At 70.0% G+C, this 55,595-nt stretch carries 60 protein-coding genes (2 of these 60 running past the window's edge); 29 read left to right on the top strand and 31 right to left on the bottom strand.

What is annotated here, in order from left to right:
- The 22 genes from fliG to ACIA6A_RS10775 form a co-directional block, all read left to right on the top strand.
- Positions 1 to 568: the 3' portion of a flagellar motor switch protein FliG gene (gene fliG, locus ACIA6A_RS10880; protein WP_396097306.1), read on the top strand. 458 nt of this gene lie to the left of the window's left edge; only the last 568 of its 1,026 coding nucleotides appear in the window; its start codon lies off the left edge, out of view; the stop codon is at positions 566 to 568.
- Positions 561 to 1,229 carry a FliH/SctL family protein gene (locus tag ACIA6A_RS10875; protein WP_396097305.1) on the top strand — a complete coding sequence of 223 codons (669 nt, stop codon included), beginning with the start codon at positions 561 to 563 and terminating at the stop codon, positions 1,227 to 1,229. Before fliG ends, ACIA6A_RS10875 begins: the two co-directional genes overlap by 8 nt.
- Entirely contained in the window at positions 1,226 to 2,533 is a 1,308-nt protein-coding gene (locus ACIA6A_RS10870) for a FliI/YscN family ATPase (protein ID WP_396097304.1), read from the top strand. Before ACIA6A_RS10875 ends, ACIA6A_RS10870 begins: the two co-directional genes overlap by 4 nt.
- 94 nt (positions 2,534 to 2,627) lie before the next feature.
- Complete coding sequence (locus tag ACIA6A_RS10865) at positions 2,628 to 3,341, top strand: flagellar export protein FliJ (RefSeq protein ID WP_396097303.1); 714 nt, start codon at positions 2,628 to 2,630, stop codon at positions 3,339 to 3,341.
- A gap of 17 nt (positions 3,342 to 3,358) precedes the next feature.
- Entirely contained in the window at positions 3,359 to 4,372 is a 1,014-nt protein-coding gene (locus tag ACIA6A_RS10860; protein ID WP_396097302.1) for a transglycosylase SLT domain-containing protein, read from the top strand.
- A 27-nt stretch (positions 4,373 to 4,399) separates the two neighbouring features.
- Entirely contained in the window at positions 4,400 to 6,853 is a 2,454-nt protein-coding gene (locus ACIA6A_RS10855) for a flagellar hook-length control protein FliK (RefSeq protein ID WP_396097301.1), read from the top strand.
- An 85-nt stretch (positions 6,854 to 6,938) separates the two neighbouring features.
- Positions 6,939 to 7,529, top strand: a complete 591-nt coding sequence (locus tag ACIA6A_RS10850; protein ID WP_396097300.1) for a flagellar hook assembly protein FlgD — start codon at positions 6,939 to 6,941, stop codon at positions 7,527 to 7,529.
- Between the two features lie 3 nt (positions 7,530 to 7,532).
- The gene (locus tag ACIA6A_RS10845) at positions 7,533 to 8,744 is read left to right on the top strand and encodes a flagellar hook protein FlgE (protein WP_396097299.1); all 1,212 of its coding nucleotides are present in this window, start codon (positions 7,533 to 7,535) and stop codon (positions 8,742 to 8,744) included.
- Positions 8,745 to 8,757: 13 nt separating this feature from the next.
- Positions 8,758 to 9,210, top strand: coding sequence for a flagellar FlbD family protein (locus ACIA6A_RS10840; protein WP_396097298.1), 453 nt, complete (start codon positions 8,758 to 8,760; stop codon positions 9,208 to 9,210).
- 1 nt (position 9,211) lies between these two features.
- On the top strand, positions 9,212 to 10,000 hold the full coding sequence (locus ACIA6A_RS10835) for a flagellar motor protein (protein WP_396097297.1): 789 nt from the start codon (positions 9,212 to 9,214) through the stop codon (positions 9,998 to 10,000).
- A gap of 4 nt (positions 10,001 to 10,004) precedes the next feature.
- Complete coding sequence (locus ACIA6A_RS10830) at positions 10,005 to 11,039, top strand: flagellar motor protein MotB (protein WP_396097296.1); 1,035 nt, start codon at positions 10,005 to 10,007, stop codon at positions 11,037 to 11,039.
- A 21-nt stretch (positions 11,040 to 11,060) separates the two neighbouring features.
- A complete protein-coding gene (locus ACIA6A_RS10825; protein ID WP_396097295.1) occupies positions 11,061 to 11,528 on the top strand; it encodes a flagellar basal body-associated FliL family protein in 468 nt (155 codons plus the stop codon).
- A 115-nt stretch (positions 11,529 to 11,643) separates the two neighbouring features.
- The gene (locus tag ACIA6A_RS10820) at positions 11,644 to 12,576 is read left to right on the top strand and encodes a flagellar motor switch protein FliM (RefSeq protein ID WP_396097294.1); all 933 of its coding nucleotides are present in this window, start codon (positions 11,644 to 11,646) and stop codon (positions 12,574 to 12,576) included.
- Positions 12,573 to 13,325, top strand: coding sequence for a flagellar motor switch protein FliN (gene fliN, locus ACIA6A_RS10815; protein ID WP_396097293.1), 753 nt, complete (start codon positions 12,573 to 12,575; stop codon positions 13,323 to 13,325). The genes ACIA6A_RS10820 and fliN overlap by 4 nt, the downstream gene beginning before the upstream one ends.
- A gap of 3 nt (positions 13,326 to 13,328) precedes the next feature.
- Positions 13,329 to 13,784 carry a flagellar biosynthetic protein FliO gene (fliO, locus tag ACIA6A_RS10810; protein ID WP_396097292.1) on the top strand — a complete coding sequence of 152 codons (456 nt, stop codon included), beginning with the start codon at positions 13,329 to 13,331 and terminating at the stop codon, positions 13,782 to 13,784.
- Positions 13,762 to 14,640, top strand: a complete 879-nt coding sequence (fliP, locus tag ACIA6A_RS10805; RefSeq protein WP_396097291.1) for a flagellar type III secretion system pore protein FliP — start codon at positions 13,762 to 13,764, stop codon at positions 14,638 to 14,640. Before fliO ends, fliP begins: the two co-directional genes overlap by 23 nt.
- Positions 14,637 to 15,404 (top strand): flagellar biosynthetic protein FliR, encoded by a 768-nt coding sequence (gene fliR, locus ACIA6A_RS10800; protein ID WP_396097290.1) that lies wholly within the window; start codon positions 14,637 to 14,639, stop codon positions 15,402 to 15,404. The genes fliP and fliR overlap by 4 nt, the downstream gene beginning before the upstream one ends.
- Positions 15,405 to 15,407: 3 nt before the next feature.
- Positions 15,408 to 16,499 carry a flagellar biosynthesis protein FlhB gene (locus ACIA6A_RS10795; RefSeq protein WP_396097289.1) on the top strand — a complete coding sequence of 364 codons (1,092 nt, stop codon included), beginning with the start codon at positions 15,408 to 15,410 and terminating at the stop codon, positions 16,497 to 16,499.
- 69 nt (positions 16,500 to 16,568) lie between these two features.
- Positions 16,569 to 18,611: a flagellar biosynthesis protein FlhA gene (flhA, locus tag ACIA6A_RS10790; RefSeq protein ID WP_396097288.1), complete on the top strand. Its 2,043-nt coding sequence runs from the start codon at positions 16,569 to 16,571 to the stop codon at positions 18,609 to 18,611.
- A complete protein-coding gene (locus tag ACIA6A_RS10785; RefSeq protein WP_396097287.1) occupies positions 18,601 to 20,247 on the top strand; it encodes a hypothetical protein in 1,647 nt (548 codons plus the stop codon). Before flhA ends, ACIA6A_RS10785 begins: the two co-directional genes overlap by 11 nt.
- Positions 20,248 to 20,250: 3 nt before the next feature.
- A complete protein-coding gene (locus tag ACIA6A_RS10780) occupies positions 20,251 to 20,487 on the top strand; it encodes a hypothetical protein (protein WP_396097286.1) in 237 nt (78 codons plus the stop codon).
- Positions 20,488 to 20,530: 43 nt separating this feature from the next.
- The gene (locus tag ACIA6A_RS10775; RefSeq protein WP_396097285.1) at positions 20,531 to 21,583 is read left to right on the top strand and encodes a sulfotransferase family protein; all 1,053 of its coding nucleotides are present in this window, start codon (positions 20,531 to 20,533) and stop codon (positions 21,581 to 21,583) included.
- Positions 21,584 to 21,597: 14 nt separating this feature from the next.
- Here ACIA6A_RS10775 and ACIA6A_RS10770 read toward each other — a convergent pair whose 3' ends face one another.
- From ACIA6A_RS10770 to ACIA6A_RS10720, 11 genes are all read right to left on the bottom strand, one after another.
- Positions 21,598 to 23,208: an integrase gene (locus tag ACIA6A_RS10770; RefSeq protein ID WP_396097284.1), complete on the bottom strand. Its 1,611-nt coding sequence runs from the start codon at positions 23,206 to 23,208 to the stop codon at positions 21,598 to 21,600.
- Between the two features lie 233 nt (positions 23,209 to 23,441).
- On the bottom strand, positions 23,442 to 23,927 hold the full coding sequence (locus ACIA6A_RS10765) for a hypothetical protein (protein ID WP_396097283.1): 486 nt from the start codon (positions 23,925 to 23,927) through the stop codon (positions 23,442 to 23,444).
- 7 nt (positions 23,928 to 23,934) lie between these two features.
- A complete protein-coding gene (locus tag ACIA6A_RS10760; protein WP_396097282.1) occupies positions 23,935 to 24,297 on the bottom strand; it encodes a response regulator in 363 nt (120 codons plus the stop codon).
- On the bottom strand, positions 24,294 to 24,773 hold the full coding sequence (locus tag ACIA6A_RS10755) for a chemotaxis protein CheX (RefSeq protein ID WP_396097281.1): 480 nt from the start codon (positions 24,771 to 24,773) through the stop codon (positions 24,294 to 24,296). Before ACIA6A_RS10755 ends, ACIA6A_RS10760 begins: the two co-directional genes overlap by 4 nt.
- Positions 24,770 to 25,147, bottom strand: coding sequence for a response regulator (locus ACIA6A_RS10750; RefSeq protein ID WP_396097280.1), 378 nt, complete (start codon positions 25,145 to 25,147; stop codon positions 24,770 to 24,772). The genes ACIA6A_RS10755 and ACIA6A_RS10750 overlap by 4 nt, the downstream gene beginning before the upstream one ends.
- A 15-nt stretch (positions 25,148 to 25,162) precedes the next feature.
- On the bottom strand, positions 25,163 to 26,008 hold the full coding sequence (locus ACIA6A_RS10745) for a CheR family methyltransferase (protein ID WP_396097279.1): 846 nt from the start codon (positions 26,006 to 26,008) through the stop codon (positions 25,163 to 25,165).
- Positions 26,005 to 27,186, bottom strand: coding sequence for a chemotaxis response regulator protein-glutamate methylesterase (locus ACIA6A_RS10740; protein ID WP_396097278.1), 1,182 nt, complete (start codon positions 27,184 to 27,186; stop codon positions 26,005 to 26,007). The genes ACIA6A_RS10745 and ACIA6A_RS10740 overlap by 4 nt, the downstream gene beginning before the upstream one ends.
- A gap of 16 nt (positions 27,187 to 27,202) precedes the next feature.
- A complete protein-coding gene (locus ACIA6A_RS10735; RefSeq protein ID WP_396097277.1) occupies positions 27,203 to 28,075 on the bottom strand; it encodes a hypothetical protein in 873 nt (290 codons plus the stop codon).
- Positions 28,075 to 28,512, bottom strand: a complete 438-nt coding sequence (locus ACIA6A_RS10730) for a chemotaxis protein CheW (protein WP_396097276.1) — start codon at positions 28,510 to 28,512, stop codon at positions 28,075 to 28,077. Before ACIA6A_RS10730 ends, ACIA6A_RS10735 begins: the two co-directional genes overlap by 1 nt.
- Before the next feature lies 1 nt (position 28,513).
- The gene (locus ACIA6A_RS10725; RefSeq protein WP_396097275.1) at positions 28,514 to 30,895 is read right to left on the bottom strand and encodes a chemotaxis protein CheW; all 2,382 of its coding nucleotides are present in this window, start codon (positions 30,893 to 30,895) and stop codon (positions 28,514 to 28,516) included.
- 86 nt (positions 30,896 to 30,981) lie between these two features.
- Positions 30,982 to 31,680, bottom strand: coding sequence for a response regulator transcription factor (locus ACIA6A_RS10720; protein WP_396097274.1), 699 nt, complete (start codon positions 31,678 to 31,680; stop codon positions 30,982 to 30,984).
- A 162-nt stretch (positions 31,681 to 31,842) separates the two neighbouring features.
- On the opposite strand from ACIA6A_RS10720, the gene ACIA6A_RS10715 reads away from it, so the two are divergent.
- Together ACIA6A_RS10715 and ACIA6A_RS10710 are read left to right on the top strand one after the other, a co-directional pair.
- Positions 31,843 to 32,535 (top strand): sensor histidine kinase, encoded by a 693-nt coding sequence (locus ACIA6A_RS10715; protein WP_396097273.1) that lies wholly within the window; start codon positions 31,843 to 31,845, stop codon positions 32,533 to 32,535.
- A gap of 99 nt (positions 32,536 to 32,634) precedes the next feature.
- Entirely contained in the window at positions 32,635 to 33,156 is a 522-nt protein-coding gene (locus tag ACIA6A_RS10710; protein WP_396097272.1) for a CAP domain-containing protein, read from the top strand.
- Here ACIA6A_RS10710 and ACIA6A_RS10705 read toward each other — a convergent pair whose 3' ends face one another.
- On the bottom strand, positions 33,157 to 34,245 hold the full coding sequence (locus ACIA6A_RS10705; RefSeq protein ID WP_396097271.1) for a UDP-N-acetylmuramate dehydrogenase: 1,089 nt from the start codon (positions 34,243 to 34,245) through the stop codon (positions 33,157 to 33,159). It lies immediately after the preceding gene.
- Between the two features lie 68 nt (positions 34,246 to 34,313).
- Here ACIA6A_RS10705 and ACIA6A_RS10700 point away from each other — a divergent pair, with 68 nt between their 5' ends.
- The 3 genes from ACIA6A_RS10700 to ACIA6A_RS10690 all read left to right on the top strand — a co-directional run bounded on the left by ACIA6A_RS10700 (position 34,314) and on the right by ACIA6A_RS10690 (position 37,680).
- Positions 34,314 to 35,072, top strand: coding sequence for a maleylpyruvate isomerase family mycothiol-dependent enzyme (locus ACIA6A_RS10700; RefSeq protein ID WP_396097270.1), 759 nt, complete (start codon positions 34,314 to 34,316; stop codon positions 35,070 to 35,072).
- A 180-nt stretch (positions 35,073 to 35,252) separates the two neighbouring features.
- Entirely contained in the window at positions 35,253 to 36,659 is a 1,407-nt protein-coding gene (locus ACIA6A_RS10695) for a GH1 family beta-glucosidase (RefSeq protein ID WP_396097269.1), read from the top strand.
- Between the two features lie 4 nt (positions 36,660 to 36,663).
- The gene (locus ACIA6A_RS10690) at positions 36,664 to 37,680 is read left to right on the top strand and encodes a LacI family DNA-binding transcriptional regulator (RefSeq protein WP_396097268.1); all 1,017 of its coding nucleotides are present in this window, start codon (positions 36,664 to 36,666) and stop codon (positions 37,678 to 37,680) included.
- A gap of 56 nt (positions 37,681 to 37,736) precedes the next feature.
- Here ACIA6A_RS10690 and ACIA6A_RS10685 read toward each other — a convergent pair whose 3' ends face one another.
- The 12 genes from ACIA6A_RS10685 to mtfM all read right to left on the bottom strand — a co-directional run bounded on the left by ACIA6A_RS10685 (position 37,737) and on the right by mtfM (position 46,155).
- Positions 37,737 to 38,552, bottom strand: a complete 816-nt coding sequence (locus tag ACIA6A_RS10685) for an EI24 domain-containing protein (protein ID WP_396097267.1) — start codon at positions 38,550 to 38,552, stop codon at positions 37,737 to 37,739.
- A gap of 11 nt (positions 38,553 to 38,563) precedes the next feature.
- Positions 38,564 to 39,031: a hypothetical protein gene (locus ACIA6A_RS10680; protein ID WP_396097266.1), complete on the bottom strand. Its 468-nt coding sequence runs from the start codon at positions 39,029 to 39,031 to the stop codon at positions 38,564 to 38,566.
- A 30-nt stretch (positions 39,032 to 39,061) separates the two neighbouring features.
- A complete protein-coding gene (locus tag ACIA6A_RS10675) occupies positions 39,062 to 39,949 on the bottom strand; it encodes an alpha/beta fold hydrolase (RefSeq protein WP_396097265.1) in 888 nt (295 codons plus the stop codon).
- 55 nt (positions 39,950 to 40,004) lie between these two features.
- Positions 40,005 to 40,316, bottom strand: a complete 312-nt coding sequence (locus tag ACIA6A_RS10670) for a DUF2516 family protein (RefSeq protein WP_396097264.1) — start codon at positions 40,314 to 40,316, stop codon at positions 40,005 to 40,007.
- Between the two features lie 234 nt (positions 40,317 to 40,550).
- Positions 40,551 to 41,003 carry a hypothetical protein gene (locus tag ACIA6A_RS10665; protein ID WP_396097263.1) on the bottom strand — a complete coding sequence of 151 codons (453 nt, stop codon included), beginning with the start codon at positions 41,001 to 41,003 and terminating at the stop codon, positions 40,551 to 40,553.
- 49 nt (positions 41,004 to 41,052) lie between these two features.
- A complete protein-coding gene (locus ACIA6A_RS10660) occupies positions 41,053 to 41,727 on the bottom strand; it encodes a helix-turn-helix domain-containing protein (RefSeq protein WP_396097262.1) in 675 nt (224 codons plus the stop codon).
- A gap of 69 nt (positions 41,728 to 41,796) precedes the next feature.
- Positions 41,797 to 42,732 (bottom strand): asparaginase, encoded by a 936-nt coding sequence (locus ACIA6A_RS10655; protein WP_396097261.1) that lies wholly within the window; start codon positions 42,730 to 42,732, stop codon positions 41,797 to 41,799.
- Positions 42,729 to 43,562, bottom strand: coding sequence for a 3-keto-5-aminohexanoate cleavage protein (locus ACIA6A_RS10650; protein WP_396097260.1), 834 nt, complete (start codon positions 43,560 to 43,562; stop codon positions 42,729 to 42,731). Before ACIA6A_RS10650 ends, ACIA6A_RS10655 begins: the two co-directional genes overlap by 4 nt.
- Positions 43,563 to 43,756: 194 nt before the next feature.
- Complete coding sequence (locus ACIA6A_RS10645; RefSeq protein ID WP_396097259.1) at positions 43,757 to 44,815, bottom strand: YgfZ/GcvT domain-containing protein; 1,059 nt, start codon at positions 44,813 to 44,815, stop codon at positions 43,757 to 43,759.
- Between the two features lie 3 nt (positions 44,816 to 44,818).
- Positions 44,819 to 45,211 carry a Fur family transcriptional regulator gene (locus ACIA6A_RS10640; RefSeq protein ID WP_396097635.1) on the bottom strand — a complete coding sequence of 131 codons (393 nt, stop codon included), beginning with the start codon at positions 45,209 to 45,211 and terminating at the stop codon, positions 44,819 to 44,821.
- A gap of 240 nt (positions 45,212 to 45,451) precedes the next feature.
- A complete protein-coding gene (locus tag ACIA6A_RS10635; RefSeq protein ID WP_396097258.1) occupies positions 45,452 to 46,054 on the bottom strand; it encodes an FABP family protein in 603 nt (200 codons plus the stop codon).
- Positions 46,051 to 46,155, bottom strand: coding sequence for a small membrane protein MtfM (gene mtfM / locus ACIA6A_RS10630; protein ID WP_304413000.1), 105 nt, complete (start codon positions 46,153 to 46,155; stop codon positions 46,051 to 46,053). The genes ACIA6A_RS10635 and mtfM overlap by 4 nt, the downstream gene beginning before the upstream one ends.
- Before the next feature lie 14 nt (positions 46,156 to 46,169).
- Here mtfM and ACIA6A_RS10625 point away from each other — a divergent pair, with 14 nt between their 5' ends.
- On the top strand, positions 46,170 to 46,544 hold the full coding sequence (locus ACIA6A_RS10625; RefSeq protein ID WP_396097257.1) for a DsrE family protein: 375 nt from the start codon (positions 46,170 to 46,172) through the stop codon (positions 46,542 to 46,544).
- Here the strand turns inward: ACIA6A_RS10625 and ACIA6A_RS10620 are convergent.
- The 7 genes from ACIA6A_RS10620 to ACIA6A_RS10590 all read right to left on the bottom strand — a co-directional run bounded on the left by ACIA6A_RS10620 (position 46,541) and on the right by ACIA6A_RS10590 (position 54,920).
- Positions 46,541 to 49,399, bottom strand: a complete 2,859-nt coding sequence (locus ACIA6A_RS10620; protein ID WP_396097256.1) for an RICIN domain-containing protein — start codon at positions 49,397 to 49,399, stop codon at positions 46,541 to 46,543. The two genes, ACIA6A_RS10625 and ACIA6A_RS10620, sit on opposite strands and share 4 nt — an antisense overlap.
- A 115-nt stretch (positions 49,400 to 49,514) precedes the next feature.
- The gene (locus tag ACIA6A_RS10615; RefSeq protein WP_396097255.1) at positions 49,515 to 50,429 is read right to left on the bottom strand and encodes a hypothetical protein; all 915 of its coding nucleotides are present in this window, start codon (positions 50,427 to 50,429) and stop codon (positions 49,515 to 49,517) included.
- A 1,163-nt stretch (positions 50,430 to 51,592) separates the two neighbouring features.
- Positions 51,593 to 51,922 carry a DUF1416 domain-containing protein gene (locus tag ACIA6A_RS10610; protein ID WP_396097254.1) on the bottom strand — a complete coding sequence of 110 codons (330 nt, stop codon included), beginning with the start codon at positions 51,920 to 51,922 and terminating at the stop codon, positions 51,593 to 51,595.
- 4 nt (positions 51,923 to 51,926) lie between these two features.
- A complete protein-coding gene (locus ACIA6A_RS10605; protein WP_396097253.1) occupies positions 51,927 to 52,775 on the bottom strand; it encodes a sulfurtransferase in 849 nt (282 codons plus the stop codon).
- A gap of 145 nt (positions 52,776 to 52,920) precedes the next feature.
- Entirely contained in the window at positions 52,921 to 53,001 is an 81-nt protein-coding gene (locus ACIA6A_RS10600) for an Ms5788A family Cys-rich leader peptide (RefSeq protein WP_396097634.1), read from the bottom strand.
- A gap of 90 nt (positions 53,002 to 53,091) precedes the next feature.
- A complete protein-coding gene (locus ACIA6A_RS10595) occupies positions 53,092 to 53,895 on the bottom strand; it encodes a DUF2993 domain-containing protein (RefSeq protein WP_396097252.1) in 804 nt (267 codons plus the stop codon).
- Positions 53,896 to 53,930: 35 nt separating this feature from the next.
- On the bottom strand, positions 53,931 to 54,920 hold the full coding sequence (locus ACIA6A_RS10590) for a hypothetical protein (RefSeq protein WP_396097251.1): 990 nt from the start codon (positions 54,918 to 54,920) through the stop codon (positions 53,931 to 53,933).
- 340 nt (positions 54,921 to 55,260) lie between these two features.
- Here ACIA6A_RS10590 and ACIA6A_RS10585 point away from each other — a divergent pair, with 340 nt between their 5' ends.
- Positions 55,261 to 55,595 carry the beginning of a winged-helix domain-containing protein gene (locus ACIA6A_RS10585; protein WP_396097633.1) on the top strand. Its footprint extends 382 nt past the window's final position, so only the first 335 of its 717 coding nucleotides appear in the window; the start codon lies at positions 55,261 to 55,263; the stop codon falls past the right edge of the window.

The following is a 55,595-nucleotide window of genomic DNA, read 5'->3' as shown; positions in this document are numbered from 1 at the left end:
GCTCGCCCCGGAGGTGCAGTCGGACGTCGCGCACCGGATCGCCGTCATGGACCGCACCTCGCCGGACGTGATCCGCCAGGTGGAACTCGCCCTGCAGCGCAAGCTCTCCACCGTGCTGCAGCCCGACGAGCTGTCCACGGTCGGCGGCCTGGATCCGCTGGTGGACATCATCAACCGGGCGGACCGCACCACCGAGCGGCTCATCCTGGAGGCGCTCGAGGCGCGCAACCCGGAGATCGCCGAGGAGATCCGCCGGCGGATGTTCATGTTCGAGGACATCATCAGCCTGGACGACCGGTCGGTGCAGCTCGTGCTGCGCCAGGTCGAGCCGTCCGACCTCGCCCTCGCACTCAAGGGTGTCGGCGAGGACGTCCGCGACAAGGTCACCGGCAACCTGTCCGAACGCGGGCGGGAGAACCTGATCGAGGAGATGGACCTGATGGGCCCGGTCAAGGTCAAGATGGTCGAGGAGGCGCAGCAGAAGATCGTCTCCGTGATCCGCTCGCTGGAGGACTCCGGCCAGATCGAGATCCAGCGCGGCGGCGAGGCGGAGGAACTCATTGGCTGACGAGAAACCGCCGGTGCTGCGGGGCTCGGTCGCCGAGTCCGCCACCGCCGCCACTTTCGGCGTGGACCTGCGCCGCGGCGTACCGATGGATTCCGAACCGGTGGAGCGGGCCAAGCAGCAGGCCCGCACCGCCGGGTACGCCGAGGGCTGGGCCCAGGGGCAGCGGGCCGCCGCGCTCGAGGCCGGGGTGGCCGCGGAACGGGCGCGGGCGGTCGAGCGTGAGCACGACCAGCGCCGGGCCGCCGCACTCAACCAGGCCGTCAACGCGCTGGGCCGGGCGGTCACCAACCTGGAGACCCAGCTGATGCCGACCCTGCACGAGCTGCAGGAGGCGGTGCTGGCCCACGCTTTCGAGCTGGCCGAGGCGATCGTCGGCCGGGCCATGGACGACACCGAGGGCCGGGCCGCCGCGGCGCTGCGCCGGGCCATGAACGCCGCCCCCGACCAGGGCGACATCGTGGTCAGCCTGCACCCCGACGATTTCCGTGGTCTGGTCGGCACGGCAACCGACGCGGACTACAACTACGAGGGACGGCCGGTGCACCTGCGGCCCGAGCCCGGACTGCGCCCCGGCGACGCTGTCGCCGAGACCGGCACGACGACGGTGGACGCCTCCATCGCGGCCGCCGTGGCGAGAGCGAGAGAAGCCCTCCGACTGTGACCGACGTCTTCCGGAACCGCATCAACGCCGCGCTCACCGCGGCCCAGCCGCTCAGCCGGGGCAAGGTGACCGGCGCGGTGGGCCTGCGGGTGACGGTCAGCGGGCTGGAGGCGCGGGTCGGTGACCTGCTGCGGATCAACGACGGCGACGACGCGGTGCTGGCCGAGGTCGCGGCGCTGGACGGCGACCGGCTGTCCTGCCTGCCGCTCGGCCCGATCGCCGGCCTCGGCACCGGCAGCCCGGTGGTCTCGACCGGCGGGCCGTTGCGCGTGGCGGTCGGCCCGGACCTGCGCGGGCGCATCCTGGACGGCCTGGGCCGGCCGATGGACGGCGGCCCGCCGCTGCACGGCGAGATGGTCGGCATCGAGGGCATGCCGCCGTCGGCGATGGAACGCCAGCTGGTCGACGCCCCGATGCCGCTGGGCGTACGGGTCCTGGACACGCTGGTGCCGTGCGGCCGGGGCCAGCGGATCGGCATCTTCGCCGGTTCCGGCGTCGGCAAGTCGACGCTCATGTCCATGATCACCCGGGGGACGACCGCCCAGCTCAACGTGGTGGCGCTGGTCGGTGAGCGGGGCCGGGAGGTCCGCGAGTTCATCGAGCACGACCTCGGCCCCGAGGGCCTGGCCCGCTCGGTGGTGGTGATCGCGACGTCGGACACCCCGCCGCTGGTCCGGCTGCGCGCCCCGCTCGTCGCGACCCGGATCGCCGAGTACTTCCGCGACGAGGGCCAGGACGTCCTCATGCTGATGGACAGCGTCACCCGCGCCGCGATGGCCCAGCGCGAGGTCGGCCTCTCGGTCGGCGAACCGCCGGCCACCCGCGGGTATCCACCGTCCGTCTTCGCCATGCTCGCGTCCCTGCTGGAACGCGCCGGCCCCGGCGCCCGCGGCAGCATCACCGGGCTGTACACGGTGCTGGTGGAGGGTGACGACCACAACGAGCCGATCGCCGACGCGGCCCGCTCGATCCTGGACGGCCACATCGTGCTGGACCGCAAGCTCGCCACCGCCGGCCACTTCCCCAGCATCCAGGCACTCGACTCGATCTCCCGGGTGGCCAACAAGATCACCACCGCGGAGCAGAAATCCGACGCGGCCGAGCTGCGGCGGATGATGGCCGCCCACCGCGACGTGCGCGAACTCGTCGAGATCGGCGCCTACGTCCCCGGGACCAACCCGGACGCCGACCGCGCGACCGCCATCTGGCCGCAGATCACCGCATTCCTGCGGCAGGGCCTGGACGAGAAGGTCTCCGCCGACCAGGCCTGGATGCAGCTGCGCCAGGTGATCGCCGCTTCCTGATCCATCCGGTACGGGTGCAGCTCGGGTGCAGGGGCTCAGCCGCCCGCCGGGCCCGCCGACCGGGTCTGTGTACGGCGCTTCTTGGGAGGTCTTCGTGAACCGCTTCTTCCGGCTCGGTCCCGTGCTGCGGGCGCGCAAGGCCCAGGAGGACGCCGCCCGGGGCGCGGTGATCCAGTCCCGGCAGGAGATCCGGGAGGCGCAGGCGCTGGTCAAGCGGCGTCAGCTGGACCTTGCCGGAGCGGACGCGCCGACCGAGGGCACCGCCCGGGCCATGGTCGCCTCGATGGTCGCCCGGCAGTCGCTGGCCGCCACGCTGTCCGGCGCCCACCAGATGGTCACCGACGCCGAGGAACGGACCCGGGAGAAGGTCGCCGAACTCGCCGACGCCGCCAAGCGCCGCCGCGCGGTGGAGATGATGGCCGAGCGGCACGCCGAGACGGTCCGCCACCACGACCTGACCACGGAACAGAACAACATCGACGAGATCGCGGTGACCTCGAAGGCCCGCAACGCCGCCCGCGGCGTCGACGCGACCAGCGAGGAACGCGCCAGCACGCTGCGGCACGGCGCCGGGTCGGTCGCCGACCGCCGCTCGCTGATCGAGCTCTCCGCAGCCGGGGTCGCGGCCGCCGAGCGCGAGGACATCGCCCGGGAGACCGCGAACGGCGTCGCCGCCCAGCGCGGCATGATCGACCTCGCCGACGCCCGGGAGGCGATCGACGCCGCCCGCGAGCGGTTGTCCCTTGTCGCTAAGCGCCCGGCCGATCCCGCCGAAGTCGATGACGAGGGCAACTCCGACCAGGACTGAGCCGACGGGAGCCGCGCATGATTGGTGTCCAGGGTGTCATGTCCCGCATCTCCGAGCTGAAGACCCAGCTCGGGATCGCGCCGGCCACCACGGCCCCCACCACCACCGACACCACGACGAGCACCGGTAGGACCACGGCGACCTCCGGCACGGCGTTCGCGAAGGCGCTCGCCGGGGCCACCAGGACCACCACGGGCACCACCGGCACCGGGGTCACCGGCAAGTCCGTCGTCGACGCCGCGAAAAAATACCTCGGGACGCCGTACGTCTTCGGCAGCACCGACCCGGACAAGGGGCTGGACTGCTCGGCGCTGGTGCAACGGGCGTACAAGGACCTCGGTGTGGATCTGCCGCGCAACTCGCGTGAGCAGGCCCGGGTCGGCACGAAGGTGGACGGCCTGGCCGACGCCAAGCCCGGTGACATCCTGGCGTTCGACAAACCGGTCGACCACGTCGCGATCTACCTCGGCGACAACAAGATGATCGCGGCGCCCAAACCCGGCGACCACGTCAAGATCCAATCGGTGTACGAAACCCCGACGCACATCCGTCGCGTGGTCGGCACCGCATCCGCCACCCCCGCCACGGTCGCCGCAGCCGGGGTCGGTGCCGTCCGCCCGGCCAGCCTGCAGAGCTCCAGCTCGCTCGCCGGCGTCCCGTACGCGGACATGTTCACCAAGGCCGGCGCGAAGTACGGCGTCTCCCCGAAACTCCTCGCCGCGGTCGCCAAGGTCGAATCGGGCTACAACCCCAAGGCGGTCAGCCCGGCCGGTGCCCAGGGCCTCATGCAGCTCATGCCGGCCACCGCCCGCGGGCTCGGGGTGGACAACTCGTTCGACCCGCAACAGGCCATCAACGGCGCCGCGAAGCTGCTGTCCAGCCACTTGAAAGAGTTCAAGTCGCTGCCCCTCGCGCTCGCGGCCTACAACGCGGGCGGCGGCAACGTCCACAAGTACGGCGGCATCCCGCCGTTCGCCGAGACCCAGGCGTACGTGCCCAAGGTCCAGAAGGCGCTCGCCGCTCTCGGCTGAGCAACATTTGAAAGGGGAACGCGCCCCATGACGAGCTCCGTCTCCGGCCCCGACCGCAAACCCTCGACCGACACCCCACCCCGCCGGCCCACCCCGGCAACCGGCGGCGAGGCGTTCGGATCGGCACTGTCGGCCGAGCTGGACCGGAAGCCCGGCGCCGGTCCCCGCCCCGCAACCGACCCCCGCCCCCGGCCGCCGTCCGACCCTCGGCCATCGGCCGGACCCCGGCCGTCCGCTGATCCCCGCCTCGACGCGGGTCGCGCGGCCGATGTGCGCATCGCCGACGAGCGCCGGGCTCAGACCGACCGCATCCTGGAACGCGCGGCGAACGGCAACCGGGCGGAGGCCAGGACCACGCAGGAGCAGGCCGCTTCGGCCCGGTTGCAGCTCCGGGCCGCCCAGAACCGGGCGACGCAGAACCGGGCGACACAGAACCGGGCTCTCGAAAGGTCCGACCAGAACCGGGCCTCGGAACGCGCGGACCACAACCGGGCCACCGCCCGCCGCGCCGCCGCCGAGCGGCCCGACTTCCAGCGGCCCGATTTCCAGCGGCCCGGCAGCCGGCGCCCTGAGGTCCGGCGCCCTGCCGAGAAGGTCACCGAATCCACCGCCGCGTCCACGCCCGACGAGAAGGCCGATGCGACGGCCCCTCTCACTCCGGTGCCGCAGATCGCCATCGCCGCCACGACGACGCCCGAGAACATCGCCGCCAACGAGAAGGCTGCGCTGACGCCCACGATCGCGGTGGGGACGACCGACTCGGCGACCCCGCAGCCGACCACGCCGGGGGCCGCACAGGCGGCCGCCTGGACCCAGGCCGAGAGCCAGGCGGTGGATCAGGCCGCCGCCGCGCCCCCGATCACCATCTCGGTGGCCCCGAGCAGTGCCGCGCAGACCGCCGTCACCCAGGCCGACGCCGCAGCCCAGGCCGACGCGAACGGCTGGGCGGGGACCGACGGCGGCCTGCCCACCGGAACCGGAGCGACCGGCACCACCCAGTCCGGCACCACGCAGTCCGGCGCCACGCAAGGCGGCAACGGGCAGACCGGAAGCGGACAAAACGGCGTGGGACAAAACGGCGTGGGGCAGGCGGGCGTGGGGCAGGCCGGCGCAGTTCAGGCCGGGGCCGGGCCTAACGGCACCACGGCTGCTGGTGCCGCGCCGGCCGGTACCGGACAAAACGGCATCGGCGGGGCCGCGACCGGACCGGGTGCGGTCGGGCCGAACGGCATCGGGCGGGACGGGACCGGCCCAGCCGGCGCGGCGCAGGCCGGCAGCGGATCGAACGCGGCGGGCCAGGCCGGCACAGGTCAGGCCGGCGCAGGACAGAACGGGGCGGGCCAGGTCGGCGCGGGTCAGGCCAGCGCAGGGCCGGGCGGCGCAGGACAGAACGGGGCGGGCCAGGTCGGCGCAGGGCCGGGCGGCGCGGGGTCGGGCGGCACAGGACTGGCCGGCGCAGGACTGGCCGGCGCAGGACTGGCCGGCGCAGGACTGGCCGGGATCGGACCGAACGCGGCAGGGCCGGCCGGGACAGTGCAGGCCGGGACAGGGGCGGCCGGGACAGGGGCGGCCGGGAACGGACCGGACGGCGCCGGGGCAGTGCAGGGCGGCATCGGGCAGAGCGGGCCCGGTGCGGCGGCGGAGCGGGGTGCCCTCGACGGGCTGGGGGACGCTTCGGCTGCCGCGGGCGTACCCGTCGGGCCTTCCGGGGTGAGCGCGACCGCCTCCGCCGACCTCGCCGCCACCGCTGAGGCCGCGTTGAACGGTGATCCGGCAGTGGCCGACGCGGATCTCACCGCGGCCCCGCTGCGGGACACCGACGCCTCCGCGGCCCCCGGCGACCAGCCGCCCGCGTTGCCTGACCAGGCCGGCGGCGACGGCACCGCCTCGTCGGGCCAGGAGAGCGGCGGCCAAGCAAATTCCGGCGCTTTTGCTCCCCCGGCGAGCAAGAGCCAGGATCTGCCGGCAGGCCTCGCGGGCCTCACCGGCGTGGCCCCGGCCGGACCGGCGGCGCCCGCCGCGCCGGTGTCGAATGTCGCCCCGCCGCCCGCACCGCCGTTGCCCGGGCCGGTCGCGATGCAGCTGGCCACCCGGATCACGCCGCTGCGGCTCGACGCGGACGGCGTGCACCGGCTGACCGTCAACCTGCATCCTGTCGACCTCGGGCCGGTGCAGGTCGTCGCGGAGATCCGTAACGGGGAGGTCAGCGTGCAGCTGACCAGCTCGACCGACGCCGGGCACGAGTCGTTGCGCGACGCGATGGAGGAGCTGCGACGGGATCTGGAGCAGTCCGGGTTCACCAACACGTCGCTGGACCTGCGGCAGGGATCGGGGCAGGAGCAAGCCCGTCAGCAGTTTGCCTTCATGAACACCGGGGCGGGCAACGGGCGTACCGGAAATGTGCCGGACGCACCCGCCGAGAACGCCCCGCCGGTCCCGTCCCGTCCCACCGGAAACAGCCGACTGGATATCGAGGCCTGAGCCGAAAATAGCGGCTAAGCGATTCCGGCCCCCGGCCGAACCTGAAGTGCGAGGGACCAACGCGCTACGTCAGGAGGGCCGGTCGATGACCTCGCCGATCAACGGAATCGTCAGCAACACGTACGACGACAAGACCGCCAAGTCGACGTCGATGTACACGACCAAGACGACGACGGACGCCGGCGCCAGCAAATCGGTGGCCGACCAGGACACGTTCATGAAGCTGCTGGTCGCCCAGCTGAAGTATCAGGATCCCAGCAACCCGGCCGACTCGACCCAGTTCCTCGCGCAGACCGCGCAGTTCACCCAGGTCGAGAAGCTCGGCCAGATCGCCGACATGTTGCAGGCCCAGCAGTTGATCGGCGCGAGTGCGCTGGTCGGCCGGACGGTCACGTATCAGGACGGCGACGGCAACACCCATTCGGGCGTCGTCACGAAGACGAAGCTCAACGGAGACAGCGAACCGACGCTCGTGGTCGGGAACATGGATGTGCAGCTGTCCAAGGTCACGGAAGTCAACCAGTCGTCAGCCGCTCCGGCGGCAGTCACCCCGGCACCGGTCACCGCACCGGTCACGGCACCGGTCGTGCCGGCGCCCGCGGCGAAGGCTACTGAGGGACAGACCGCCCCTGCGAACACCGCCTCCGATGATTCCGCTACCACGAAGGAAAACTGACCTATGCTGCGTTCCCTTTTCTCCGGCATCAGTGGCCTCCGCGCGCATCAGCAGATGATGGACGTCACCGGTAACAACATCGCGAACGTGAACACCACCGGTTACAAGTCCAGCCAGACGGTCTTCCAGGACACGCTCTCGCAGATGGTCAACGCGGCCGGTGCCCCGCAGAACGGCGCCGGTGGCACCAACCCGGCGCAGGTCGGCCTCGGTGTGAAGACGGCGAGCATCAACGCGAACTTCAGCCAGGGCGCCGCGCAGACCACCGGCAAGTCCGGCGACATGATGATCCAGGGTGACGGCTTCTTCGTGGTGAAGAGCGGCGGGGAGTCGGTGTACACCCGGGCCGGCTCGTTCAACTTCGACGCCAACGGCTCGCTGACCACCCCGAACGGCCAGATCGTGCAGGGCTGGTCCGCCAACACCGACGGCGAGGTCAACGTCGCCGGCGCGCCCGGCAACATCAAGCTGCCGATCGGCATCAGCCTCAAGCCCGAGGAGACCACCAAGTTCACCCTGACCGGCAACCTGTCGTACGAAGCTCCGGTCGATCCCACGGGTGCCACCCTGGGCAGTTCCAAGGTGATCCCGATCCCGGTCGTCGACATCAACGGTGCCTCGAGCACGCTGAACGTGACGCTGACGAAGTCGGGCGCCAACGAATGGACCGCCAAGACCCCGAACGGCACCGCAGTGCCGATCCCGTTCGTGAACGGTAAACCGAACGACGGCACCAATCCGATCACCAGCATCAGCATCACCGAGGGCACCGAGACCTACACCGTAGACATCACCGACCTCACGCATTACAGCGGTAACACCGAGGCCCGGGTCAGCGACGCGGACGGTTCCGGGGCGGGCATCCTGAGCTCGTACACGGTGTCGAACACCGGTCAGATCGTCGGTGTGTTCTCCAACGGCCTCAAGCAGACGCTCGGCCAGCTCGCCCTGGCCAACTTCAACAACGTGAACGGCCTGGAGAAGATCGGTGACTCCATGTTCCGCAGCACGGTGAACTCGGGGCTCGCACAAGTGGGTGCGGCCGGCTCAGCGGGACTGGGCCTGATCACCAACGGCGCACTGGAGATGTCGAACGTCGACCTCGCCCAGGAGTTCACCAACCTCGTCATCGCTCAACGTGGTTTCCAGGCGAACAGCCGGATCATCACGACGTCCGACGAGATCCTGCAGGAACTCGTGAACCTCAAGCGCTGATAACGCAGATCCGGTGGAAGCCGGGACGGGCCACACGGCTCGCCCCGGCTTCTTCGTTTCCGGGGTTTTCAGCACCCGTAATGCGACCGGAACGCGCTCATCGGCAACCGAAGAATCGCCGAATGGTCATGTGAAGGGCCACGGACGGCCCACCAGCCAACAGACGCCAAGGACGGAAGTCGTGATCCTCGTAACCCGCCTTAACGGAGCCGTTTTCGCCCTGAACCCCGACCTGGTCGAGCGCGCGGACTGCACGCCCGACACGGTCATCACGCTGGTGGACGGCACCAAGTACGTCATCGCCGAGTCCGTGCCCGAGTTCATCGACTCGGTGCGCCATTACCGCAGCTCGCTTATCGCCCAAGCGAGTCGCATGGAGGCCGAGCCGGCCGCCACCGACATGTCCGACGACGAGCCGTCCCGCCCCGCCGCGAACGTGCTGCCGCTGCACCGGAAGGAGCGCTGATATGGATCTCGCCTCCATCATCGGTGTACTTGTTGCCGTAATCATCGTCTTCGTCGTGCAGGCGCTGGAGGGTGGCTCCGCCGCCTCCATCATCCTGCTGCCGTCGATGCTGCTGGTCTTCGGTGGCGCGTACTGCGCCGCCATGGCCGGCGGTGTGCTCAAGGACGCGCTCGGCGCCGGCAAGTCGCTCCAGAAGGTCTTCCTGGCCAAGGTCGCCCCGCCGAACCAGCTGGTCGACGAGATCGTCAAGCTGGCCGAGCGGGCCCGCCGCGAGGGCCTGCTGGCCCTCGAGGACGCGGTCAAGACCGTCGAGCACCCGTTCCTGAAGCGTGGCCTGCAGCTGGCCATCGACGGCACGGACCCGGAGGAACTGCACGACATCCTGCACGCCGAGGTCGCCGCGAAGAAGAAGGCCGACAAGGCCGGCAAGAAGATCTTCGAGAACATGGGCGGGTACGCACCGACGGTCGGCATCATCGGCACGGTCATGGGCCTCGTGCACGTGCTCGAGAACCTGGACAAGCCGGAGTCGCTCGGCCACTCCATCGCCGCGGCGTTCGTCGCCACCCTGTGGGGCGTGCTCTCGGCCAACCTGATCTTCCTGCCCGCCGCGGCCCGGCTCGACCGCCTGTCCGGCATCGAGTCCGACGAGATGGAACTGGTCATCGACGGTGTGCTCGCCATCCAGGCCGGCTCGAACCCGCGCCTGGTCGCCCAGAAGCTCCGCAGCCTGCTGCCCCCGGATGCCGTGAAGGCCGCCGAGGCCGCGACGACCAAGAAGGCGGCGTAACGACATGAGTTCAGGAGGCGGGGGCCGTCGGAAGAAGGGCGGTCACGAGGAGCACGAAGAGCACGTCAACCACGAGCGCTGGCTCGTGTCGTACGCCGACATGCTCACGCTTCTCTTCGTACTGTTCGTGGTGCTGTTCTCGATGAGCAGCGTCGACCAGAAGAAGTTCGCCGAGCTGGCGGCCGGCCTCTCCGAGGGGTTCGGCGCGTCGAGTGCGGCCTTCCAGGGCAACGTCTCCAACCTTGACGGCGCCGGCCAGGCCAGCACGGTCGTACCGATCGACCCGGGCGTCAACCCGGGGTCCGGCGGGGGCGGCACGGCCGGCATGACCAAGGAGCAGAAGGAAGCGGTGGCGCGGGCCGTGCAGGCGGCGGACCGGGCCGAGGCCTCGAAGGACGCCAAGGCGGCGACCAAGGAGGCCGAGGACCTCAAGAAGCTCGAGAACAAGCTCGCCGACGCGCTCGAGAAGAGCAAACTGCTCAACCAGGTCAAGTTCACGATCGACCGGCGGGGCCTGGTGGTCACCATCGTCACCAACGAGGTGGTCTTCGCCGGCAACCGTGCGGACCTGCAGGCGGGTGGCAGGAAGATCCTGGACGCGCTCGCCCCGACGCTGGCCAAGCTGCCGAACAACATCGAGGTCGACGGCAACACCAACCAGCTCAAGGCGACCACGACGTTCTACCCGAGCGGCTGGGAGCTGTCCGCGGCCCGGGCGTCGGTGACGGTGCGGTACCTGATCGACCACGGACTGGCCAAGAACCGGATGAGCGCGGTCGGCCTGTCCGACACCAAGCCGCTCATCGACCCGAGGGACCCCCGGGCGGTCACCATGAACCGCCGCGTCGACGTCGTGATCCTCACGACGCTGACGCCCGAGCAGGCGGCGCTGCTGCCGTCCGCGGCCGGCGACGACGCCAAGTTGCACACCGGTGAGACCTCGGCGAAAGCCAAGGCCGCCGCCGACGCAGCGGCTAAGGCCGAGGCCGGCACGACCGAACCAACCACTGAGTCCACGACCACCACCACCCACGACTGAGTAGTGACGAGAGGAGCTTCGATGGCTAAGGACGAGAAGGACGCAGCGGCGGAGGCAGCGCCGAAGAAGTCCAAGAAGATGCTGTTCATCATCATCGCGGCCGTCGTGCTGCTCGGCGGTGGCGGTGCGGGTGCCTACTTCATGTTCTTCAAGGGCGACGCGGCCGACGCGGCGGAGCCCGCCCCGGTCAAGGGTCTGGTCGTCGCGCTGGAGAACCCGCTGACGATCAACCTCGCCGATGGTCACTACCTCAAGCTCGGCTTCGCGATCCAGTTGACCGAGGAGGCCGGCGAGACCGCGATCGACACCGCCGAGGCGATCGACCTGGCGATCGATCAGTACACCGGCATGGAGATCGGCGAGCTGGAGACCGAGAAGGGCCGGACCAAGGTCAAGGAAGAGCTGCTCGAGAAGATCGAGAAGGCCTACAACGTCGACAAGAAACACCTGGTGATGGGGATCTACTTCACCGCCTTCGTCACCCAGTAACTCGAGCACCTCAGACGGGCGGATCCGCGACCGGCGGATCCGCCCGTTCGGCTTTGACCGGGACAAAGCACGCCGTACGGCTCAGCGGTTCCGGAAGGGAGCCGATGAGGACGACGTGACCACCTCTCCGACCCGATCCCCCGGGAAGATGTCGCGCCGTGGCAGCGGGCCCGCCGCGTACGACTTCCGCAAGCCGATCAAGCTGTCCCGTGATCACGTGCGGACCCTGCAGATCGCGTTCGAGACGTACGCCCGCAGCTGCGGCACCCTGTTCACCACCCGGCTGCGGGTGGTCAGCAGCGTCTCGCTGGTCTCGATCGAGCAGCTGAACTACGACGAGTACGTCGCCGCGCTGTCCAACCCGACCGTGCTCGCCGTGGTGTCCATCGACCCGCTGCCCGGCACGGTGCTGATGGAGATATCGTCCTCCGCCGTGATGACCGCTATTGATCACATGCTCGGCGGTCCCGGCGGGGCCCAGCCGGAGCGGCCGCTGACCGAGGTGGAGATGCCGCTGCTGCGCGGCCTGCTGGAGCGGATGCTCGGCGAGCTGCGCTACGGCTTCGAGGCGCTGGTGGACATCTCACCCAAGCTCAAAGAGATCGAGTACAACGCGCAGTTCCTGCGGGCGCACCAGCCCGGCGACGCCGTGGTGATCGCCTCGTTCGAGATGAAGATCGGCACCGAGGAGTGTGTGGCCAGCATCTGCCTGCCGTTCAACACCATCCTGCCGGTGCTGGAGAAGCAGGAGACGATCGAGCTCACGCCGGCCGAGCGCATGGTACGCGACACCTCGCTGCGCAACCTCACCGCCGGACTTTCCGCGGCGCCGATCGACGTAGCAGTCCGATTCCAGCCCATGCGGATGCGGACCGATGACATTGTGGATCTGCGCCCCGGCGACGTCGTACCGCTGGGGCACCCGACCAGCGTGCCGCTGGAGGTGACCGTCAACGAGACCGTTTTTGCTCATGCGGTTCCCGGCAATCAGGGTGCCCGGCTCGCCTGTCTCGTCGTGCCGTCGCCCAAGGAGGAAGAACGTAGATGACCGCGCCAACGATCACCGAGCCGCAGCTCGCGCTGGTCCGGGCCGCCGCCGAGGCGGCCCTGGCGGTGCTGCCCACCAGCCGGGAGCTGACCGTCGGTGCCCCCATGGCGGCGTCCCCCGACATGCTGACCACCGGGCAGGCGATCACCGCGAAGTTCAGCGGTGCGGCCACCGGTGAAGTCGTCGTCGTGGTCGGCCAGGACCTCGCGGACGCGCTCAAGGAGAGCCCGCTCGGCGAACTCGACCTGACGGCCGCCGTCCGACCCGCGCTCGAGGCCGCGTCCCGTACGTTCGGGCCCACCGTGCTCGATCCCGGTCAGCTCATGGAACCGGGGGTGGCGCTGAGCGCGATCTCGGCCAAGGACGGCTCGGTGGCCGTCCCGCTGCTCGACGGCGGGGAGATCCGGGCCGTGCTCGCGATGGCGCTGAGCCCCTGGCCCTCCGACACGGCCCCGGCCGGGGTCGCCACCCGGGGCGGCAGCGCGGCGGCACCGATGCGCGGTGGCCTGGACATGCTGCACGACGTCGAGATGGAGGTCTCGGCCGAGCTGGGCCGGACCCGGATGAGCGTGCGCGAGCTGCTCTCGCTGAGCCCGGGGGCCATCGTCGAACTCGACCGGGCCGCCGGCAGCCCCGCGGACCTGCTGGTCAACGGCCGGCTGATCGCCCGGGGCGAAGTGGTCGTGATCGACGAGAACTTCGGTATCCGGATCACGGAGATCGTCTCTCCCGGCACCGAACGGGAGTAACCGTTGTTCGAGCTGGCCCTGCGAATCGGCTTCTCCCTCCTGGTCGTCTTCGGCCTGATGTGGGGACTGGCGAGAGTTGTCCGGCGCGGAGGCGTCGGCAACGGGTCGGGCAACCTGCACGTGCTCAACCGGCAGACGCTGAGCCGGGGATCGTCGATCGCGGTGGTGCAGGTGGCCGACCGGGCGCTGATCCTCGGTGTCACCGACGCCCAGGTCAGCCTGCTGGGCGAGACCGAGCTGGCCGCGTTCGAGCACGAGTCGCACCTGCACCTGCCGCACCTGCCGCACTTCGGCCACAAGCGGCGCGAGCACACCGCGATGGAGCCCGACGAGGTGCTCGCCGCGGTCCAGCCGACGGTGCTACCGCATCACGGCGGCCGGCTGGAGGGATCGGTGCTGTCCCCGCGGGTGTGGACCTCGACGCTGAACTTCCTGCGTGACCGGACGACGAGGCGCTGAGATGTGGCGGCGTACGGTGATCATCCTGCTGCTCGGCCTGGCCGGGTTGCTGCTGCCCGCCACCGCGGCGCTGGCGACCCCGCAGCCGATCCCGGCCGCTGTGCCCGCTTACGTGCCTGTTCACGTGCCGCGGGCACCGGGTCCGACCGCGCCGACCGCGCCGACGGTCTCCCCCAGCGGGAGCGGCACCATCAACTTCAACATCAACGGTACGAACCCCGACGGCAGCAAACCGGCCACGTCCCTCGTGATCGTGCTGGGCCTGACGCTGCTCTCGGTCGCGCCCGCGGTGCTGCTGCTGTGCACCTGCTTCACCAAGGTGTTCATGGTCCTCGGGATCTGCCGCAACGCGCTCGGTCTCACCAGCATGCCGCCCAACCAGGTGCTGGCCGGACTGGCGCTGTTCATCAGCCTGTTCATCATGAGCCCGGTGCTGAGCCAGGTGAACGAGCAGGGCGTGCAGCCCTACCTGGCCGGGGAGAAGACCCAGTCGCAGGCGTTCGAGGCCGGCGTCCAGCCACTGCGGGAATTCATGCTCAAGACCACCCGCCGGGACGAGATCGCGCTGCTGATCAAGGTCTCCGGCCAGGAGCAGCCGGCCAACGCCGATGACGTCGAGCTCACCACGCTGATCCCGGCGTTCGTGCTCTCCGAGCTGCGGGCCGCGTTCATCATCGGGTTCGTCATCTTCATCCCGTTCCTCATCATCGACATGGTCGTCTCGGCGTCGCTGATGTCGCTCGGCATGATGATGCTGCCCCCGGTGACCGTCGCCATGCCGTTCAAGCTGCTGTTGTTCGTGCTGGTCAACGGTTGGGGGCTGATCATCACGGCGCTCGTGAGCTCCTACAAATGAACGCGGACATCCCGATCGGGCAGCTGATCGCGATCTTCCTCGGCTCGGCGCGCGCCGGGGCCTGGCTCATGTTCTGCCCACCGTTCAACTCACGGCTGATCCCGGGCCAGGTGAAGGTGCTGCTCTCGATCGGGATCGCGCTGCCGATGGCGCCGTACCTGCAATCGGCCGTGCCGGTCATCGAGACCTCGGCGATCATCGCGGCCACGGTGCTGCAGATCTTCGTCGGGGCGGCGCTCGGCTTCATCACGTACCTGCTGTTCGCCGCCGTGCAGGCGGCCGGCGACCTGATCGACGTGTTCGGCGGTTTCACGCTGGCGTCCGCCTACGACCCGCTGTCGCAGAACCAGAGCTCGATCTTCGGCCGCTTCTACAACCTCACCGCGGTGACCCTGCTGTTCGCCTCCGAGGGGCACCTGCTGATCCTGCGCGGGTTCATGGAGTCGTACAAGACGCTGCCGCTCGACGCGAACTTCTCCATGGCGACGTTCAACCGGCTGCTCATCGACGGTGTCGGCGAGATGTTCGTGTCCGCGCTGCAGATCGCCGGGCCGCTGATCGCCGTGCTGTTCCTCACCGACGTGGCGTTCGGCCTGCTCAACCGGGTGGCGCCCGCGCTCAACGCGTTCCAGCTGGGCTTCCCGGCCAAGATCTTCCTGGTGCTGACGCTGGCCGGCACCGCGATCGCGATCCTCCCCCGGGTCCTCGACGGCATCGTCGACCAGGCGGTCAACGCGGTGATCCACCTCAGCAGCGGGGGGTGATCCGTGTCCGGCGAGAAGACCGAACAGCCCACCGCGCAAAAACTGAAGAAGGCCAAGCAGGAGGGCCAGATCGGCCGCAGCCAGGACGTCGGCGCCTGGTTCGGGATGCTCGGCGCCAGCATCATGCTGCCGCGCACGCTGGAGGCGGCCATGGGCCACTCCCGCGAGATCATGACCAAGATCCCCGGGGTCATCGCGGACCCGGACCCGGCGGTCGCGCTCGACATCCTCAAGAACGGCCTGTGGAGCGCCGCCTGGGCGGTTCTCCCGCTGGCGATGACCATGATGGCGGTCGGCGTCGCGGCGGCCGGCGCCCAGGGCGGCATCCGGGTCGCCACGAAGCTGTTCATCCCGAAGTTCAGCAGGCTCAACCCGCTGCCCGGCATCAAGAAGATGCTCGGCCCGCAGGCGCTCTGGGAGGGCACGAAAGCGCTGATCAAGACCACCGTGCTGGGCGCCGTGCTCTGGTCGACCATGAAGGACATCGTGCCGGTGCTGATGACCGCCGGGCGGCTGCAGATCGGGTCGCTGCTCGGTGTGGTCACCGACTCCGCCATCTCGCTGATCCGGGCCGCCGCGGTGGCCGGCATCGTGATGGCCGCCGCCGACTACTTCGTGGTCCGCCGCCGCACCAACAAGCAGCTGCGGATGTCGAAGGAGGAGGTCAAACAGGAGAACAAGAACACCGAGGGCGATCCGCACCTCAAGGGCCACATCCGGGCCAAGCAGATGGCGATGGCCCGCAACCGCCAGATGGCCGACGTCCCGACCGCGGACGTGGTGCTGATCAACCCCACCCACGTCGCGGTGGCCCTGCGGTACGACCCGGAGCACGGCGCGCCCCAGGTGATCGCCAAGGGCCAGGGCGCCATCGCGCAGAAGATCCGCGAGGTCGCCTCGGAGAACCGCATCCCGATGATCCAGGACGTCGCCCTGGCCCGGGCGCTCGACAAGGGCGTCGAGGTGGGGCAGGAGATCCCCGCCGAGTTCTTCGGTGCGGTAGCGAAGGTCCTGGCATTCGTGATGAGCCTGAAGTCGCGCGGTGCGGCGGCGGGTGTACACCGCAACCCGAACCCGCACCCGGCGGCCGCATAGTACTTATCTGGGAGATTTACTCACAACACGGCCATTCCTGGGGGACCATCGGCAGGTGGAAGGGGGGCCGTGAAGAGTCGCAACCTAGGCAAGTTCGCCGTGCCCTTCGGGGTCATCGGCATCATCGTCATGATGGTCGTGCCGCTGCCGACCTTCCTGCTGGACCTGCTGATCGCCACCAACATCACCGGCGCCCTGCTGATCCTGCTGGTCGCGATGTTCGTTCAGCGGCCGCTGGACTTCTCGGTCTTCCCGGCACTGCTCCTGGTCATGACGCTCTTCCGGCTCGCGCTCAACATCAGCGCGACCCGGCTGGTGCTGCGCGACGGCGATGCCGGCAAGGTGATCCACGCGTTCGGCGACTTCGTCGTCGGCGGATCGCTGGTCATCGGCCTGGTCATCTTCATGATCCTGATCATCGTGCAGATGGTGGTGGTCACCAAGGGTGCCGAGCGGGTCGCCGAGGTCGGCGCCCGCTTCACCCTCGACGCCATGCCCGGCAAGCAGATGGCGATCGACGCCGACCTCAACGCCGGGCTCATCGACGACACCCAGGCCAAGATCCGGCGAGCCGACGTGGCGGCCGAGGCCGACTTCTACGGCGCCATGGACGGTGGGTCCAAATTCGTCAAGGGCGACGCCATCGCGGCCATCATCATCACCGTCATCAACCTGGTCGGCGGGTTCGCGGTCGGCATGCTCCAGCAGGGTATGTCCCCGTCGGACGCGATGAACCAGTACAGCCTGCTGACCGTCGGCGACGGCCTGGTGTCGCAGATCCCCGCGCTGCTGCTGTCGGTCGCCACCGGTCTGATCACCACCCGCTCGGCCACCTCCGGCGACATGGGCAGCAGCGTCACCGCCCAGCTCGGCCAGAACAAGCTCGCGCTGCGGATCGCCGGTGGCGCCGCGCTCGGCCTCTGCGTCATCCCGGGCCTGCCCAAGGTGCCGTTCCTCATCATCGGCGCGGTCGTGCTGTTCATCGCCCAGCGGATCAAGGACCCGGACCCGGAGGAGGCGGCCGCGGCCGTCCCCGCCCCGGAACGACCGTCGCCCGACTCCCCCGAGCAGCTGCTCGGCGAGATGCGCGTCGACCCGCTGGAACTCGCGCTCTCCCCCGACCTGGTGGACCTCGTCGACACCAACGGCGGCGACCTGCTCGACCGGGTCCGCGCCCTGCGCCGCAAGATGGCCCTCGAGCTGGGCATCGTCATGCCGCCCGTACGGACCCGTGACGATCTGGACCTGCCGCTCTCGTCGTACGCGATCCGCATCTCCGGGGTCGACGCCGGCAGCGGCCAGGCCCCGCCCGGCACGGTGCTCGCGATCGGCGACAGCCTGCAGGCACTGCCCGGCCGGGCCGGCGTCGAGCCCGTCTTCGGACTGGCCGGCAAATGGGTTCCCGCCGAGCTGCACTACCAGGCGGAACTCTCCGGCGCGACGGTCGTCGACCGGGCCTCGGTGATCATCACGCACCTGGCCGAGATCGTCCGGACCAACGCCAGCCGACTGCTCGGGCGCGAGGACGTGCGGTCGCTGACCGACATGGTCAAGCGCACCCACCCCGTCGTGGTCGAGGAACTGACGCCCACGCTGCTCAGCCTCGGCCAGATCCAGCGGGTGCTCCAGGCGCTGCTCGACGAGGGCGTACCGGTCCGCGACCTGGTCCGGATCTTCGAGGCGCTGTCGCTGCGCGCCAAGGTCTCCCAGGACCACGACGGCCTGGTCGAGGCGGCCCGCAGCGCGCTGGGCCCGGCCATCGCCGCCCAGTACGCGGCCGGCGGCCGGCTCACCGTCATCACGCTCGACCCGATGCTGGAGCAGAACCTGCTCGAGTCGCTGCGGCCCAGCGAGACCGGCGCCTTCATGGCGATCGACGGGCTGCGCGCCGAGGCGATCGTCAGCGAGGCCGGCCGGCTCGTGGAATCCGCCGAGCAGTCCGGGATCACCCCGGTGCTGGCCTGCTCCCCGCAGCTGCGGCTGCCACTCATGCGTCTCCTGCGCGCCGGCTCACGCCGCGTGCAGGTGCTGTCCTACTCAGAGATCTCTGGGTCCACCGCACAGATCGAAACCATGGGGGTGGTGAACGGTGCCTACGCGGGTGCTGCTTGAGGGTCCGGCCATCGAGCCGTTACTGGCGCAGGTGCGCGACGAGTACGGCTCCTCGGTACGGATCATCTCGGCGGACAAGGTCCGGTCCGGGGGCTTCGGCGGGTTCTTCGCCAAGCAACACTACGAACTGTCGGTCGAGGTCCCGGACGAGAGCGAGTCCGCCGCCCCACGCCGTCCGGCCCCGGCCGACGACGGGCCCCAGACGCTGGAACAGCTGCTGGCCCGCGCCGAGTCCCGGGACCAGATCGCCCCCGACGGACCCGCCGCGGGCGCACCGGCGCTCGGCGCGCGTGGCCTGGGCCGCAGCGACCGGGCGATGGGCCGGGGCGCGGGGATGGAGGACACCGCGGCCGCGGTGGGCGGACGGGACTTCGCCGGATCCGCGCTCGGGGGCAATCTCCCCGGGGCCGGTCTCGGCGGGAACCTCGCCGGGCCGGGAACGCCCACGTCGAACCGGGGGCTGTCCGACCCGCAGTCCGCGTTCGCCGAGCTCATGGCGAACCTGGACCGGGCCGAGGCCTACAACCGGCCGACCTCGCCCGCGGCCGCGCCCAGACCGCCCGCGGCGGAACCGGACCACAATGACGGGCCATCGGTACGACCGTTCCGTCCCGCCCAGGCCACCGGCTCCCCGGTCAACGGGGGCTCCGCGGGCAGTGTCCGGCCGCTGCCGCCCGTACCGTCGCTCGCTGAACTGATGGGTGGTTTCGGGGTGAACGACGGCCCGGCGGCACCGGCGAACGCCGCCGCGACCCGCGCCGCGCAGAACCCCGCGCCGCCGCGCTCACCCGCCGCCGCCTACGGCCTCGCGCCGACCTCGCCCGCACCGGCCAGCCTGGTCGAGACGCTCGGCGGGCTGGGCCTGGGCAGTCCCGGGGCGCCGGTCACGGTGACCCCGATGGCCGGCCCGGGGTACCCGCCCGGCATGGGTCAACCGCTGCACTACGACACCGTGCAGCAGAACCTGATCAAGGTCGGCATGCCCCCGGAGATGGCCGCGGAGATCGTCGGCGGCGACACGTACGCCGGGGTGCTCAGCGTGCTGGCCTCGCGTCCCATGGCGCCGGGCGTCCCGGACGCGCCGGGCGAGATCCTGGTCCTGGCCGGCGACTTCGACCACGCGGTGCCGATCGGCAAGAAGCTGTGCGAGCAGTCCGGCATCGACCCGGCGCACCTGCTGATGGGCGGGCCGACCGCGGCCGGCACCGGGATGCACTCGTCCCGGATCCTCGGCGACCCGGAGACCGCGAAGACCAAGGCGGAGAAGCTGCAGAGCGCCGACCACGCCTGGATCGTGGTGGTGGACGCGACGGTGGGCCGCACCGATCCGATCTGGGTCACCGACATGTGCGAGGCGATCGGGGCCACCGCGGTCTGGGCGGTCGTCGACGCCACCCGCAAGACCAAGGACACCGCCCGGCACCTGCGCGCGCTCGGCGACGTGGAGGCGCTGGTGGTGCACAGCGTGGAGATCACCTCGGATCCGGCGACCGTGCTCGGGCTGGAACTGCCGATCGTGTCGCTGGACGGCAAGCCGGCGACGCCGCACTCCTGGGCGGCGATGCTGTGTGCCCGGATCGCCGCGGACGTGGTGCCGATGGCCGCGCTGCCCCGCCGGCCGGCCCGCCGGGGCTGAGCGATGATCCGGCCCTCCGTGCTGCTGTTCGCGCTGCTGATCAGCGCGCCGGCGCTGTATCGCTATGTGCTCGACGAGGTGGACATCGGTGAGGTGCTGATCCGGTTCCTCATCGCCGTCCCGATCGCCGCGATACTCCTGGCCGGCCTGCGGTTCGTCACCGCGGGTTACGGCCGGGCGGGGGAGCCGGGCACCCGTGTGCAGCCCACCCCAGATCCCTCTATTTCTGACACGCCTTGACAAGTCGTTAATATTTGGCAATTCGGGCAATAGGGTACCCCGGGTGACCGACTGCCCTGCTGACCGCCCGATCATCGTCGTCGGCTGCCCCCGATCAGGCACCACGATGCTGCAGCTCATGCTGCACGCCCACCCCCGGATCGCGATCCCCCCGGAAACCCGGTTCGTGCTCGCCGCGTACCGGGAACGTCGCGACTTCGGCGACCTGCGGATCGCCGGCAACCGGCGCGCACTGGCCCGGCGCATCGTCGACCGCGAGGAAACCCGCTTCTGCGACCTCGGCCTCGACCCCGAGGAGACGGTCGAGGCGATCGCCGCAGCCGAAGGCACGCTCGGCTCCGTCCTGGGCACGGTCTTCCAGCGGTACGCGGCCCGCTTCGGCAAACCCCGCTGGGGCGACAAACGCCCCGCCTACCTGCACAACGTCGACCTGCTGCTCAGGCTCTTCCCGGACGCCCAGTTCATCAACATCGTCCGCGACGGCCGGGACTGCGTAGCGTCGCTGAAGGAGATGTCCTGGCACCGGAAGGACATCTACGCCACGGTCGCGGCCTGGGCCCGGGCAATCGACGACGGCCGCCGCGCCGCCCGCCGGCTGGGCACCGCACAGTGGTTCGAGCTGCGCTACGAAGACCTCGTCACGGACCCGCACGGCCGTCTCACCGAACTCTGCGAATACCTCGGCGAGACGTACGACCCGGCCATGGCGGAACCCTCGGCGGTCGCGGGCGTCGCGGTCCCGTCGTTCAAGACCTGGCACGCGCGTACGCACACCCCGGTCACCACCCAGCGCGTGAAAAGCTGGCAGACCCGGCTGACCACCGAGGAGATCGCCCTCTGCGAAGCCGCCCTGGGCAGCCGCCTCACCGCCAACGGTTACGAACTCTCGGGAGCGGTCCGCCCACCCGCGGCGGAACTGGTCCGCTACGGCCTGACCGCAGCCCCCCAGCGCCTCTTCCCGGCCCGCCGCAGCATCAGCAAGGCCGCAATCCGCCTGCGCCGCGACAACAACCTCGCCCACCTCCCGACCCAGCCCATCCCGGCCCGCTCCCCCCAGCCCGGCCCGGACCACCGCGTCGACGCCGGCCAGCAATGACCCGGGGCCACCGGTCAGTTGAGCAGCCGCGTCACCGCCGGCCCGAGTGGGTCACCCACCAGAGCCAGGGAATTCTCCGCCCGGGCAGCCAGATCCAACGGCTCGAGACCTGACCTCACCGAGGCGTGCACAAGGCGGTCCAGCCCCGCGCCGATCAACGGTGCCACCGTCCGGAGCGTCGCGTTCAGAGCCACAGCGGCCGTGGTGCCACCGTGCGCGACGATGTTGCGCTGCCGATAGAGCCTGCGCAGTGCCCCCGCGAGAACATCGTGGACGTCGCTGAGCTCCTTGAACGGACTCGCAAGAAGGTGCGACATGCGCTGGGCCGCCGCTACGTCGCTCAGCTCCGTCAGCTGCGCCATTCCGGTCGCCAGAGCCGACGCCATGACGTCACAGCGCTCGGTACTGGAACACGCCCGCTTCAACGCGGAACTCAGGTCATCAGGCTGCCGCGGCCGGTACTTGTAGGACAGAGCCGTGAGTTCGGCACGGGGCCACGAGCACGCCACCACCGCGGCCAGCCGGTCAGCCGACACCGCCCGGCCGGTGTCGGGATCAGCCTTGTCACCCGGGTGGTACATCAACGACTCGACGGCCGTCCACCCGCCGGAGACCGCCGGGGCCGGTGGCCTGCCGTTGATCGACGCCGCCAGTTCCAGAGCGTCGTCGAGCCGTTCAGAACCGGTCAATGAGTACAACGTCCGTTCGCGTTGGAGCGAAAGCACGTCCGCCCCGCGGGGCGCGGATTGCAGCGGCAGCGGCTCCGGATACCCGCCGACCCATACCCTTCCGACCGGTTGAAGCAGTCTCCCCCCGTTCCGAGCGAAGGAGCTACGCGCTTCGAGCCGGAGCACCAGGGCACCAGCCCTCCGCGCCGCCGCCACCGCGTCCTTGGCTCTGACGCGGTAGAGGAACGCCCCGTTGTGCCGCGGCCGTGGGGTGAATCCCTCGGCATGGAACCAGGCGGAGACCGCGGGAGCGGGCAGCCAGTCGGGCGAACGTTCGGCCGACTGCTTGTCCGGCACCATCAAGAGCGGCACCATGACCTCGAAGTCCCGGTCCTCGCTCTCCGCGAAGTGGACAGCTTGCTCAAGCAGGTCCCGCAGAGTGATGCCCGGCAGCCGCACCGCACCATGAACCCACCGGTGCAGCTTGCCCGAACTCCATCCACGATCCAGCAGGTGACTGGCGACCGCCCGGGCCAATCGCTCCGCGGACGGTGGGTTCCGGCCATCCACTGCTTTCGTCCACCGCGACAAGTAGCCGGCATTGGCCAGCGGAAGCACTTGCCGCAACCGTCGCCGCTGCTGACTGTCCGGCGCAAGACCGGAACGTAAGAGCTGTGTCAGTTCCTTGCGCATCTTGCCGTCCCCCAGACCCTGGTCAGGACCGAGCATCCGTTCCAAGGCGTGCAGGTACCACGAGACCGCGCCGGCGGAGAGGACGTTCTGCCGCTGCCAGTCCCCCGCCTCATACGCTTCGCTCAACGCCAGCAGGCTGCTGACGTCCCACAACCGGCGCGGCCAGGGCGTGGTGTCGGCGAAGAAGTCCAGCAACCGGGCCGCGACATGGGCGGGATACGGGTCGGTGAGCGGACCGTTCAGAGCTTTGGATGGGTCGGTCATGGAGTGCTACGCTTTTTCCAGAGCCAAGCGCTCGACGACTGAAGATGGGGAGCCGCCTCGCAGAGGCTGCGACCCATCTTTCTTTTTCTCTGACCATCGCCTCGACAGCGCTGCATGACATCTAGGCATGGAGCAAGTATGCCATGCCCGGTAGTCGATGGCCGAACGCCGACCGGGGCACACGAAAAGGCCGGCCCCGGCAACTGCCGGACCGGCCCTCGTAGCGTGGCCGCTCATGCGAGCGACAGTGAGAACTTTCCCTTGCCGTACCGGGCCACCTCGATGGTCAGGTCCAGGCGTTTGCCCAGGGCCAGCAGGTGGGCCCGGGCGTCGTTCGGCAGGTCCATGCCGGGGGTGATCACCTGGTACAGCTTCACGTGTGGGGCGCCCTGGCGGTTGAGCAGGCTGGTCATGACGTTGCAGAGCTCGAAGACGTTCTCGGCGAGGTTGGGGAAGAGTTTCTTCTCCTCGATGCTGTCCTCGGCCGCTCCCGCGGGGAGGAGACCGAGGGCTGCTCCCGCGTTGGCCGCGAGGGAGAGCTGCATGCCCGCCACCGCGTAGAGCTGCTGGGACGTATCCGTGTAGATGGCGAACACGCCGGTGGGCAGGTCCGCCGCGGTCATGGGATCGCCCGGGGCGACGGTGACGTCCCGGCCGAGGAGGTCCTCAAAGAGGTTACGGACGGTGAGGGCAACGGGAAGAACCGAGGTGTCAGACATAGCTATATCATCCCAGAATAGGAGAGAACGCCTCTTCGAATTGCTCAGCTGTGAACGGCTTGACGATGAAGAACGCCGACCCGGCGCTCTCCGCGGCATTCTTCATCTCCTCGGTGCACTCCGAGGTGACGAAGCCGAACTTGACCTGGTTGCCCTCGGCGCGCAGTTTGCGCAGGACCTCGATGCCGGTCATCTCGGGCATGTTCCAGTCCGAGATGACCAGGTCGGGCTTCTCCGAGGCGGCCTTCTCCGCGGCTTCCTTGCCGTCGGCGGCCTCGACCAGGTCATGGCCGTCGAACCCGGCCTGCCGCAACGTACGGGTGACGATCTGCCGCATGACCCGGCTGTCGTCCGCGATCAGAATCTTCATGCCGCCTCTTCCCGCTTCACGCTCTGCCACATGGAAATGGAAATGGCCTCGCCGTCCCAGGTGCCCCAGAGGCCGCTGATCCGCTCCGCCGCCGGGTAGTACGACGCCGTCTCCGGGGCCAGCACGACCGTGGGCAGGGACAGGAAGCAGCCGGCCGGCAGCATCGCCTTGACGTTGCCGCCGACGATGTTCGCGAGCTCGCCGAGGACGTCGGAGATGTCCTCCTGGCCGACCTCGTCGACCTCCATCGCGAGGAACGCCGCGGCGGCCTTGCGGGCGGCCAGCATGGAGGAGGCGTAGACGAGATGCCCGTGCCAGGTGCCGGTGATGGACACCGTGGAGTGCACCTCCGTGCCCTGTTTGTCGTCGCCGGTGGGGATCAGCGGGCTGACGCCCTCGGGGTCGAGGTACGAAGCCCAGACCTGTTCCACCATCTCGGCGAGATCGTCCTCGGTGACCACGGTTTCGACGCTCATGAATTCGCTCCGGTCGGTACCAGGCCCAGCAGGGCCAGCTTCTCGATCATCGCTCCCTCGGTGAAGGGCTTGATCACGTATTCGTGGGCGCCCGCGGCGAGCGCCCGGACGATCTGACTCTGTTCGCTCTCGGTGGTCACCATGACCAGCGTCATCTCCCGCAGCCGCGGCTCCGCACGGACCTTGGTCACGAACTCGAGCCCGTTCATGTTGGGCATGTTCCAGTCGATGAGGGCCAGTTCCGGCACCTCGGTCATCCCGCCGAGCAGGTCGAGGGCCTCCTGGCCGTCACCTGCCTCGACCGCCTCGAAATTGAGCTTCGCGACGATGCGCTTCAAAATCATCCGCATCGCCCGCGAATCGTCGATCACCATGGCGCGCACCGCAGCTCACCCCTTCCTGACGGCACCGGCTGGCACCGCGCTTCGGACCCGGTATGCGGAGGTCCTGCCCGCCGACACCCGTTCGTAGTTGTCATCGATCCCGATCGTCGTCTCGGCGGCGCCGAGGAAGAGCCAGCCGTCCGGGCGTAGCAGCCGGGCGACGTTTCGCAGCACCGATTTCTTCGTCGCCACGTCGAAGTAGATGAGCACGTTGCGCAGGAAGATCACGTCGAACGGCGCCATCGCCGGCAGCGGCGCGGTGAGGTTCATGTGCTTGAAGGACACGTTGCGCCGCAGGTGCGGGGCGATTCGCCAGTGCGCGCCGGCCCGCTCGAAGTACTGCACCAGCTGGGCCGCCGGGAGACCCCGGTTGACCTCGACCTGGCTGTACTCGGCGGCCTCGGCCCGCTTGACCATCTCGGTGGAGATGTCGCTGCCCATGATCTCGTAGTTCCACCCGGCCGGCAGCGCCTCCTGCAATGTGATGGCCAGGCTGTACGCCTCCTGCCCGCTGGAACTCGCCGCGGACCAGAACCGCAGGCTGCGGGCACTGGCCCGGCTCTTGACGAGTTCCGGCAGCACCACCTCGTTCAAGGCGGTGAACGGTTCCCGGTCCCGGAACCACGACGTCTCGTTCGTGGTCAGCGCGTCGATGATCCGGCGCTGGTCGGCCGAGTTCGGCTTGCGCTGCAGGTTGGCCAGGAACTCAGCGACGCTGGCCGCGCCCACCGTCCGGGCCACCGGGATCAGCCGCGCCTCGACCAGGTATTCCTTGCCGGGCGCGAGCACGATGGCCGCCTCGCGCCGGACCATCGCGGACACGAACTCGAAGTCGGACTGGGAAAGGCTCATCGGGTCACCGCCGTCGCCCGTGGTGCGCGGCCGACCTGCAGCCGCTGGATGAGAGCGGCGGCGATCCGGTCGAGCGGCAGCACCTCGTCGGCGAGGCCCGCCCCCACGACGGCACCCGGCATCCCCCACACCACCGAGCTCGCCTCGTCCTGTGCCAGGACCTCGGCCCCTGCGTCACGCAGCACCTTCGCACCACTCCGTCCGTCGTATCCCATGCCGGTCAGCACCGTCGCCAGCACCGACGCCCCGAAGAGCGCCGACACCGACCGGAACATCACGTCGACCGCCGGACGGCACGAGTTCTCCGGCGGCGCTCCGCTGAGCTGGGTCAGCGTCGCGGTTCCCCGGCGATGCAGCACGAGGTGCTTGTCGCCGGGAGCGATATAGACAGTGCCCGGGGCCAGTTCCATGCCGTCGCCGGCTTCGACCACGTGCAACGGGGTGCTGCGGTCGAGGCGCTCGGCGAACATCCGGGTGAAGACCGGGGGCATGTGCTGGGTCACCACGACCGGCACCGGCAGGTCGGTGGGCAGCGACTGCAGCACCTTGGTCAGAGCGTCCGGTCCCCCGGTCGACGATCCGATCGCGAGGATGTCCACCCGTCCGGGCGGGCCGCGACGGATCGGGCGGACCGGCGCGACGGGTGCTCCGGGACGACCGGCCGGCGGCTGGATCCCGGGCCGGGCACCGATGCCGGGCCGGGTGCCGGGCGGTGGGGCCACTCCGGGCCGGGTCGGCGGCGGGGGTGCCCCGGGCCGGCGCGGTGCGGAGAGCCGGCGGCCCGCCAGCGCATGGATCTTCGGTACGAGCTGCTCGCGCACCGCCGCGATGGACTGCGCCACCGAGCCGACGTTGCTCGGCTTCGTCACGTAGTCGGTGGCACCGGCGGACAGCGCCTCCAGCGTGGCGCTCGCTCCGGCGGCCGACAGCGTGCTGAACATGATCACCGGCAGTCGTGGGTGCCGCTTGCGCAGCTCCCGGACCGCTTCGATGCCGTTCATCTGCGGCATCTCGATGTCCATCGTGACGACGTCCGGCATGAGCGAGTCGATCTTCGCCTGGGCCAGCAGGCCGTTCGCGGCGGTCCCGACCACCTCGATGTCCGGGGTGCCGCCGAGAGAGTCCACGATGAGCCGCCGCACGACCACGGAGTCGTCGACGACGAGAACCTTGATCACCGCTTCCCTCCGCCCTTCATCCGAGCCAGGCCGGGCCGAGGGCCGCGATGACCGGGGCCAGCAGCCGATGGGCGGTCGCGGTGTCCAGCAGGTCGCGAACGACCAGCGCCTGCACCGCGCCGCTGAGCATGTTCCAGACGCCACCGGCCCGCTCCGCGAGCGGGATGGCGGCGATGTCGATCGCCTGCACCAGCAGCATCTGCGCGGCGGCGGCGGTGCGGACCCGGTCCGACAGGTACGCGGCCCACGACGCCGAGTGCACGGCCGGTGACCATCCACCGGCGCTGCGCCGCGAGTCCTCGGCCGACTGGCTGAGCCGGGCCAGGTCGGCCGGCGTGATCGAGCGCAACCGGTCGAGCAGCGCCGACACCGCGTAGTGGTGCGGGCCGAGGTCGATCGGCTTGCCGGCCGGCAGTTTGCGCAGTGCGGCCACCCAGCCCGCGCCGAGCATCCGCCGGGTCGGGTCGTCCAGCACCTCACGCAGGTAGCTGGCGACCGCGGCGTCGCAGAGCAGGGCGGTCGCCGCGGACGCCGTCTCGCTCTGCGTGGCGTCGCGGCCGGAACCCTCCCAGGTCCAGGCCATCACGTCGTAGCGCAGACAGGTGAGCAGCGAGTCCACCGAGCCGATCGGGGCCCGCTCGACCAGGGCGAGCGAACTCGCCGCGTCGTCGGCCTTCATCCCCTTGAGCGAGGGCAGCTTGCGGGCCGCACTCTCCACCTCGACCCAGAGCGGACCGCGGATTCCTTCGTCCGGCAGCCGCTCGGCCAGGATCGGCAGGTCCCCGAGGCCGAGGCGCAGGGCGCGCAACAGCACCTCGGCGGTCGCCGACCCGCCCTGGAGGCGGGTCAGGTCGAAGCCGAGTACGGGGGCGCTGACCAGGCTGTACATCAGGTGGTGGCTCGATACGTGTCGACGGCCTGGTTCACGTCCAGGGCCAGCATCAGCCGGCCGTCGAGTTTGAACGTGCCCACGACCAGCTCCCGGGTGTGGCCGCTGAGCGTGTCCGGCGGCGGCTCGAAGGCGTCGTCGTCGAGGTCGACGACCTCGCCGATCCGGTCGACGAGCAGGCTGACCGGCTCGCCGTCACCGCGCAGGATCACGTTCATCTTGGGGCCGGCCAGGGTCTGCCGGGGCAGGCCCAGCTGGACCCGCAGGTCCACCGCGGCGATCACCTGACCGCGGAGGTTGAACAGCCCACCCACGGCGGGGGGAGCCAGCGGCACCGGGGTGTACTCGCTGTACGAGAGCACCTCCTGCACCGTGTCCACCTCGACCCCGAACAGCTGGTCGGCCACCTCGAAGGTGGCGAACTGACGGCTCGCCATGTCAGGCCTCCACCATTTCGCCGGCGGTCATCTCGCGGTAGAAGTTCGGGTCGGCGGCGAGGATCGCGCGGCGCACGTCCAGCAGCTCGGTCACCCGTTGCTGGATGACGGCGGTGCCGATCAGGCCGTCCTCCTCGACGTCGCGACGGGCCGTGGTCGAGTTCTCGGCGATGTCGACGATCCGGTCCACGACCAGCGCCACGCTGCGGCCTCCCTCGCTGTAGACGACCACCGACACGGTGTCGCCCTCTTCCACGTCGCTGTACGCGCCGAGCACGTGCGACAACCGCATGAGGGGAAGGATCTGGCCGCGGTACTGCACGACCTCACGCGATCCGGCCTGTTCGATCCGGCTGCGCGGGAACTCTTCGAGCCGGGTGACGGTGTCGAGCGGGATCGCGACCCGCCGTTCGCCGACCGCGGTGATGAGCAGGCGCTCGCCGTTGGTGACCCCGGCCGTGGCGCGGGACGTGCCGACCGTGTTCTCGCGGTCGCCCTCGGCCGTGAGGTGCGAACGGCGGGCCAGCTGCGACACGTCGAGGATCAGGCCGACCTTGCCGTCGCCCAGGATCGTGGCCCCGGAGTAGAGGCCGATGTCCTTGAAGCGGCTGTTGAGCGCCTTGACCACGACCTCCTCGGTGTTGAGGACGCGGTCCACGACCAGGCCGAAGCGCCGGCCGTCGGCCTGCAGCACCATGATGTAGACGCCCTGGTCGCCGCCGACCTCGAGGCCGAGCGTGCGGTCCAGGCGGACCAGCGGGAGCAGCTTGCCGCGCAGCCGGTAGACGGGCGCCCCGGAGGCGTACTCGATCTTGGTGGAGTTGCCGTCGATGAAGACCAGCTCCAGCACGGCGATCTGCGGGATCACGTAGCGCTGGTCGCCGCAGTCGACGGTCAGGGCCTGGACGATCGCCAGCGTCAGCGGGATGTTGAGCCGCCAGACCGTACCCTCGCCGAGCGTCGAGTCGACGCTGACCGCGCCGCCGATCCGCTCGATGTTGGTCTTGACCACGTCCATGCCGACGCCGCGGCCGGAGACGTTGGTGACCTTCGCCGCGGTCGAGAAGCCGGGCTGGAAGACCATCGCCATGATCTCGCGCTTGTCCATGCCGGCCACCTGCTCGGCGCGGAGCAGGCCCTTCTCCACCGCCTTCTCGGCGATGCGGTTGACGTCCATGCCGGCGCCGTCGTCGGCGACCTCGACCGCTACGTGCCCGCCCTCGTGGTAGGCGCGCAGCGTCAACGTCCCCTCGGGGCTCTTGCCGGCCGCGACGCGCTTGGCCTCCTCCTCGATGCCGTGGTCGACGGCGTTGCGGACGAGGTGGGTCAGCGGGTCCTTCACGGCCTCGAGCAGGGAGCGGTCGAGCTCGGTCTCCTTGCCCTCCATCACCAGCTCGACCTTCTTGCCGAGCGACTGGCTGAGGTCACGGATGACCCGGGGCAGCTTCGACCAGATGTGCTCGATCGGCTGCATCCGGGTCTTCATGATGCCCTCTTGGAGCTCAGAGGTGATCATGCCGAGCCGCTGGGCACTGCGTACGAGAGTGGTGTCGCCGATCTCCATGACGCCGCGGACCAGCTGGTTGCGGGCGAGCACGAGCTCACCGACCATGTTCATCAGCGTGTCGAGCAGGTCGACGTCGACCCGGATCGCGCTGTCGGCGACGCTGCGCTTGGGCGTCTGGGCCTGGAGCGCCTCGCTGACCGCGGCCGGCTGCGCCTTGCCCTCCTCGAGCAGGATCGTGCCGAGTTTGCGCTCGTCGCCCTCGAGCTGCGACTGCAGCGCGGAGCCGACGTCGGCGGGCTCGGCGGCACCGGACTCGACGAGCATCTCGCCGAGCGGACGGCGCTGCTCCTCGATCGGCTCGGGCGCCGGACGGGCCGGCATCTCCGCGATCGGCTCTGTGTCTCTACCCAAGCCTGGACTATCAGTCGGCGGAGCCTGTTCTGTTGCTGCCGCGACGGGCGCGGCAGCGGGTGCGGCGGCGTGGTCGTCAGGAGCGTTCATCTGCGCGTGGACCGCGGTGATGATGCCCTCGACGTCGACGCCCTCCTCGTTGTTGTTCTGCTCGATCACCTCGAGCAGGTTCCGGACGCCGTCGATCGTCGCCAGCAGCGTGGTGATCGTGGTCGGCGTCACCGGCTGGACGCCGTCGCGCAACCGCGACAGCAACGACTCACCGGCGTGCGCAAGCTTCTCCAGCTTGCTGAACGCCAGGAAGCCACTCGTGCCTTTGATGGTGTGGATCGCCCGGAAGATACGGGAGATCAAGTCACGCGATCCGGGTTCCTGCTCGAGTGCCACGAGGTCCCGGTCGATCTGGTCCAGGTTCTCGTGGCTCTCCATGAGGAATTCGCCGACGATCTCGCCAAGGTCTTCCAACGCCCTACCTCCTGCTCGTTTCCCAAAGCCCTCATCGACCTGGAAGGGGCCCACCTGAGGACACCCGGCCCGCTACCGGTTGCGGCTCAGGTGTCACCGCCCGGACGCCGGTAGCGGTACCCGAAACCGCGTACGGATTCGATCGGGGATTCCTCGGGATCCGACCAGCCGAGCTTGCGACGCAGCCGCAGCACGGCGAACTTCACGCGTTCCTGACCGATGCCGGTGGGGTCGTCCCAGGCCTGGGTCAGCAGCTGATTGGGGCTCAGGACCGCGCCGGCGTGCCGGACCAGCGCGTTGAGCAGGCGGAACTCGGTCGGCGTCAGGCGCTTCTCGTCACCCTTGACGTACACGCGGCGCTTCGTCGGGTCGAGGTGCACCAGGCCGTCGTCGTAGATCTGGCTGGCCCAGCTGTTCTGCCCGCCGGACGAGCGGCGCAGCAGCGCCTCCACCCGGGCGAGCAGTTCGTTGTTGGCGAACGGCTTGGTCAGGTAGTCGTCCGCGCCACCGCGCAGACCGCGTACCTTCTCGGCTTCCTGGCCGTGGGCGGTGAGGACCAGCACCGGCACGTCGGAGACGTCACGCAGCCGTTCGAGCACCTGCCAGCCGTCCATCTCGGGCAGGCCGACGTCGAGCACCACCAGGTCGGGGTGTTCGGCGTACGCCTCCTTGAGTCCGGTCCGGCCGTCGCCGGCGTGGGCCACCTCGTAGCCCGCCCGGCTGAAGAGCAGCCGCAGAGCCAATGCGATGTCCGGGTCGTCCTCGACCACGAGCAATCTGCTCATTGCTGGCCCCCTCCGGCATGCGGCCGCCCCGGGGGAGGGCACGCACTCGGCCCGGGGTCAGCGCCTTGCTCGCCCCCCACAGAGGCGGGCGGCGACGATGAAATGTCTGAAACTCACGATAGCGTGACGTGTCGGTTCATATACGGAAAGTTATAGTTCAGCGTGCGAACCCCCACGAACGCCTTCGCGCTGCAGTCTCGCTTCCTCGCGGTCATCTCCCACGAGCTGCGGACGCCGCTCACCACGATCGCCTCGTTCACCGAGAGCCTGGACAGCGACGACCTCGCGCCGGCCGAGCGGAAGATCGCGCTGTCCGCCGTACGCCGCAACACCGACCGCATGCTCGCCCTGGTCGGCGACCTGATGGTGGTGAGCCGCCTGCAGACCGGCGACCTCGCACCCCAGCCCGGCCCGGTCGAGCTCGGCACCGTGATCGCCCAGGCCGCCGACCTGCTCGCCAGCCGGGAGCCGTACACCGCCGCCACCGTCGAGACCGCCGACGGGCCGCCGCTCTCCGGGGACGCACCGCTGCTGCGGGACCTCTTCTACGCCGTGGTCGGCACCGTGGCCAGCGGCGCCGCCGACCGCTCGGCCACGGTCAGCACCGCACCGGGCCCGGACGGCTGGACCATCACGGTCACCGCGCGGCAGTCCGAGCGGCTCACCGACGAGAGCCTCATGGCCGGGATGCTGGCCGATCCCGAGCCGCCGCACCGGCGCCGCAGCACCGCGCTCTGGCTGCTGCTGGCCGAGGCGATCGCGGGAAGTCACGGCGGGTCGGTCGAGCTGACATACGACCCCGCAACCGGCGGAGGGGCCCAGGTCCGCCTACCGCTGACCATCCCCACAGACTGACACGGATAGCACCCGGTACCGCCAAAAACCGGCAAACAAGGGACGTAAAGCCGAGAAGCCAGGTCCGATGACCTTGCCGGGCCGAACAGGAGCCCGGCCGTGGACCGGGAGGCAAGTACCGTGCTCGACCTCGTACGACGTATCACCCTTGCCGCGGCCGCACCGGCCGTCCTGCTCGCCGCGACCGTGACCTCGGCGCCCGCGTTCGCCGAGGTCGGCGTACCCGCGCCGACCACCGAGCAACTGCTCATGGCCGACGTCGTCGCGCTCACCAACGAGCAGCGGGCCCGGTACGGGCTCACCGAACTGGCCGTGGAGAACGAACTGACGATCGTCTCCGTACGGCAGTCGCACTTCATGGCGGTGAAAGAGGATCTGACGCACTTCGGCTGGAACGGCTCGACGTTCCAGACCCGGTCCCGGGACGAGGGATACCACGACCCGGCCGGCGAGAACATCGCCTGGGGTTACCTCAGCGCCACCGAGGTCGTCGACGCCTGGATGGCCAGCCCGGCCCACCGCCGGAACATCCTCAACAGCGAGGCCGTCTCGTTCGGAGCCGGGGTCCAGCGTGCGCCCGACGGCACGCTGTACTGGACCCAGGTGTTCGGGTACCGCTGATCAGAGAACGCAGTTCACCAGGACCGGTTCGGGGTGCAGCGTGACGCCGAACCGGTCCCGGACCCCGTCGCGGATCTCCCGGGCCAGGTCCAGCAACGCGGCCGTCGAACCGCCGCCCCGATGGGTCAGCGCGAGCGTGTGCTTGGACGAGATGGCGACTCCGTCACGCCCCCGGTGGCCCTTGGCGAATCCCGCCTTCTCGATCAGCCAGGCGGCCGGCACCTTGACCGTGCCGTTCGGCGCCGGCCAGCTCGGCGGCTCACCCGCGTCGGCGAGATGATCCTGCACCCGGGCCCACTGCTGCGCGGAGAGCACCGGATTGGTGAAGAACGAACCCACCGAACGGGTGTCCGGGTCGGCCGGATCGAGGACCATGCCCTTGCTCGCCCGCAATTCCAGGACCGTTTCGCGTACGCGTTCAGCACCGGCCCGATCGCCGATCTCCACACCCAGCCGGCGGGCGAGCTCGGCGTACCGTACGGGGGCGGATTCGGTCGTGTGGTCGAGCCGGAAGTCGACCTCCAGGACCAGCCACCGGTCGTTGTTCTTGAAAATGCTCGACCGGTAGGCGAAACCGCACTCGGGCGACGAGAGAATCCGCACCTCGTCGGCCTCGCGGTCGTAGACATGCACCGCCTCGATCGTCCGCGCGACCTCCTGGCCGTAGGCCCCGACGTTCTGGATCGGCGTCGCGCCGGCCGAGCCCGGGATGCCGGAAAGTGCCTCCAGCCCGGAAAGTCCCCGCTCGAGCGTGGTCGCGACGAACTCGTCCCACGGCTCACCGGCGGCGACCCGGATCAGCACGCCGCGCGGATCCCGCTCGACGACCTCGACCCCGCGGGTACGCAGCAGCAGCACCGTGCCGGGGAAGCCGTCGTCGCCGATCACGACGTTGCTGCCCCCGGCGAGCACCAGGACCGGTTCACCACGGCCCGCCGACGCCCGTACGATAGCGACCGCTTCGTCCGTTTTTTCGGCGACCGCCATCGTGCCGGCCTTGCCGCCTAGGCGTAGCGTCGTGTACGCCTCCAGCGAACTGACATTCACTGCGGATGCGGTGTCGGGGGTAACAGCACTAACGTCAGGCACGACGTTCACCCTAGGCCGAACGGCCCACGGGGACTAACAGGTGGTCCTCCTCGAGCGGGAGAAGCTGAATGAACAGGCTCAACGCGACGAAGGACTTCTGGCTGGCGGCGCTGCGCGCCGACGGGCCGGCACTCCAGGAAGCGGTTACCGAGACCGGCCCCGGCACCCCGGTGGCCGCATGTCCGGGCTGGACGGTCAGCGACCTGGTCGCGCACCTCACCACGGTGCTGCGCCAGGTCCGCGAGAACGCTCCGCGCGGGACGGTCGAGAAACCCGCGGACCCGGACCGCCCACCGCGCCCGGAGTGGACGGAGGCGCTGGACACCCTGCGCCGCGAGATGACCGGCACGATCGAGACGCTGGACGCGCTCGACCCTGACCTCCTGGCCTGGACTTGGCCCGCGCAGGCCAAGAAGGCCGGCTTCTGGCAGCGGCGGCTGGCGCACGAGATCTCCGTGCACCGGTGGGACGCCGAGGCCGCGGCCGGCCGGGCCACCCCGATCGAGGCCAAACTCGCCGCCGACGGGGTCTACGAGGTGCTCGACACCTGGCTGCCCGCCGGGCGCCGGAAGGGCCCGACCGACCTGCACGGCGTGGTGCACCTGGTGGCCACCGACGCGAGCTACGAATGGTTCGTGCGGCTGCGCGGGGCCGGCATCGCCCTGCTCGACACCGGCACGATCCTCGACTCGGACGATCACCATGCCCGGGCGGAGGCGACCGGCACGGCCGGCGACCTCCTCCTCGCGCTCATGGGTCGCGTCGAACCGGACATTTTGCACGTCACCGGCGATCCCCGCCTGTTCACCGCACTGCGCGCCGGCTGATCCCCCTTCCAGCCGCCCCCGCCGCCACCCCTAAACGGACTAAAGAGATATCTCAATTTTCTCGGGAGCGGTTCCGCAACTTCCGGAGGGTTCCCGGGAACGTGTTTGGCCGTACGCTGGACCGGTTAAGTTCGGCGGCCGCGTGCCGCCTTCACGCCTTCACGCAGGGAGCGGTGACGCATGACGGCAACCGTCGAGGTGCAATCCAGCGGCGAGCCACAGGCATCGGGTGTCCGGTTCCCGGAAGGCTTCGTCTGGGGTGCGGCGACCGCGTCGTACCAGATCGAGGGCGCGGTCAACGAGGACGGCCGCGGGCCGTCCATCTGGGACACGTTCAGCCGTACGCCCGGCCGGGTCCATCGCGGCCACACCGGTGACGTGGCGTGCGACCACTACCACCGCTACGCCGACGACGTAGCACTCATGTCCGACCTCGGGCTCGGGGCGTACCGGTTCTCGGTCGCCTGGTCCCGGATCCAGCCGGACGGCACCGGCCCGGTCAACACCCGCGGGCTGGACTTCTACGACCGGCTGGTCGACGAGCTGGCCGGCAAGGGCATCGACCCGGTCATCACGCTGTACCACTGGGACCTGCCGCAGACGCTGCAGGACCGCGGCGGCTGGACCAACCGGGAGACCGCCGAGGCGTTCGCCGACTACGCCCAGATCGTGTACGCCCGGCTCGGCGACCGGATCAAGACCTGGACCACGCTCAACGAGCCGTGGTGCTCGGCCTACCTCGGCTACGGCAACGGCGTGCACGCACCCGGCATCCAGGACCCGGCACAGGCCCTCACCGCCGTGCACCACCTGCTGCTCGGGCACGGGCTCGCGACGCGGGCGCTGCGCTCGGCCGGCGCCCGGACGCTCGGCATCACGCTGAACCCGGTGGCGGTCGCCCCGCTCGACCCGGCCAACCCGGCCGACCTCGACGCCGCCCGGATCGTCGACGGCGTGGGCAACCGCATCTTCCTCGACCCGCTGTTCAAGGGCGCCTACGCCGACGACGTGCGCGAGATCATCGGCCGGTTCACCGACCTGTCGCACATCCACGACGGCGACGAGGCGATCATCAACGCCCCGATCGACGTGCTCGGCATCAACTACTACACGCCGACGTACGTCTCGGCGAAGCCCGGCCAGCCCGCCGCCCTGGACACCCCGGGCAGCGAGGGCATCGCGTTCCGCAAGCCGGTCGGCCCGATCACCGACATCGGCTGGCAGATCGAACCCGCCGCGCTGACCCGGCTGCTGAACCGGATCCACGACGACTACGGCGTACCCATGATGATCACGGAGAACGGCGCCGCGTACCCCGAAGGGCCCTCGCCGGAGACCGGTGAGGTGGAGGACGCCGACCGGATCTCCTACCTTGACGGGCACCTGCGCGCCTGCCTCGACTCCCTTTCGCACGGCGTCGACCTTCGTGGATACTTCGCGTGGTCCCTGATGGACAACTTCGAGTGGGCCGAGGGCTACAACAAGCGCTTCGGGCTCGTGCACGTGGACTACACCACGCAGCAGCGCCTGCCGAAGCGCAGCGCCAAGTGGTACAGCGAGGTCATCCGCCGCAACGGTCTGGAGTGAGTTGATGGTGACGCGGGAGCGGCCCACGCTCGAAGCGGTGGCCCGGCGTGCCGGGGTGTCGCGCGCGACCGTCTCCCGCGTCGTCAACGGCTCGACCACGGTCGCGGTGGCGATCCGCGACGCCGTCAACCAGGCCGTCGACGAGCTCGGCTACGTGCCCAACCAGGCCGCCCGCAGCCTGGTGACCCAGCGCACGGAGTCGATCGCGTTGATCCTGCCGGAGACCGCCAACCGGGTCTTCTCCGACGACCTGTTCTTCCCCGCCGTCATCCGCGGCGTGAGCACCGAGCTCGAGGCCGCCGACAAACAGCTGGTGCTGATGATGGCCGGCTCCGCGGCCAGCCACGACCGGGTCGAACGGTACGCGATGGCCGGTCACGTCGACGGCGTCATGTTCGCTTCCATGCACGGCGCCGACCCGCTGCCCGGCACGCTCTTCCGCCTCGGCATCCCGGTGGTCTGCAGCGGGCGCCCGATGACGCCGGCCGAGCTGCCGGTGCCCTACGTGGACGTCGACCACTTCGGCGGGGTGGCGGCCGCGGTCCGGCACCTCGTCGCCACCGGGCACCGCCGGATCGCCACCGTCGCCGGCCCGCAGGACATGGTGGCCGGCATCGACCGGCTGGCCGGATACCGCACCGCCCTGCGGGAGGCCGGCCTGACCGAGCACGTCGCGGTCGGCGACTTCACCCGCGACTCCGGCCTGCACGCGATGCACCAGCTCCTCGCCGGCGACCCCGGCCTGGACGCGGTCTTCGTCGCCTCCGACATGATGGCCCACGGCGCGCTGCAGGCCCTCAAGGAATCCGGCCGCACGGTCCCCGGCGACGTGGCCGTCATCGGCTTCGACGACGTCGAGATCAGCCGGCTCAGCGACCCGGCCCTCACCACGGTCCGCCAGCCCATCGTCGACATGGGCCGCACCATGGCCCGCCTGCTGCTCGGCGTGGTCGACGACCACCGCGACGTCCCGGAATCCGTCGTGCTCCCCACCGAACTCGTCGTCCGCGCCTCCGCCTAGGGTCTGTTTTGGAAGTGGGGCCGCGCCTCGCCTCGGCCCCACTTCCAAAACAGACCCTAGAGACTCCTCGTCGTTTCTACGCTGATCGGGAGGCCGAAGACCTTGCGGGACAGCAGGGTCGCCCCGGCCACCGCGGCCGGCATCATCAGGATCGCGCCCAGCGGGATCAGGAAACACAGGAACACCGCCACACCGAACCCGAGCGCGAGCGGACGGCGCGGGCGCAGGGCCTCCCGGCGATGCTTCAACCGCTTGCCCCGGCGCTCGAACGGGACCCCGGTCAGCTCCAGCGCCAGCAGCCAGCCACCGAACGCGGCACCGACGACCGGGACGACCGTCTGACCCACCAGCGGGATGAACCCGGCGACGAACAACGGGACACCGACCACGACGGACAGCCCGATCAGCCGCAACGAGTCGGCCAGGCTGCGGCGCAACGACTGCCACAGCGGCACCTCCACCGCACCCGGCACCCCGCCGTACCGGTGCTCGACCAGCCCGGAGATTTTCTCGTAGAAAGGATCCCCGACCAGCAGCGTGACCGCGGTGAACGTGAGCACCCCCAGCAGGCCGGCCATGCCGATCAGCGCCGCCCCGGCGATCACCCGGATCAGGTCGCGCCACACCGTGGACCAGCCGTCCGCGAACCAGGTCACCGCCGACGACAGGTCACCGATGAACCCCACCAGGGCGAACAGGGCCACGGTGTACAGCAGCCCCGCGATCAGCGCCGGGAGCAGGCCCAGACCGAGCAGCTTGGGCGACCTGAGCACCAGGCCGAGGCCACGCCCGAGCAGGCCCGCACCGGTGAAGAAGTCCTTGGCGGCGCCGCCGGTCTGATGGGCCACGGTTCGCAGCTGAGAGTCACTCACGGTCGGTGAGCCTACGACCTCCCGAGAATCCCGCCCAGCCCTGAGGGCGGCGGCGGCGGACTTTCCGGGGACGCGGACGGCGACGGGCTCGGCTCACCGGACCCGGCCTGGGTCGGGGTCGGCACCGGAACGTCGATCGACGGCGTGAGCGACACCACGGCGGACGGCGAGGACGACGGCACGGGCGATGACGACAATGCCGACACACTGGGTACGGCGCTCGGCGACACCGACTCGATCACCGCGACGTGTTTCGTCGTCGTCCGCGGCGTCCAGTCGACCGCCCTGGTCGCGGGCGCGGTGGTGGGTTCCGTCGGAGCCGACCCGATCCCACCCGACCCGGCGATCGCCACCTCGGCGACCGGCGGCGGCTCCTCGGACGAGTCGAGCATCGAGCCGAGGATCCAGCCGGAGGCCACGGCGAACGGGAACCCGAGCGCGACGATGACGAGAAAGGCCGATCCAGGGGTGAGGCGCACGTCACTAACACCGTTCCACCGCCGGAAAAGTTACGGCGTATTCAGGAACGTGGAGATTCGGTCCCGTAACTCCCGCCGATTCGTCCACAGCACCGCGGGCCGGTCGTACACGTGCAGGTCCGCGCCGGGCAGCAACCCGGCCAGCCGCTCCGCCCACGCGACCGGATGCACGTCGTCACCCAGACAACCGATGACCAGGGCCTGCCCACCGTACGACCGCAGCGCCTCAAGATCAGAAACCGCGGGCTCCCGCCACAGCGTCGCCAACTCGGGCGCCAGCCCATCGCGCTGCAACTGCTCGACCCGCTGCCGCAGGTATCCCCACCCGGTCGCGGTGTCCCGCACCGACGGGGGCAGCTCGAGCTCGACCGCCTCGGCGATCACGGCCGCCTCCCCGGACTCGACCGACGCCAGCAACCGGGTCAGCCGCTGCTCGGCGTTGCGGGGCCGCACCCCGTCCAGCGGAGCGGGAAGGTAGAGGACAACCCGCTCGAACCGGCCCGGATCATCGGCGATCAGCCGACTGAGCGCCCCGGCCCCCATGCTGACCCCGACCGCCCGGGTAGCCCCGGCCTGGTCGGCGACGGCACGCAGGTCATCGGCCAGGTCGGCGAAGCTCCAGGGTCCCGGAGGTGCCGACGACCGGCCATGCCCCCGGAAATGGAAGAAGACCCGCCGGCCGGCCACCGCACTGCCCAACGGCCGGGTGCCGGCGATGTCCCCGGCGAGCCCGTGCCCGAACACGGTGACGGGGTCACCGACGCCGCTGACGAGCTGCTCGATGCGTACGCCATGGGCCGTCTCGATGAGCTGGGTCGCCGGCGCCGGCAGCGTCGGACGGCCGGTCCTGGGCCCGCTCGGTCCCGGACCCGAGGCCCGCGGGCCACCGTCCGGAGGCGGAGGGCCACGGAACCTCACCGTCGAGCCCTCGACGCCCTCACCGTCGCCGTCGCCCTCACCGTCGCCGTCGCCGTCACCAGAATCCCTTGCCGTCGGTCAGGTCGCGCAGGCCGGGACGGACGTCGAGCAGGTAGATCAGGGCCGCGGCGACACCGATCAGGCCGAAGATGCCGGTCGCCCCGCCCAGCAGGGTGAGCACCATGCAGACCGCGAGGATCGCGAGCCACGCCCCCTTGGGCAGGGTGCCGAGCGACTGGAACCCGTCGCCGCGCTGCGTCACGCAGTGGATGAACGCCACTGCCTGCACGACCATCGAGCCGATGACCACGAGCACGTCGATGTAGAAGCGGACATCGTCAAAGAACAGCGGCGCGCTGAGGAGCATGGCATCGATTCTATCCGTGGGCCCGGCCCTATCCGTGGACCCCGCGAAGAGCCGGAGCCCACGGATCCAGTTTCTGCTGCACCAGCACCGGGCTCGCCCCCGTCGGGAGCCCACGTGGCGGGGCTCCTCCGGGCGGGGCTCCCCCGCGGCAGGGCTCCCCCGCGGCGGGATTACTCCGGGGCGGGATTACTCCGGGGCGGGATTACTCCGGGGCGGGATTACTCCGGGGCGGGATTACTCCGCGGCGGGGCGGGCGACGCGCTTGCGGGGCTTCGGGGTCGGCTCGGCGGCGGCTTCCACGGCCTTCGGCTCCTCGGTGGTGGTCACCATGTCGGCGTTGACCACGTCGGCGGCCTCGACCACGCCGCTGCCGACCACGCGCTCGCCCCGGGCGACCAGCGTCGTGTAGACGGAGACCGCCCGCTCCGACGCGACCTGGGCGAAGGCGACCGCGCTCGTGGTCGCGGTGTCACGCAGCTTGTCGAGGTCGGTGGTGCCGGCCTTCTCCCGCAGCGAACCGGCCGTCGTGGCGGCGGTGTCGTTCGCGGTCCTCAGCGTGGCGACGGCACGGTCACCGAGCTGGCTCACCACGGCGGGCAGCTTGCGCAACTCCTGCCAGGCCAGGTCACCGGCACCGGCGGCGGCGTAGAGCGGGGCGGGGAAACGGGTCTTGGTCTGCTCGGTCATGACTTCTCCTCAGCTGCGTGGTCTGTGGCTTAAGCGGGTGGGTCCGGGACTAGCGGGAGTTGGTTCCGGGCTTGCGCGCGGCGCCGCCTTCGACGACGGCGACGTCCTCGACAACGGCCTTGAGCGCCGCGTCCGGGTCCGGCGCCGGCCGGCCTTCCGCCGGTTGGTCGTCCGCAGGCTGGTCGTCCACCGGCTGGTCGTCCACCGGCAGGCTCTCTGCGGGGGTGGACGCCGCGTCGTCCTCGACCGCGGTGACCCCGTGGGCGCCCACGGCGGCGCGGAGGGCCGCTTCCTCGTCCGGAACCTCGACCTCGCCGTCAGCGGGATCCGGCACCGTCGCCTTGTCCGCGGCGGCTGCCGCGTCCTCGTCGGCGGCATGGCGGGCGTTCTCGTTGCGGAACGTCTCGTAGATCTGGGTCAGCGACTGCTTCTGGGCGATCGTCAGGTCGGGATCGACCGCGATGGCCGCCAGCACACCCTGCTGACCTTCCCCGTCGAGCAGGCCGGCGCGCAGATACATCGCGGGCGTCGACACCCGCAACGCACTGGCCAGTTGCTGCAGCACCTCGGCACTGGGCTTGCGCAGACCCCGCTCGATCTGACTGAGGTAGGGGTTGCTCACGCCCGCCCGGTCGGCCAGCTGCCGCAGCGAGATCTTCGCGGTCTGCCGCAGGTCACGGATGAACGTGCCGACGTCCTGGGGCAGATCCTTCGGGGTGGCCATGCATTCGACGGTAACGCCGAGTGCTAGCTCCTGCAAGCAAAACGCTTGCAAGAGTTAGCGTGAAGCGTGTCACCAGGTCGCCCGCACCTCGCCCACCCGGACCCCGCCGCCCAGCACCGGCACGACAGCGAGCTCATCCAGCAGCGGGGACTCGACCCCCAGCTTGCGCAGAGCGGAGACGAGGACCGGCATCCGTGCCCGCATGGCCCCGTCGGAGATCTTGAGCGCCACCGCACCCACGTCGGGAACGGCGACCGCGACGACGCCCTCGGCACCGCCCTTCGATAGCAGCCCCGGCACCCCGCGCATCAGCAACGTGTCGTCGGCGCCCGTGCCCGCGACCAGCTCCGGATCGGCCCGCATGGTGTCGGCCACCAGACGCTCGAACGACGCCGGCGGCCCTGAGACCAGCCGCTGGAAGCCCCGGGCCAGCGCGGTCAGCGAGAAGCCGAAGACCGGCGCCCCGCAGCCGTCGATCCCGGTCGCGGCGATCGGCTCACCGACCAGGTCGGTCACCGCCTCGGCGATGGCGACCTGCAACGGGTGCTTCGGATCCCGGTAGTCGTCGAGCGACCAGCCGTTCTCGACACAGGTGGCGAGCATCCCCGCGTGTTTGCCGGAGCAGTTCATCGCGATCCGGGTCGGGCCACCGCCCTCGCGCAGCACCAGGTCACGCTCGCTCTCCAGCAACGGGAGCGACTCCACACAGCGCAGGGCATCCTCGGTCAGCCCGGCCGTCTCCAGGATCCGCCGGGCCCGCGCCACATGGAACGACTCCCCGTTGTGGCTGCCACTGATCAGCGCCAGGTCCGCCGGGTCGCCGGTCCGTAGCCCGCTGCGCAGCATGCCCACCGTCTGCAAGGGCTTGTTTGACGAGCGGGGGAAGAACGGGCCGGTCACGTCGCCGGCCGCGGCCACCACCGCACCGGCGGCGTCCAGCACCACCACGGATCCGTCATGCACGCACTCGGTGAAACCCGAGCGCACCACCTCGGCGAGAATCATCGGACGGGTACCCCCAGGAGCTCACGAGCATCGGTTGTGGTCATCGGTGGACGCTGGGCGAGCTGGGCGAACCCGACCGCCCGCGCCACCAGCTGCATGTTCGATTCGACTGCGCGGCCCTTCGCGTAGGTCAGGGTGTCCTCCATGCCGACCCGGAGGTGCCCGCCGGCCGACAGCGAGGCGAGCATGACCGGAATCGCACTGCGCCCGATGCCGGTCGCCGAGAACGTGGTGCCGGCCGGCAGGTCCCGCAGCACCCGGTGGCAGGCGGCCAGCGCATCCGTGGTGCCCGGCATGCCGCCCGGCACCCCCATCACCAGATCGGCGTGGACGTGTCCGCCGAACGGCAGGCCGTGCCGGTCCAGCAGCACCTGCAGCGTGGTGAGCTGACCGAGGTCGAAGATCTCGTACTCCGGGACGATGCCGCGCTCCTGCATCCGGGTGTGCAGGTCGACGATGAACTCCCAGCGGTTGAGGAACACCCCGTCGCCGAAGTTGACCGTGCCCATCGTGCAGGACGCCATCTCGGGACCGGCGTCGAGCACAGCCAGCCGGTCGGCCTCGGGATCGGTGACGGCGCCGCCGGACGACAGCTGCACGATCAGATCCGTGGCCTGCCGCAGGGCGGCCACGGTCTCGCGCAGCCGGCCCTGGTCGAGCGTCGGCTCGGCCGCGTCGTCGCGAATGTGCACATGGACGATGGCGGCGCCGAGCGCCTCACACTCCTTGGCGGTGGCCACGAGCTCGTCCAGGGTCACCGGCAGCGCGGGTGCGGCTGCCTTGCTGGTCTCCGCGCCGGTGGGCGCGACGGTGATCAGTGTCCCGGTCATAACCGAGATCCTGCCACGGGCCCGGGCCTGGTCCGCTCGGCTATCCACAGGCGCCGGGAGCGGTCACCCGTGGTTATCCACAGGCCGCACAAGATCACCCCACGCCGCCGCCGGAACGGGAGACGATTCGGACCGGAGCACGGCAGACCCGTACGAGGCCAGGGGTGAGGAAGATGTCAGCAGCGAAGGGCTTCTCAGTCAGCGTCGATGGCCGCGGCGGATTCGCCCACCAGGAGGTTGGCGTCGGGAGCGACGTTGCGCTTGAGAACGGCCAGCGCGATCATGCCGAGCTCGTGATGGCGGACCGCGGTGCCGATGAAGCCGACCGCACGACCGTCCAGGGTGACCGGCGTGCCCTTGACCGGCGGGTGGTCGGTGGCGATGCCGTCGAGGTGCAGCAACTCCAGCCGGCGCGGCGGCCGGCCCAGGTGGTGGACCCGGGCGATCGTCTCCTGACCCCGGTAACAGCCCTTGTCGAGATGCACGGCCGTGGCCTGCAGCTCGGCCTCCGCCGGGATGGTCTTGTGGTCGGTCTCCCAGCCGAGTCGCGGCCGCCGATGGGCCACGCGCACCGCCTCATAGGCCCACAGCCCCGCCCTGGGGACGCCGTCGAGCTTCTCGAGGACCGCTTCGAGCTGCTCACGGCGTACGAGAAGGTCGACGCCGAGCGCGACCCGGCGAGCCAGACCACCGTCGAAGGTCTTGACGTCGTAATGGGCGGTCGGTTCGTTCGGCACCGAGCCGGCGGCGAACTTCGGGCCCGGCACCTCGAAGATGCGGGGCTCGGCCAGCTCGACCCCGAGCAGGCGGGCCGCGGTGGCCACCGCTTCCGGGCCGACCAGGGAGAGCACCGCGATCTCGGCGGTGGCGTCCCGGGGCTCGACCCGGGTGAAGAAACGCATCATCTCGAGGTACTTGAGCAGGCCCGCACCGGCGCCGGGCTCGGTGTCCAGCCAGGCGGTGGTGCCGTCCTCGGTGACCATGGCGTGCTGCTCGACGTGCCCGTGCGGGGAGAGCACAAGCAGCTCGGTGCCCTGGCCGGCCCGCAGGTCGGTGAGGTGCTGGGTGGTCAGCGTGTGCAGCCAGCTCGCCCGTTCGTCGCCCGGGACCGCGATGACGTCCCGGTTGGAGCGGTCGACCAGGCCGACGGCCGTGTCGAGAGTGCGCTGCTCACGCATCGGGTCGCCGTAATGCGCCGGCACTCCGGCGTCGGCGGACTCGGGCTCGAGCTCCTGGATGAGGACGGTGGTCATGGGTTACTCCTTGCAGTCGCCACAGACGCCGAAAAGCGACACATGGCCGACATCGACCCGGAAGTCGCGCTCCTTCAGGAGCTGTTCGCTCACCGGGTTCATGATCGCGGGGTCGACCTCGTCGATCCCGCCACAGTTGCGGCAGACGAGATGAACGTGCTGGTCCTCGCCCGCGGCGTGGTAGGTCGGTGAGCCGTGGGACAGATGCGTGTGGCTGACCAGGCCGAGTTCCTCGAGCAGCTCGAGGGTGCGATAGACGGTGGTGATGTTGACTCCGGCCGCGCGCTCGCGCACGGTGTGCAGGATCTGCTCGGGCGTGGCATGGCCCAGCTCATGAACCGCCTCCAGGATCAGCTGGCGCTGCGGAGTCAGTCGCAGGCCGCGCTCCCGGAGCATCTCGGCAAGGGATGTGGCGGACACGTTACGAGCATAGTTCGCCCGGCCGTGCGCCTTAGCGCTGTGAGCGCTCCGATCCAGATTATTCGTGGTTCCGGCGGCCGCACCGCGACCGACGACGGCGAACCGCCGCTGGTCGCCGACCACCGGACCGTGTCGCCGCCTGTGCCGGAGAACACCTCAGGGGAACAGCAAGCGGCGCGGCGCCCGAACGGACACCGCGCCGACAGGTGCGAAAGGTCAGCCGCCGATCCGGAGAAGGCGGGCGGAGAGATGCGGGCGGAGCTTCTCGCCGTTGGCCGCCATCTCGTGGGCATAGAGCAGGGCGCCCTCGACGATGCCGTACAACCGCTGGGCACCGGTGACCGGCAGGCCGGTGGCGGTGTGCCCGACGCCTGCGGTCGCCATCTCCAGGCGGGTGTTGTGCGCCTCGCCCTCGTAGATCTCGATGACGCCGTTCTCGCTGGTCAGCGTCGCTTCCATCTCGTCGGTCGGCCGGCCGTCGGCGTTGAGCACCGGGCGCCAGAAGCCGAGCTCGCGCTCACCCTGGCCGATCGGCTTCGAGTCGTCGTCGAGCAGCCAGATGCGCGACTCGTAGGCGAGGAACGGCCTGCCGTCGTGACTGATCCGGACTTCCTGGGCGTAGTTGTAATCCTCGTCCGCCGGGAAGCCACCCTGACCACGACCGCGCCACAACCCGATGAAAGGCAGCAGCCCCAGCAACGAGGGGTGCAGGTCGGGGCCCACACGCAGGTCGTGCGTGTCCTCGTAGGGGTAGGCCTCGACCGGCGGAGCGTTCAGCCAGGGCGGCGGGCCAAGTGGGTTCTCCGTCTCACTGCTCACCAGCGTCCCCTTGCAATGCGCATCGCCAGATATCCCAAACCGCCGGCCAGCCCACCGATTCCGGCGACCAGCAGGCTCACATACCCGATCTCTGTAACCATGACGGATCCATCCTATGCTGACCCGCATGGGACGCCTTCTCGTCGTCAAGACCACCGCCGGTGCCGATGCGCCGGAGCGCTGCTCGCAGGCGTTCACCGTGGCGAGCACCGCAGTCGCGTCCGGCGTCGAGGTGTCGTTCTGGCTGACCGGGGAGTCGGCCTGGTTCGCGCTGCCGGGCCGGGCCGGGGAGTTCGAGCTGCCCCACGCGGCACCGCTGCCCGACCTGCTCGACCTGCTGCTGGCCAACGGCAAGGTGACGCTGTGCACGCAGTGTGCGGCCCGGCGGGACATCGGCCCGGCGGACGTGCTGCCGGGGATCCGGATCGCGGGCGCCGCCGTCTTCGTCGAGGAGATCATGTCCGACGGCGCCCAGGCGGTCGTCTACTAACCGGTCGTCAGACGCCATCTCTGGTTGTCGAGATCCAGAGCGGCCCACTGGGTGACGTTCGCGCCGTCCGCCATGGACCGGCCGGAGACCTCCAGCAGCTTGCCGCTGTGTCGCGCGATCACCGTGAACACACCCGGGCCGGCCCAGGCCAGCCGCCACTGCTGATTGGCGCCGCCGAGGTATTCCCACTGGGTCACCCGCGCTCCGTCATCCGTCGAGGCGCCGCTGACGTCGACGCATTTGCCGGTGAGCGTGCTGACGATCCGGAAGTGACCGTCACCCGAGTCCTCGAAGCGCCACACGTGGTCCGCGGTGCCGGTCGGCGGCCACTGGGTCAGTTGCGCGCCGTTCGCCGTCGACATGTCCTGGATGGCGAGGACCTTGCCGCTGTGGACGACCTGGAGCTGCACCGTCGCGTCCGGGATCAGGCGCCAGTTGTGGTCGGCTGTCCCGGTGTCACCGAACTGCACCACGTTCGCCGAGTCGGCCGTGGACATGCCGGCCACCCCGAGCACCTTCCCAGAGTTCCTGTTCCGGAAGCGGGCGTATCCGGTGCCGTTGTCGAGGACCTCCCAGAGATGGTCGGCGGTCCCGTTGTCCGCGAACTGCACCACCTGCGCCGAGTCAGCCGCCGACATCTGGTCGACCCCGAGCACCTTGCCGGAATTCACGCAGCGCAGCCGCACGAACCCGTCGCCGTTGTCCACGATCTGCCAGAGGTGATCGGCGGTGCCGGTGTCCGCGAACTGCACCACCCGGGCGCTGTCCGCGAGCGACATCTGATCGACGCCGAGCACCTTGCCGCTGTGCTCGTTCTGGATCCGGAAAGCCACCCCCGGCGGCACCCAGGGCCGGCCGGCACCGATCACCGGGAACGCGCTGATCCGCAGCCGGGCCGCACCCATCGGGATCAGCGTGACCGTCTCCACCGGCTCGGCCGACGGCGTCGGGCTGTCCTGCAACGGGGTCACGATCTGGTCCGAGTCGGCCGACCACGCCGGGATCCGCCGGGCCGGCGTGGTGATCCGGATCGGGGCGGTGGCCGGCGTGAACGGATCGGCGGCGTCGCCCAGACCGGTGGTCACCGCGAAACTCGTGCCGTTGTCCAGGCCGTAGTTCCACGCCGACCCCGGCCGCACCTCACGCGTCGGCCACTCGTCGGTTCCGCCGGTCCGGGACCAGTTCTCGCTGATCGCGAGCGAGAACGTCAGAGCACCGAAATTCACCGAGACCGCGCCGTGATTGCCGCTCCAGGCCGTGGCGCGCGCCCGCATGGGAAGCCGCAGGACGACTCGGTCACCCTTGGACCAGGTCCGGCTGATTTTCGCGTACGAGGGCCCGGGCGCGATCGGCACGACCGAACCGTTCACCGTGGCGGTGGGAGCCTCGCACCATCCCGGGATGCGCAGATACAACGGGAACGCCACCGGCGCCGGCGTGGTCACCGCGTAGGTGATCGAATCGGCGAACGGGTACGTCGTATCGGCGGCGACGGTGACCCTCGTACCACCGGAGACCGCGGCCGTGACCCGCGCCGGACCATGCAGATTGGCGACCAGCCCGCCGTCGGGGGTCGCCGCCCACATCTCCTCGACGTAGTAGGGCCAGCCCATCCCGTAGTTGTGCGGGCAGCAGCGATAATTGTCGATGCCCAGCATGTACGCCTGCATCGGGAACCCGTTCTGGAACTGCCCCTGGCTCCCGGTCCGGTCGAGCAGCGACATGCTGTTGGCGCTGGTGATGTAGTGGATGCCGGTCTGTTCCGGGTCGAGCGACGCGGGCAGCGAATTGAAGGCGAGGTCCTCGACCCGATCGGCCCACACGGGATCACCGGTGATCCGGGCGAGCATCTCGTGGCTCGCCATGAACTCGACGATCCCGCAGGTCTCGAAGCCCTGCCGGGGATCGCCGAACCCGGCCCGCATGTTCTCGTCACCGGCGAAACCACCGCCCGGGAACTGGCCGTACCCGCTCATGATCGCGGCATAGTCCTGGTAGCTGGCCTGCCGATGAGCCGGATCCCCGGAAAGCACCGAGTAGACAGCCGGCTCCCGGAAACCCTGGGCCAGATTGACGTTGTGCGGACTCGGCAGATCGTTCAGATAGTTCGCCGAGTTGGCGTGGATCTTGCGGGCCAGATCCAGGAGGAACGCGTCCCCGGTCCGGTTGTAGACCCAGAACACCACCTCCAGGGTGTCCGCCCACCGGAAACTGCCCCAGCTCTGCGAGAAGACGCCGGTGCCCTGCGCGTCGACGTAGCGGAAGAAGCGGGTCAGGAACGGCACGATCCGGGCGTCGCCGGTAAATTCCTGGTACGACCGGACGGCGTGCAGCATGGGCATGTGCGGCCAGAGATCGGGGCCGTTGTTGAGACTGGTCCGCAACCCTTCAGGCCCGAAATAGCCGTCGCGGGCCTGGGTGGCGAGAACCCCGTCGATCCAGCGCCGGGTCTCGGCGATGACCCGGGAGTCACCGGTGACATAGCCGAGGCTACTGAACCCTTTGAGCCAGTAGGGCACCTCCTCCCAGCCGCCGAGCGAGGGACGGGTCCAGCCGGTGTTGTCGTACTGGAGGAAATGCGAGATCTCGGTCATCCGCCCGTTGATGCCGGTCAATTGATACCCGAGTTGGGTGGCCAGCCATCCGGTGGCTCTCGTCGAACCCGGGGCCAGGCGAAGAAACGCGTCGGGTCGCAGTGGAGCCCGGTTGACCACATAGCCGGGCGCGGCCCGCCCTCGTTCCCCAGCGCTCGCTGCCGGCGCGGTGCCCGCCGCCGGGGTCACGGCCATTGCCTCGGTGACGGCCGCAACCGTGGGGACGGCGATGCTCGCGGTCAGAAATTTACGACGGTCCACAGCAGCCTCCGGGTGATGCCAGGGCGTGCGCTCATGGTGGATTCTGTTCAAATCCTTGCGTTACAGAATCGTAAAACGCCGAGTGAATGCGGTAAATAGATAGCCGCAAGTCAATTCATCGACAACTGACCGTCGCGCTGGCCTTGGCCACACCTTCACTCTCAGTGACCACCACGGAGACCTCACCGACCCGGTAGGCCCACTCATGGGCGTCAGCACGGACAACAGTCACGCCGCCGGCCACCTCCCGCAGCGCCCGCCCGAGATCACCCGGCGCCGCCAGACCACCCACAACCAGGGTCCGCGCGACCCGCCCACCCGGACAGACAACCTCCGCCCCAGCCGTCCAGCCCGGCTCGGACGGGTCCGGTGACGCGGGGCCGGCAGCCTGGGGAGACGTGGCGGCTCGCAGGGCGGCGACCGCGTCCAGCAGGGCGTCGGGGGTTTCGCCCGGGCCCGGCATGAAGGGCGCGGGGTCGTAGTCGATGCCGTCCGACAGCGGCCGGCAGCCGGTGGAGACCTGCAGCGTCAGTGCGTTGTCCACGTCGTCGGTCGTGGCATCGACACCTACGAACTCACCCGCGTCAGCGTGCAGGAAATAGCGGGTGCTGGCAGCGTTGTGCCCCACTGCCGCCTTCCATCCGGCGGGCAGTGCCGCGGCCACCGATTCCAGGGTGCCGGGGGCCTGGTCGTCGCGCACCCGGACGGTGATGTCCCGGAGCGCCTCGACGCCGGAGCGGACCGGGGTGATCGAGCAGCCCCGGTCGAATACCAGGGCCCCGATCTCCACCGTCCGGTCCGGCCCGTCCGCGGCTGCCACGACCAAACCGCTGACCTGCTCGAACAGCGGCAACGCGGCGCCGATGTCCCGCTGTTCCGCCACGGTCGGAGGATCGTTGCGCACCGACCACAGGATGGCTCCGGCCAGCAGCACACCCCACCCCGCGGCCACAGCGACCAGCCACCACCGCCGCTCGGGCCGCTCCGGGGCGGGCGGCGACGCGACGACGGGACAGCCAGGCGAACTCACGTCCGCCATGCTCGCACGCCCTCGCAGCACCACCCCTGCCAGCTCCACCTCACGCCCGTTTGATCAACAAGGGGAGAGGGCGAAGGGAACGGCCCGGGCCGAACGGCGATCAGCCTCCAGCGTGGCGGCAAGGGAGAGGGCGAAGGGAACGGCCCGGGCCGACGGCGATCAGCCTCCAGCGTGGCGGCAAGGGAGAGGGCGAAGGGAACGGCCCGGGCCGACGGCGATCAGCCTCCGGCGTGGCGGCAAGGGAGAGGGCGAAGGGAACGGCCCGGGCCGAGGGCGATCAGCCTCCGGCGTGGCGGCAAGGTGATCGGGGTCAAGAGACCCGATGTCGACAGGCACGACGGCATGAGCTGCGACGGCGGTGAGCCGAGAATCCATACGAGCAAGGACCGGCTACGGAAAGGCCGGGCACAGAAGGGTGCCGAGCGGAGAGCGCCAAATCGGCAACCCCCCGGCTCGACAGGGCCGACATCGAAGGACCCCGGGCGGAGAACCCCTGGCCAGAGGGAGCTGACACGGAAGGCTCGTAGGCGGAGAACCCCTGACCGGAATGGGCCAGTACGGAAGACCCCCAGCCGGAGAGCCCTTGTCGAGAGAGCCCTTGTCGGGAGAATCCCCGGCCAGGATGGGCCAGCGCGGAAGACCCCCAGATGGGGAGCCCTTGACCGGAGAGCCCCCGGCCAGGATGGGCCAGCGCGGAAGACCCCCAGATGGGGAGCCCCTGACCGGGAAATTCCAGGCCGGGAAAGGGCGGCGTGGAAGGGCCAGATACGGAAAGGCCAGACACGGAGGGGCTCAGGCCGGAGGGGCTCGGGGTGGAGGGGTTCAGGCCGGAGGGGCTCAGGCCAGAGGGGCTCGGGATGCGGAGATCTGCGGCGCCAAGGTCGGAGGCTCAGACAACGCCTCGGCGGCAGGGTTGTGGAGGGGTCGGCCGTCAACGGGGAGAGAGTTGCCGCGGTTGTCATGGGGCTAGATTATTTGGGGCAAGACTCTGGCAGCCAGTTTGCGCTGGCCGGCCTGTGGACAGACCCCGCCTGTGGATAACCCCGGGCTGTGGACAACTGGGCTGTGGACAACCCGGGGTGGTAAGGCCGGAGAAACCGAAGGGCGGGACCCCTGATGGGGTCCCGCCCTTGGTCAACAGAGCGCGAGCTGGATCAGGCGGAGACGACGCTGAGGCCGACCTGGTTCACGCCCCGGTTCGCGTCGACCGTGAGGTCTCCGTTGCCGTGGCGGGACAGGGCTCGCAGGGTCCAGGATCCCGGCGCCGCGAAGAAGCGGAAGACGCCCTCCGGGGAGGAGACCACCTCGGCCGTGAATTCGCCGGTCGCGTCGAGGAGGCGGACGTAGGCGCCCGCCACCGGGTCGCCGTCCGGGTTCGTCACGATGCCGGTGATGACGGTTTCTTTCTGGAGGTCGACGCTGGCCGGGATGGGAGCCGACTGGTCGGGGGCGGCGCAACCGTCCGCGATGTTGGGAGTCGTCATCCGGTCACGCCTTTCCGGGTTCGTCGCCGAGGGCGATCGGGACGCCGATGAGGGAGCCGTACTCGGTCCAGGAGCCGTCGTAGTTCTTGACGTTCTGCTGGCCGAGGAGTTCCTTGAGGACGAACCAGGTGTGCGAGGAACGCTCGCCGATGCGGCAGTAGGCGATGGTGTCCTTGGAGCCGTCGAGGCCGGCGTCACCGTAGATCTTGGTGAGTTCGTCGTCGGACTTGAAGGTGCCGTCCTCGTTGGCGGACTTGCTCCACGGGACGCTGATCGCGGTGGGGATGTGCCCGCCGCGCTGGGACTGCTCCTGCGGGAGGTGGGCCGGGGCGAGCAGGCGGCCGGCGAATTCGTCGGGGCTGCGGACGTCGACGAGGTTCTTGGCGCCGATGGCCTGGACGACCTCGTCGCGGAAGGCGCGGATCGACAGGTCGGGGGCGGCTGCGGTGTAGGTGGTGGTGGGGCGGGTGGGGACGTCCTTGGTGTAGGTGCGGGCGTCGAGTTCCCACTTCTTGCGGCCGCCGTCGAGGAGTTTGACGTCGCCGTGGCCGTACAGCTTGAAGTACCAGTACGCGTAGGCGGCGAACCAGTTGTTGTTGCCGCCGTACAGGATCACGGTGTCGTCGTTGGCGATGCCGCGCGAGGACAGCAGCGCGGAGAACTGCTCCTGGTCGACGAAGTCGCGGCGGACCGGGTCCTGCAGGTCGGTCTTCCAGTCGATCTTGATCGCGCCGGGGATGTGGCCGCCGTCGTAGGCGGTGGTGTCCTCGTCGACTTCGACGAAGACCACTCCCGGGGTGTCGAGGTTCTTCTCGGCCCATTCGGCAGAGACGAGTGCGGAGTCGCGACTCATCGGAATGCTCCCTTGTCAGGTGAGAGATGGGGGAGTCAGCGCGCGAGGGATTTCAAGAGGTCGCACGCGCGCCGACCCGAAAAACGGATCACGGTTTGCGTACGGCGCCACTGCCGGGCGAAAAAGGAAAAGGCGAGTGACCCCGTCAGAGGACGGGGCGACACAGGCAGGCGGCCACGCGGCACAGGTCGACCGCGCGCCTCTTGGTGAGCAGCAGGAGGCTCATGCCCCAGACCATATCAGCGGTTCCAGAGCACGGAACACCGTCGACCACCATCCGGGATGGAGTCGACGGTCACACTCTGCCCGAACGCCGTCACAATCCGCCGGAGTTCAGCGGAACATTCTCGGCTCCGGTGGTCACCACCAGGCCTTCCGGGCGGGGCTCCACCTTCTGGACCTTGAGGTTCAGGGGCAGCGCCGGCACGTCGAGGTTGTACGCGAGTTGTTTCACGTAGTTGTCGACCAGGTTATTGACCAGGGGGATGTCGGGCAGGCCGGCCGCGGTGACGTCGCTGAAGCGCACCTGCACCACGCCGTCCGCCACGGCCAGGTCAGCCGTGCCGGTCACCTGGAAGGTCTGGCCGACAGCCTGGATGGGCGCCGATCCGACGAGCTTGCCGTCCTTCTCGCCGAGCGTCAGCCCGTCCTGGTCGATCAGGGTGGCGAGGTCCGGGTACTCGATGGTGCCGGTGCCGGTCACCGTGCCGGCCACGATGTCGCCGGTGCCGGTGCGCAGCGTGTTCAGCGGGGCGTCGACGTCCTGGGCCCGGATGTCCAGCGTCGGCATCTTGATCATGTTGCCGGTCTGGTCGGGCGCGCTGAAGTTCTTCAGGAGGATCTTGATCTCCTGGTAGTCACCGGCCACGACCTGGGTCAGGAACGGCGTGCCCTCGACCGTCACGTCCGGGCGCTCGGCGGTGGCCTTCTGGTTGGCGACCTGCTCGGCCACCCGGTCCGCGATGGTCCGCTCCGCGTAGGAGGCGGCGACCCGGTCGCCCACCACCAGTGCCACCGCGAGCAGGACCAGGAGCACCAGGAAGGTGATCAGCAGCCGCCGGCCCCAGCGCTTGCGCGGTCGCGCCGACCCGTATTCCGCCACGTGGTGCTCCTTCGACATCGGGGGATGGCAAAGGTATATGCCCAATGCGACGGTCAGGAAAGCATGAAGACCGTGAGGAGATAGGTGGCCGGGAGGGAGAGGGCGAAAGCGCCCAGCGGGCCCTGCATGTGCCGGGCCACCCAGAACGTGGGCGCGTCGCCGGCCATGCTGCGGCCGGCCTCCGAGAAGTTGACGGCCAGGTCGACCAGGCCGGCGATGCCCGCGATGACAAAACCGATGATCGCGCCCTTGGCCGGCGTGAACGGCAGCACGAGCACGCTGCCCAGCGCGGCCGAGGTGAGCGTGCCGATCATCGCGCCGACGATGACGCCGGTCGCCCCGCGCGGCACCTGCGGGGCGATCCGCGGCTTGGGGAAGATCGCGTCGATGACGTGCGCGAGCAGCAGCGACACGCCCACCGCGCTGAGGCAGACGAGCATCGCCTGGGCGCCGATCGGCCGCCGGGTGAGCACCAGCAGCAGGCTGAAGCAGAGCACGCCGAACACGATGACGAACGTGCCGCCGAGCGAGTCGCGCAGTTGCAGCCGGTCGCGGGCCCGGACGGCCTGCCCGATCAGTGCGGTCACGAACGCGGCGGCGAGCACGTAGACCAGCGGCAGCATCGAGGCGGGCCGGGTGGTGACCGCGAGATAGTCGGCGACCACGGCGGCCGCCACGCACACCCCGGCCACGACCCCGGCCGCCGGCGGCCGGATCGCCATGGTGAAGGCCAGGACGAACAATGCCTGCACACCGAGGACCACGATCGCGTACGGGAGCCGCGCGTCCGGTCCCGACGTCTGCGCCCCGAGGATCAGGCCGGTGCCCAGCAGCCCGGCGAACCCGGCGATCGCGATCGACAGCTGCCGGCGTACCGGAACGAATCTGACCTCTTCTTCGAAGTCCTCGTCGTCCCCCAGCTCATCCTCGTGGCGGTCGCCGGCGGGGAAGCCGGCCGCGGACCGGCCCGGCGCGGAACGCGCGATCTCCCGGGAGACGTCCTCGTCCCAGGCATCGCTGTCTCGCGGGGTGGTGGGGAACACGTCTGCGATGGTGCCAGACGGGAGCGATATTGCACGCATCGACGTCCGGCCCGCTGTCCCGTCACCGCCCCGCAACATGGGTACGCTCCCACCGGACGTGAGCGGAGTGTGACGTGCCACTCAGGTAAAAGGGTGGTTACCATTTGGCCGTTCGGTCACCTCCGGGGCGTTCGTCACATCACTCGGTGTTCGTAAATGAGTGATCGAGCGGATGCATCGGTTAAGGTATTCGCAGCCCACCCGTCGGTGACGCCGGGACGAGACCCTCCGGTTGCGTGGCATTCCACCACGCAGACCGGGTCACCCGAGCGGCCCTCGTGCCGCGAGGATCGAGGTGAGTGTGGAAATCCTCCTGTTGGTGACGGCCCGCGCCGGTGAGCCTTCCGCCGTGCTGCCCGCCCTGGACCTGCTGCCCCACTCGGTGCGCACCGCGCCCCGCGATGTGCGCACGCTGGTTTCCGGTCCCAGCCCGGACGCCGTGCTCGTCGACGCCCGCTCCGAGCTCTCGGAAGCCCGCGCGACCTGCCGCATGCTGCACGCCACGGGCATCGGCGTGCCCCTGATGGCCGTCGTGACCGAGGCCGGCCTGATCGCCCTCAACGCCGACTGGGGTGTCGACGACGTCATCCTGGCCAGTGCCGGGCCGGCCGAGGTCGAGGCACGGCTGCGCCTGGG

Origin of the sequence: Actinoplanes sp. NPDC051494, from assembly GCF_044454705.1 — a bacterium.
Lineage (GTDB): Bacteria > Actinomycetota > Actinomycetes > Mycobacteriales > Micromonosporaceae > Actinoplanes.
This window is presented reverse-complemented; position numbering and strand designations above follow the sequence as displayed.

What these genes read in the sequence shown, in the direction of transcription:
- ACIA6A_RS10850 (WP_396097300.1), top strand. Translation starts at nt 6,939, where the DNA reads ATGACCTCGCCGATCAACGGAATCGTCAGCAACACGTACGACGACAAG.
- ACIA6A_RS10860 (WP_396097302.1), top strand. Translation starts at nt 3,359, where the DNA reads ATGATTGGTGTCCAGGGTGTCATGTCCCGCATCTCCGAGCTGAAGACC.
- ACIA6A_RS10855 (WP_396097301.1), top strand. Translation starts at nt 4,400, where the DNA reads ATGACGAGCTCCGTCTCCGGCCCCGACCGCAAACCCTCGACCGACACC.
- ACIA6A_RS10600 (WP_396097634.1), bottom strand. Translation starts at nt 53,001, where the DNA reads ATGAGCCTCCTGCTGCTCACCAAGAGGCGCGCGGTCGACCTGTGCCGC.
- ACIA6A_RS10770 (WP_396097284.1), bottom strand. Translation starts at nt 23,208, where the DNA reads ATGACCGACCCATCCAAAGCTCTGAACGGTCCGCTCACCGACCCGTAT.
- ACIA6A_RS10655 (WP_396097261.1), bottom strand. Translation starts at nt 42,732, where the DNA reads ATGATTCTCGCCGAGGTGGTGCGCTCGGGTTTCACCGAGTGCGTGCAT.
- ACIA6A_RS10755 (WP_396097281.1), bottom strand. Translation starts at nt 24,773, where the DNA reads ATGAGCGTCGAAACCGTGGTCACCGAGGACGATCTCGCCGAGATGGTG.
- ACIA6A_RS10735 (WP_396097277.1), bottom strand. Translation starts at nt 28,075, where the DNA reads ATGTACAGCCTGGTCAGCGCCCCCGTACTCGGCTTCGACCTGACCCGC.
- fliR (WP_396097290.1), top strand. Translation starts at nt 14,637, where the DNA reads ATGAACGCGGACATCCCGATCGGGCAGCTGATCGCGATCTTCCTCGGC.
- ACIA6A_RS10760 (WP_396097282.1), bottom strand. Translation starts at nt 24,297, where the DNA reads ATGAAGATTCTGATCGCGGACGACAGCCGGGTCATGCGGCAGATCGTC.
- ACIA6A_RS10645 (WP_396097259.1), bottom strand. Translation starts at nt 44,815, where the DNA reads ATGACCACCGTCCTCATCCAGGAGCTCGAGCCCGAGTCCGCCGACGCC.
- ACIA6A_RS10660 (WP_396097262.1), bottom strand. Translation starts at nt 41,727, where the DNA reads ATGGCCACCCCGAAGGATCTGCCCCAGGACGTCGGCACGTTCATCCGT.
- ACIA6A_RS10835 (WP_396097297.1), top strand. Translation starts at nt 9,212, where the DNA reads ATGGATCTCGCCTCCATCATCGGTGTACTTGTTGCCGTAATCATCGTC.
- ACIA6A_RS10845 (WP_396097299.1), top strand. Translation starts at nt 7,533, where the DNA reads ATGCTGCGTTCCCTTTTCTCCGGCATCAGTGGCCTCCGCGCGCATCAG.
- ACIA6A_RS10765 (WP_396097283.1), bottom strand. Translation starts at nt 23,927, where the DNA reads ATGTCTGACACCTCGGTTCTTCCCGTTGCCCTCACCGTCCGTAACCTC.
- ACIA6A_RS10730 (WP_396097276.1), bottom strand. Translation starts at nt 28,512, where the DNA reads ATGGCGAGCCGTCAGTTCGCCACCTTCGAGGTGGCCGACCAGCTGTTC.
- ACIA6A_RS10665 (WP_396097263.1), bottom strand. Translation starts at nt 41,003, where the DNA reads ATGACCGAGCAGACCAAGACCCGTTTCCCCGCCCCGCTCTACGCCGCC.
- ACIA6A_RS10625 (WP_396097257.1), top strand. Translation starts at nt 46,170, where the DNA reads ATGCTGACCCGCATGGGACGCCTTCTCGTCGTCAAGACCACCGCCGGT.
- ACIA6A_RS10750 (WP_396097280.1), bottom strand. Translation starts at nt 25,147, where the DNA reads ATGGTGATCGACGATTCGCGGGCGATGCGGATGATTTTGAAGCGCATC.
- ACIA6A_RS10650 (WP_396097260.1), bottom strand. Translation starts at nt 43,562, where the DNA reads ATGACCGGGACACTGATCACCGTCGCGCCCACCGGCGCGGAGACCAGC.
- ACIA6A_RS10700 (WP_396097270.1), top strand. Translation starts at nt 34,314, where the DNA reads ATGAACAGGCTCAACGCGACGAAGGACTTCTGGCTGGCGGCGCTGCGC.
- ACIA6A_RS10640 (WP_396097635.1), bottom strand. Translation starts at nt 45,211, where the DNA reads ATGCTCCGGGAGCGCGGCCTGCGACTGACTCCGCAGCGCCAGCTGATC.
- ACIA6A_RS10695 (WP_396097269.1), top strand. Translation starts at nt 35,253, where the DNA reads ATGACGGCAACCGTCGAGGTGCAATCCAGCGGCGAGCCACAGGCATCG.
- mtfM (WP_304413000.1), bottom strand. Translation starts at nt 46,155, where the DNA reads ATGGTTACAGAGATCGGGTATGTGAGCCTGCTGGTCGCCGGAATCGGT.
- ACIA6A_RS10605 (WP_396097253.1), bottom strand. Translation starts at nt 52,775, where the DNA reads ATGAGTCGCGACTCCGCACTCGTCTCTGCCGAATGGGCCGAGAAGAAC.
- ACIA6A_RS10780 (WP_396097286.1), top strand. Translation starts at nt 20,251, where the DNA reads ATGATCCGGCCCTCCGTGCTGCTGTTCGCGCTGCTGATCAGCGCGCCG.
- ACIA6A_RS10595 (WP_396097252.1), bottom strand. Translation starts at nt 53,895, where the DNA reads ATGTCGAAGGAGCACCACGTGGCGGAATACGGGTCGGCGCGACCGCGC.
- ACIA6A_RS10825 (WP_396097295.1), top strand. Translation starts at nt 11,061, where the DNA reads ATGGCTAAGGACGAGAAGGACGCAGCGGCGGAGGCAGCGCCGAAGAAG.
- ACIA6A_RS10745 (WP_396097279.1), bottom strand. Translation starts at nt 26,008, where the DNA reads ATGAGCCTTTCCCAGTCCGACTTCGAGTTCGTGTCCGCGATGGTCCGG.
- ACIA6A_RS10690 (WP_396097268.1), top strand. Translation starts at nt 36,664, where the DNA reads ATGGTGACGCGGGAGCGGCCCACGCTCGAAGCGGTGGCCCGGCGTGCC.
- fliN (WP_396097293.1), top strand. Translation starts at nt 12,573, where the DNA reads ATGACCGCGCCAACGATCACCGAGCCGCAGCTCGCGCTGGTCCGGGCC.
- ACIA6A_RS10720 (WP_396097274.1), bottom strand. Translation starts at nt 31,680, where the DNA reads ATGAGCAGATTGCTCGTGGTCGAGGACGACCCGGACATCGCATTGGCT.
- ACIA6A_RS10670 (WP_396097264.1), bottom strand. Translation starts at nt 40,316, where the DNA reads ATGCTCCTCAGCGCGCCGCTGTTCTTTGACGATGTCCGCTTCTACATC.
- ACIA6A_RS10830 (WP_396097296.1), top strand. Translation starts at nt 10,005, where the DNA reads ATGAGTTCAGGAGGCGGGGGCCGTCGGAAGAAGGGCGGTCACGAGGAG.
- ACIA6A_RS10610 (WP_396097254.1), bottom strand. Translation starts at nt 51,922, where the DNA reads ATGACGACTCCCAACATCGCGGACGGTTGCGCCGCCCCCGACCAGTCG.